Origin of the sequence: Zunongwangia sp., from assembly GCF_048269745.1 — a bacterium.
Taxonomy (GTDB): domain Bacteria; phylum Bacteroidota; class Bacteroidia; order Flavobacteriales; family Flavobacteriaceae; genus Zunongwangia.
Genome location: NZ_JBLXIB010000012.1, coordinates 57,672 through 115,342 on the forward strand (window position 1 = coordinate 57,672; position 57,671 = coordinate 115,342).

Sequence of the window (57,671 nt, forward strand, 5' to 3'; positions counted from 1 at the left end):
TATCGAAGAAAAAGCTGCTGCTATGAAGAAACTTGATGGTGTTGGTAAAGAGCATGAAGAATTTAAGTTGAAACTGGATAAAGAATTGCAAGTAGATTTAGCACATATTAATATTCAAAAAGATATCGCTGATGCTCAGGCTAGTGTAATTAGTGATGCGCTGAAAGCCGCTAAAATTGATATTGTTGGTGGTGAAACCATGTTCTTCGATCAAATCATAGGTCAGATAACCAGAGGTAAAGGATTCGACAGATTGGTTCAAAACAGTTCTAATATTCAGGATTTAAAAGATTCTATTTTAGGAAGTGACGATATTAAGGGGAATTTATTAACCAAAGTACGTGAGTTTTCAGAGAAATATGGAATTTCTTCCGAAGACATCAAAAACCTTACGATCGCTAATTTGATTATGGAACTAAAAGGTCGCTCTAACGATCAAAATGAGCAAACCATGTTAGGCAATTTATTCAACCTGGCGAAAGGTTTAGGATTGTCAGATCAGCGAGTATCAACCTTAAAGGTTTGATCTAATATTTAAAGTAATTTGATTTAGATTTAGAGCTATGTTATCCCGGGCTTACCCCGGGATCTCATCCTCTTTGTTTTCTTACGTTTTAGGAATTACTAAAAATCAACCCTAACCCTTACCATAAAACCTAATGAATACTAACAAAGAAAAACCGATACAAAAAGATGCTTTAGATGGTGGGACTTATGAGATTATTCGTAAGCGTCTTAACACTCATAAATCTGATTTACAGGAACGTCTTAACACATTAAATGATGCCCGAAAAACGGTTTTTGGTTCTCTTGAAACACAGTTAATTGCAAATAACCGCATTAGTACCGAAAATAACTGTGTTGCCAGGGATATAATTTCGCTGGGAAATACCTGCATTTTCGGTTATAACGTGCATTTTGGTTTGCGTACCGATATTAAGCTCTCTGATGTTTTTAGTATTTACAAATTCGATAATGAACATTTTGAGTCGGTTTCTTTAGAGCTTTTGGAAGATGAAACATTTAAAACCGATTTTTCAAATTTATATAAGTATTATCGAAATACAATTTTTACCAAGTTTGCCAAGATAGGGAATTACCTGCATATGGTATTTCAGCTTAGCGATAGCGTAACCGATATAAAAACCTTTAAATGGCTTATCAAGGATAATACTCTTACCTATATCGATAATCGTAGCGAGCATGAGTTTAAATACCCAAAACAGTATCAATTTAACTGGCAGGAAGCTACTAGAGATATGCAACGTTATGGCGAACATCCACATGTGGCGATTTTAGATAAAGTGTTTGTAGAAACCATTGGTGGCGATCTAACCATTAAAATTGAAGATAATACAAACGATGGAATGGGAATCTATTCCGAACCTGTAGATTATAAAGATCAAACTTTGGATGATGGCCAGATTCGCTTTGCTGATTTAGGGAATCTGATTGTGTTGGAAATTAAACCATTTCAGGAAGAAGCACGCTATTTTGTGTATAATCATAAAATGCAGGAAGTGCAGAAAATTGATTCCATCAAAGAAACTGCTATATTATTGCCCGACGATCAGGGGATTATTTTTCCTAATGGTTATTATTTGCAAACCGGAGAATTTCATTTGTTTTCTAACGAAGTTCAATCTTGGAAATATCAGGAAACCATTAGTTCTCCCAATGGAGAAGATTTTTTATATATTTTCTATTCGCCATCCAAAAGCGCTTATCTGCTAATGGATTATAATATGATCGAGCAGGAAATAAAAACGCCTATTGTTTGTGGCGGCTTCACGATTTTACCCGGTGGCGAGCTTTGTTATTTTAAAGCCGAAGACGAGCAAACTAAACATCATATGATTCAGATTTGGCAGACGCCATATCTGGAAGGCGATATAATGCCTTCTGAACATCAGGATTCGATGTTGTATAAAATCGGAAATAAAGATATTGTAAAAGCAATGGCCGAGGCTAACGAGCTTCTCACTTTGCTTAGTAAAGAAGATAATTATGATGGTTTATATGCGGATATAGCAAAATCATCAAAAAATATTTTAGATGCCTTTTATTGGTTGAATGAAAAGGAAACTGCTGTTTTAAGTGAACCTTTAAAAGAAATAAATATAGCTGCTAATGCAGCAATCGATGAGTTTCAGAAAGTAATTCAACTTAAGAAAAATGCTGAAAAACAAACCCAGGAAATTCAGCAAAAAGCACAAGAGCTTTTCAGTAAAATAAAAAGCACTTCATTTAAAAACATTAATGAATTTGTTGTATTACTCTCTCAATTACGAGCCTTGCGCGGCGAGGTTATTGGCCTTTATGAAATTAGATACGTAAACGAAGAATTTATTAAGTCTCTTGAAACTGAAATAGCTGAACAAACAACAAAAATTTCAAGGCGCTGCGTCGAATTTTTACTGAATGATAAAGCATTGCAGCCTTATCATGATAAAGTTGATGAGAAGAAGCAACGATTAGCCGATATTAGCAAAGTTCTTGAAGCTAAAAACTTAGAAGATGAGGTAACCCAGATAGCGATTGATCTGGAAATGCTTATCGATATTGTATCAAACCTTGATATTGAAGATACATCACATTCTACCAAAATTATCGATAATATTTCGCTAATTTTTGCAACCATAAACCAGCTTAAAGCAGCAATTAAGAATAAGAAAAAGTCGCTTGGAAGTAAAGAAGCTAAAGCCGATTTTGCAGCTCAGTTAAAACTTATAGATCAGAGTATTATTAATTATCTGGATATTGCTTCTACTCCTGAAAAGTGTGATGAATTTCAAACAAAAGTCAGCATACAACTGGAAGAATTAGAAGGGAAATTTGCCGATTTTGAAGAGTTTATTACTGAAATAATCGAAAAGCGAGAAGAAGTTTATAATGCTTTTGAAAGTAAAAAAAGCGCTATTAACGAAAAGCGAAATAAAAAAGCCATTGCGCTGCAAACTGCTTCGGATAGGATTTTAAAAAGTGTTGGCAAAAAAGCTGAAAGTCTACACTCGGTTTCAGAAATTAACGGGTATTACGCTTCAGATCTTATGGTTAACAAACTTCGCGATATTGTGGAGCAATTACGTGAGCTAGATGATAGTGGTAATGCCGAAGAAATTGAAACTTCCCTTAAAACCAGTAGGGAAGATGCTTTACGAAAGCTTAAAGACAAACAGGATCTTTACGAAGATGGCGAAAATATCATCAAACTTGGAAATCATAAATTTGGGGTAAACCGCCAAGATTTAGATTTAAGTATTGTTTTTAAGGATGATCAATTATTTTATCATTTAAGCGGTACCGATTTTTATCAGGAATTACAGAATGATATTTTAAATAATAGCCGAGAATATTGGGATCAGGAATTTATTTCTGAAAATGATTCAGTGTACCGAGCATCGTTTTTAGCTTTCAAAATTTATAAAAATAATGCGTTTGAAAAACTTTCAGGATTAACAGAAGCTGAATTGCTGAAGTTAATTCAGGAAGAAAGCAGTAGCAATTATGCTGAAGGTTATATAAAAGGTGTTCACGATCTGGATGCGGCTAAAATTTTACAAGTTTTAGTACAAAAACATCAAGATTTAGGCATTCTAAAATATAGATCTGAAATTCGTGCTTTTGCGAGATTTTTTTGGAATCAGTTAGATAAAGATTCCAAACAAGGTTATAACAATTCTATTAAAGCATCAGGCCAGGTTTTAAAATATTTTCCAAATACACGGGAATATGACTTTTTAATTCAGGAGTTAGAACAGGTAATAAGCGAATTTGGACAAAATTCAGGTTTATTTTCTCCGGAAATGAGTTTAGAAATCGCTCAGTATCTATTTGAAGAATTGCAAAGTGATGATCGTTTTGTAGTAAGTGGTTTAGCAAAAAAGCTTGCTGAAGATTTTCAGCAGATGTTGAATAAGGAAAAGGCAGAAAGTCAATTTCAAAATAGTATAGAAAGTTTACACTCATATTCTGCTAAAATTAGGTTGGTTAAACAATGGCTTCAGGCTTTTGCTAAATCAAAATTAGTAGAAAATCAGATAGGTTATATTGATGAAGCGGCTTGTTGTATTTTGTTTCCGCAGCAAACTCCGGAAGTGAATCATATCAATCCTTCAACAGTAATTTCAGGTTTAAAAGGCGACCATAAATATATCGAAAATGGGCAATATCAGTTCGATTTTCATGAGTTTACGCAAAAACTTCAGTTGTATTTTAATTATAGTGTTCCAGCCTTTCAAGCGTTTAGAAAGGCAAGACATCAGGTAACCGAGGAGTTGAAAGACCAATTGAAATTAGACGAATTTAAGCCCCGAGTTTTAACTTCTTTTGTTCGAAATAAATTAATCGACCAGGTATATTTTCCGCTTTTCGGAGAAAATTTAGCCAAGCAATTGGGAAGTGTAGGGGAGAACCGCCGTACCGATCGTATGGGAATGTTGTTGTTAATTTCGCCACCGGGATACGGGAAGACCACCTTAATGGAGTATATCGCAAACCGGCTTGGTTTGATATTTATGAAAATTAACGGCCCGGCGATTGGCCACGATATTACTTCGGTAGATCCAGATGCAGCCACTAACTCGGCTTCCCGAGAAGAATTAAAAAAGCTGAATCTGGCTTTTGAAATGGGAAATAATGTGATGTTATACTTAGACGATATTCAGCATTGTAATCCCGAATTTTTACAGAAGTTTATTTCACTGGCTGACGGAACTCGAAAAATCGAAGGTATTTTTAATGGAAAACCTAAAACTTACGATTTACGCGGAAAGAAATTTTGCGTGATTATGGCAGGAAATCCGTATACAGAAAGTGGTGAGAAATTTAGAATTCCCGATATGCTTTCTAACCGAGCTGATATTTATAATTTGGGAGATATAATTGGCGATACCGAAAGCTTGTTTAAATTAAGTTTATTGGAAAATTCGTTAACCTCTAATCCGGTCTTACACCAATTAAGCTCTCGAAATTTTGATGATGTGTATACACTTGTGGATCGTGTAGAAAATAATTCGGATGTCGGAGAATTAAAGGGAAACCATACGCAACAGGAAATTCAGGATTATAAATCTGTTTTAGAAAAAGTACTCAGTATCCGTGATACGGTTTTAAAAGTGAATGCTACTTATATTAAATCGGCTGGAATGGAAGATGAGTACCGAACCGAGCCTGCATTTAAGCTTCAAGGATCATATCGGGATATGAATAAACTGGTTTCTAAAGTGGTGCCAATTATGAATGATAAAGAACTAAATAGTTTATTATTATCCCATTACGAAAACGAATCGCAAACGCTTACTACAGCTGCAGAAGCTAACCTTTTAAAATTTAAAGAACTGCGCGGCGATATTTCTGAAAATGAACAAGCACGTTGGATAACTATTAAAGAAACATTTTTAAAGAATAATAAATTGAAAGGTTTTGGTAACAAAAATGAAATGGCACAGGTATTATCGCAAATGATGATGTTTAGCGAAAATCTGGAAGGTATTAAAGAGGTTTTGCAACGCGGTTTTGAAAAATAAAATGTTTGAAATAGCCAAATCAACCGATTTGGCTATTTATTTTTAGTTTATCATATCAACTTCATTTTTTAAAATTTCAATACAAAAACTGAAACATAAAATTAGTGAAGACATTTAGTTAAAATTTCAAGTGCAATTTTTAGCTAGCTTCATTCTATTCTCTTCTTATTCTGATCAAACAGGCCTATTAAAATACTATTTCCCTGGTCGTCTACTTTTATTCCACCATATTTTGCAATTTCAAATTTGTAGGAGTTTCCTTCTTGAAAAAAGTATGATTCTGCACCAAAATGGACATTTCGAGATCCATTATAACTATATTTTATCAGGAATTCATCATTATTAATCGGTGTTTTTTGTTCTTGAATTCGGACTTTTTTAGCAACACCATCTTCTTTTAGTTTAACCACACAAAATCCTCTTTTAGAAATACTATCTATATTAATATTGTTTGAAATAGCATACCTTAAATTCATATAATCACCTTGCATTAGTGAACGAGGATCAACAGGAGCTAATTCTAATAAAATTAGCTGTCCATTAGCTAACAATTTTTCTTTCTGAATAATGGAATAGTTGAAGAAAACTAGTAAAACAATAAGATTAACTAATAGGATTATCCACTTATATTTTTTCATTAGAATTTAATTTTTTAATAATGAATAAATAGAATAAAAGAAATATAATGCCAGATACAAATAAGATGATTGATTTGGATAATAAGGTAAAATTTAGAGAGTAATAATATTGTGATATAAAATAAATAAAAGCAAGTATCCCTATCACCACTCCACTTTTATAATTAACTAAAAAGCTCAACAAAATAATAGCAATTGCTCCAGAAATAGTAGGGGAAAATATTGTTGGAGCTAGTATTGATATTGTTAAAATGTATACTATACTTTTAGTTTTAACAGAAGTTATTTCATTTATTTTTATAATCATATTTGTTAAATACATGATTACTGAAATAATTATGATAGATGATAACCAAATATAATTTAGAGAAATTGGTAGTAATCTTTTTTCTGTAATTCCAATAAGGCCAAATAGTAGAGAGAATATCATTCCAATTCTAATTGGGTTATAAAGTTTAGATAATTTTTTATGAGACGAAATTATCTTAGCTTCATTTAAAAATACATATACTAAAATTATACTAGTAATGGCAATGTATAAATGAACTAAGTTGTAATAATTATTAAAAGCGATCAGAAAAAGAAAGCTACCACTAATTGTAATTATTGAAATGAATGATAAAATATAATTCTGGCAAATGAACAAACAGGATAAAGCTATACAACTAATGGATAATGAAATGATATTTTCATTAATTCCAATTTCTGATAACCCAAGAGAGTATAAAATAAAACCTGCAATGTATATTGAAATACTAAATGTATCTATAATAATTTTATCGTACCATTTATTTAAACAAATAGCCAAAATTAGAAATACTGTCCCAAATATTAGTAAACTATACTCAGAGTCATAAAGCCCTGAAAGGATATAAAAACCAATTAACGCTAAAGTGGCTAAAAAGCCTCCAAAAATTGAAAGGATTTTAATAGCTAAACTAGATTTATTTTCAGCTAGATTAGCATACTCTTCTAAAATAGCATTTTCATCACATTCAAATTCTGAGCCTTCAGAAAACCGAATCTTATCTAATAAAAGTTTCTTATTCGTTAATTTTTCCATTTCTTTTGAAGATCAATAAGGTTTTTAATTACCAATGTTATACTCCCTATAACGAATAAACTAATCAATAAAAATGCATTTATTTCATTTGATATTTTTAAAATAAATGCAGAAATTATAATAACAATACTAAAGGGCACGATTGAAAGATAAAATCCGCTTTTTACCTTAAGTCCATATTTAATTCCAGCAAAATATAGTACTGTGGTAATTATAAGTAATACCAATAATGAGTTTTGATTTTTGCTGAAAATACCAATTACAATACCTATTGTGGTAAAAGATACACTGGCTAATGCTATTAAGTTTGAAAACCATACCGGTGGTTTAATACTAGTATTGATTTTATGACCAAATAATGAAATAAATAAAAACAATACATTAATCACGAAAAGTAAAGTATACGTAAAAACATCTGACCAGTTATATGCAACTTGTTGAGAATATAGTATGAATGTTGTATTTACTAAAATGATATATAAAAGCCATAGTGGCGCAAAATTTGAGATAAAAACCCATATCGAAATAAAGATTGTCCAGCCCAAGAAAAAATCATAAGCATTAGCTCCCGTTTGATAAACTTGACCGAAAACAGCGAATAGTACACCTACCAAAACTGATGCACTCGTTAGCACTATATTTTTTATATTTAAACTTAATTTTGAGAATACAACAACTAAGGTTAAAATTAAAAGTAACCCCTCGATTAATCCAATTTTCAAAAACTTATGTAAGTCAGCCCAGTTATAAGCAAAGAAAAAAATAAGTCCAGCTGTTGTAAAACCTATACCTAAACTTATAAAAAAAAGTTCAAGAAATTTATGCCAAGATTGTTTACTACTATAAATATTTTTTTTCAGAATAGTATCAATTCCTTTTGCTGACCAATTACTATGTCGAGAGATGATTTGAATATCTTCTCGGTTAATTTTTTTCATTTTATTTCAAATAATCTTTTTAAATAAAAGGATTCTTAAATATGATTTTTTCCTTAAGAGATTAAATTTATAAAATTGAATTTAGTTAATTACATCCACAGCTATTTTTTATATAGAATGTTTTAAACATGTTTTTTTGTTTTATATTTGCGCATCAAATCAGGCAATGAGGTCTGCCTTAAACCGTTCCGCTTGGAACTAATGACATCTACTTTTATGGCTTATGCCACTGTAGAATCATTTATTTAAGTCAATATGGACAAGACAAAAATTAAAAAATTTTTATCCTCATTCGAGCAAATTCCTTCATTAATTTATCTTTTTAAGTGGATTTTTATTTGTTTGATATTAGGTGTAATTACGGGAAGTATTTCTGCATTTTTTCTTTTAAGTCTAGAATGGGCAACAAATTGGAGGGAATCTCATTTGTGGATTATAGCACTACTGCCAGTAGGAGGTTTTATTATTGGTTTATCGTATCACTTATACGGAAATAGTGTTGTAAAAGGGAATAACTTGCTATTAGAAGAGTTTCATTCGCCAAAAAAAGTAATACCTTTTCGGATGGCTCCACTTGTTTTATTTGGGACAATATTAACCCATTTTTTTGGAGGTTCTGCAGGCCGTGAAGGAACAGCTGTTCAAGTTGGAGGAGCAGTTGCCGATAGGTTTACAAAGGTTCTTAAATTATCAAAACGAGATCGAAAAATAGTTTTAATAGCAGGTATAAGTGCAGGTTTTGCATCTGTTTTTGGAACACCACTAGCAGGTGGAATTTTTGCCTTAGAAGTTTTAATTTTAGGTAGAATACGCTTAGATGCAATTATTCCGAGCTTTATGGCTGCTGTTTTTGCCGATTATTTTTGCCGGTTTTGGAATGTTTCTCATACACATTATCATATTGATTCCGTCGCAAAAATGACACCTGTAAATTTACTATGGTCTTTACTAGCAGGAATTATTTTTGGTCTTGTCGCGATGCTTTTTTCAAAATCTACCCATTTCTGGAGTAACCTTTTTAAAAAGACAATTAATTATCCCCCTCTACGTCCTGTTGTGGGAGGTGTTATATTAGCTGTTGCCATATATTTTATGGGAACTACAAAATATATTGGGTTAGGAGTACCTACTATTGTTAATGCTTTTAAAATACACCTCAATTCTTACGATTTTCTTTTAAAGGTACTGTTTACCTCATTTACACTTGGTGCAGGATTTAAAGGAGGAGAAGTAACTCCTTTATTTTATATAGGAGCTGCTTTAGGAAATGTACTAATTTGGTTTATACCATTACCAATGGATCTTCTTGCAGGAATGGGATTTGTAGCAGTTTTTGCAGGAGCTACAAATACACCAATAGCGTGTACTATAATGGGAATAGAACTATTTGGAATAGAATCGGGTGTTTTTATTGCCTTGGCATGTTCAACCGCATATTTATTCTCTGGGCATTCGGGTGTTTATTCCTCCCAAATTATAGGAAGTCCAAAAAATACGTCATTTACTAGAGAAAAAGGTTTACATCTATCTGAGGTAGGAAATAGAAGGATAAAAAAATGAAAGACTTTGTAACGTTAAGAGTATATTTTGAGTACGGACAAAAAGTACACGATCATTCCTTTTGGAGAAAACTATATTCTTCAGATTTTTCTATTGAGCTAATGAAAAGAGCAAAAGCATTCGGCTTGAGCCAAGTTTTACATCTAAATGTAAGCAAAGGCTATTTAGAGAACCAAAAAATTAATTGGGGAATAACAGAAATACGTCATTATAAACACCCACATATTATTGAAATTACAGATTCTGAAGAAAAAATAAATCAATTTTTAGAAGAGCAGAAAAAACTGTTACTGTATACTTCCATTTTAATGGTTAAAAATGAAGTTATAGTGAAATAATTATGCTTAGTTGGTTAACTTTATTGTCTAACTTTTTTGTAATTCTTAACTGTATTAAATTAAACCTAAATCGCTTATTTTAGCTACCATTTTATTCAATTTTTAAAGAGTTAAATTGAAACCGATATTCTCAATTTCTTCAATTTTTTTGATACAGATTTAAAAAGAAGTATTCCACATCATTTTTAACTAAATTTAAAATAAATATATAAGGGTTTAAGATATTGGTTTTTGAAATTTCGGTAAATTTTCAGTTCATTATCAATGATAATTATCTTTTGAGTTTTATAATGTTGGATTAATTTATTTCTATTTCTTTTTTTGAAGAGACGAATAAAAAACATTGTTCCAATAGTTTCTGTAACCCCTCTTCATTATTCTTAGAGTCTGAAATAACTATAATCCCTATAATCTAAAATGTAGTAGTTAATGCAGATAGAGCAATTAGAATTATTCCAAATATTATATTTTTTTCTCCTCTTTTTTCTTTGCAAAAACGGAGAAGACAAGGTAATCCTGAGGTTTGATTTGGAAAAAAAAGATATCCTTTTATTTGAATATTCTTAAATAATAATTCTAAAAATTTACTTTTAATTAAATCTTTAAGGAAAAAAAGGTATTATTATGTTCTATATTATGAAAATTAGTAATATTGGGAAAATTTAACAGTAAAGGAAGAGCAAATGAGGTATGATGCTAAGAGGGGTGATAAATTTTTAGTTTTCCAACTCAAGCAGGGAAATGAAAAAGCTTTCAATAAATTATATGAAAAATATCTGTCCGACAGCTATCATTTTGCTCTTAGCATACTAAAATCAAAAGATCATGCACAGGAAGTAGTTCAAGAAGTTTTTTTAAAAGTTTGGATAAACCGAGAAGAACTTGATACCACTAAAAACTTTAAATCTTTTTTGCTAACAATTACTAAGAATCTTTCCATAAACATACTTACTAAGGCTACTAACGACTTAAACATTAAAAATAAAATTTACGAAGGCTTAGAAACACAAAGAAGTACTACTTCAGAATATATACTTACTCAAGAATATGAAGAAATTAGAAAGAGAGCAATTTCTTCGCTTCCAGAAGGGCGGAAAAAAGTGTTTATAATGGCCAGAGAAGAGGGAAAATCCTATCAAGAAATTAGTGATGAATTAGGGATTTCTATTAATACTGTAAAAACTCAAATGAAAAAAGCTTTAGAAAGTATTCGGTTTTATTTATCGAAAAATAGCGATATAGACCTTATTTTTTTACTTTTTCTTCACATTTTGCTAAAAAAATAAAAACAATAAAGTATTGTTTTTTAGTTGTTTATGTTTGTATTTTACTTTTTTTTTAAATAAATCACTTTTTGAGTCACCCTTTATCCATTTTCAGCTGTATTATTAATGAAGTTGTTAATAAATGGATAAAAATACAAGGTTTATATATTTACTAAATAAATATCTCAATAATTATTGCGATAGGTTAGAATTTGACGAGTTTTTTGAATTTCTTAAAGATCCTTATTATATCGATTATTTAAGGGAAAGCGAACTTATAGAAAATATTAAGGTAAAAAGTCATACAATACAGCTAGAAAAAAATCTGTCTGATGAGATGTATGATAATATTTTATTAACGGCAAAAAATAAACCCAAGAAATCAAAAAATTATTCGAAAAGTAAAATTCTTGGTTTAGCAGCAGTTTTCATTGCGATAGTATGTGGCGGGATTTTCTTGCTTTATTGGCATGATTTTTACGCTGAAGATTTTTCTTCAAACCATGTCGTTTTAGAACGAGAAAATGGCGAAAAAATAATTTTAGATACAATACAAAGCTCTTCACTTGTATCGCTTTCCGGAGATACTATTCAAGTTACTCAAGGTAATTTAATTCGCTATTCGGAGAAAACAAAAGGGAAAGGTACTAATACCATTAGTGTTCCTTTTGGAAAAACATTTCAGGTAGAATTAATAGATGGATCACTAGTGCATTTGAATTCTGGATCAACTTTAATTTATCCATTGAATTTTTCCGAATTTGATCATAGAGCGGTAGAACTTAAAGGAGAGGCCTTTTTTAATATTACTCATGATGAACAAAAACCTTTTATAGTAAAAGCTAATGGATTGAATGTACAGGTTCTGGGAACACAATTTGACATTAATGCTTATGACGAAAATAAGAATATCGCTGTGGCATTATTGGAAGGAGCTGTGAAAATGTATAATCGACAGGATAACTTGGATGAAAATGCCAAGATTTTAAGTCCTGGTTTAGTTGGAAATTACAACAGAGAAGATAAAAAAATCCAAATAGAAGAGATAAATGTTAATAATTACGTTGCCTGGAGGTTTGGTAAATTGGTGTATAGAAATGTAAAATTAAAGGATTTACTAACAAAGTTAGAACGTCATTTTAATATAAGAGTAGATAATCAATATATGGAGATCGAAAGCAAAACGATAAATGCAAATTTTGGAGATCAACCTGTGGAAGATGTGATGAAATATTTAAGTGAAATTTACAGATTTAAATATGTGATAACCGATAATCTGGTAACAATCAAAGAAAAATAGGGAATGGTGGCTCATTCCCTATTAGTAAAATGCTTGTATTAAGCAATACAATAATAAAAAACTAAAAATATGAAAAAATCTCTACTTTTTAAAGTAGATAGGACAACTATTGCTCAGATTCTTGTTAAAATAGTTGGTGTTTTTTTACTGGTCTTTTCTTTCGTTACCAGTAATCAAGTCTACTCGAAAGAACTTCAAAATCAATTCATAACCATTACTGCAAAACAAATTCGAATTCAGGATTTATTTGATAGAATCGAGAAAGAAACCGACTACCTTTTCGTTTATAGTGTTGATGATATTGATATTAAAAGAAAGGTAAATGTCGATGTTAAAGATATCGATATCCTTACTTTACTCAATAAAGTTATTCCTACCGATAATGTGGTTTTTAAAAGAATCAAAAATCAAATTATTATACGCAAAAAAACAGCACAAGAAGATCAGTCCTCTTCTAGTAGCTATTTAATGCAGCAGCAAAAAAATGTAAAGGGAATAGTGAAAGATGAAGAAAATTTTTTGCTCCCCGGGGTTAATGTGATCGTAAAAGGAAGCAGCCGGGGTACCGTTACCGATATGGACGGGGAATTTAATATTAGAACTAGACCCAGTGATACCCTTGTTTTTAGTTTCGTTGGATATAAAGAACAAGAAATACCCGTGGGGAGTAAGTCTGAATTTGATGTGCAAATGAAACTTGGTTCTCAATTGTCTGAGGTAATTATAACCAGTAGCTATGGTACAAAGGTGAAAAAGGAAAACGAAGTAAGTAGTAGTTTTACAGTTGAAGCTAAACAACTTAAAAGTTTACCGCAGCAAAGGATAGACAAACTGTTGGATGGAATTGTCCCGGGTTTACAATATAATCCGCAGTCTCAAGATGCCAGCAGTACTCGTTCAAGGAATTCCGTAACTATTCGGGGAGAAGCATCATTGGGTGCTTCTAATGAGCCTCTTTGGATAATCGATGGAACCAGAATGCATACGGGAGGAAAAACTAATATGATTACTGGGCTTAGCACTAGCGTAAGTCCTCTTTCGTACATCAACCCCCAAGATATTGAAAGTATCAGAGTTTTGAAGGATGCTGCAGCCACCTCTATATATGGTGCAGATGGGGCTAATGGTGTTATTCTTATTACAACTAAAAGAGGATCGAGCGGTAAATTGCAATTTGATGTATCGCTTCGCAGAGGACAATCTCTCATTAATGATGCTACTCGTTTTAAAGTACTCGATGGAAATCAATATTTGGATTTAGCTCGTGAGTCTTTTGAAAATGCTGGGAATGATATGCGGTATTTTCCTTTTACAGATAATGAATCTAACCAATATAGTACCACAAATACCGATTGGTACGATACATTCTATGATATAGGGAGTAATTCATTATTGAATATATCGGCAAAAGGAGGGAATGAAAAGGGGACATATTATATTTCAGGTTCTTATTTCAACGATGAAAGTACAGTGGTTGGTAATGATACACAGCGTTTCGCTTTACGTACCCGTAATACTGCCCAGATCACTTCTAAGATGGATATAGATCTTTCGTTGTCGGCTTCCTATAACCTGAACCAAATATTTAATCCGGGATCTGATTACTATGAAAATCTTCCAATAATTTCACCATATAATCCTGATGGGACTTTTAGACAATATTATAGTGTTATTGAAGGTAGTAACCCTGATGGTTCTCCAAAATGGGTAGATAAGAGATTCTATAATTCTTTAGCAGAGCGGGAACAAAATGATAATAATCAAAAAGCTTTTGCTTTTCAGGGGAATTTCAAATTCTCTTATACTCCAATCGAAGCATTAAAATATACAGGACAGTTTGGAGTGGATTATCAGAGCAATACAGAGGAGATCTATAGGTCAATCAAAAATTGGTCAGGTAAGGACACTAATGGTAACCCGCTTGGTGAGGCCTATAGTAACCAATCCAATTTTTTGAACTGGACAATGATTCATAGACTGAATTTTCAAAAACAATTAAATAAGCATCATATTAGTGGAGTAGTGGGATTTGAAATGAATTCTTCCGAAAATAATTTTACAGGTGCAAGAGGTACAGGATTTGTTAATGACTATCTAAGAAGAGTTTCTCTGGCTGAAGATAGATATGGATCCGGTAATTATTATGAACGAAATAGCCTCTCTTATTTGGCTCAAATGTCCTACAATTATAATGATCGTTACAATGCTAGCTTGAGTTTTCGACGGGATGGAAATTCTAATTTCGGAAAAAATGTTCGTTGGGCTGAATTCGCATCAGCTGGAGTATCATGGAATATTCATAATGAGGAATTCTTTGAAAGCGAAATTGTTAATTTTCTGAAACTTAAAGCTTCTTACGGAAGTAATGGAAACAGCCGTATAGGTTCACAGGAATCGAATGGGGTATATGATATTGGGGATAGTTATTATTATAATGGTAAGCCAGGAGCTACTATGACTACCCCTGCAAATCCTAATCTAAGTTGGGAAACTACTTACATGGCCAATCTAGGTCTGGATTTAGGATTATTTAATCAGCGAATTAATCTGGCTCTGGAAGGCTATCGAAATAAAACAGTTGATTTGTTGAGCCAGTTAGATGTAAGTAGGACTATCGGAGCATTAAAAATCTTTAGGAATGTTGGTTCTATTGAAAATAAAGGTTTGGAAGCAACTATCAGAACTCAAAATATAATAACCGATCAGTTTCAATGGAATACCACACTAATCGCTTCAAGAAATGAAAACAAAATTCTAGAATTATACAATAATATACCTAAAAATAATGATAAAACAAGATGGGAAGAGGGAGCTGATATAAATACTTTCTATCTAATTCGATGGGCAGGAGTTGATCCCAGAGATGGATATCCACTATGGTATGATAGCGATGGAAATGTAACCAGGCAATACAGTGCCGATAATAGAGTAAAATATAAAAGTTCGACACCAGAAGTATATGGAAGTTTGAGAAACACTTTCAAATACAAAGACTTTAGCTTATCAATTCAAGCATCATATACAATTGGAGGTTATTCTTTCAGCCCCTTTGGAAGGGACGTGAATTCTGATGGTTTAAATATTATGGATGGAAATCAATCTATTGATCAGTTAAACAGATGGCAACGTCCTGGAGATGTTGTTTCTATTCCGCAATTAATGTGGGGAGTAAGTACGCGATCGACTATGAACTCTACTAGATATCTCTTTAATAAAACCAATATTAGATTGCAAAACGTAGCGTTAAATTATTTTTTTCCAGATAAAATAACGCAAGAATTAGGTGTTCAACAATTTGGGTTGTCCCTAATTGGAGATAACCTGGGGCTCTGGACACCATATGATAATAATAATAAAAACTCTTATCGAAATAACATGAGTGGATATCCACTAGAGACCATGATTTCTTTAGGGGCAAATATTCAATTTTAAAAAAGAATTATGCTAAGAAATTTAAAATTTGGCGCAATTATATTTTTCAACCTTCTGTTATTTTCAGGATGTGAGAATTTTCTTGAAGGAGATAATGCTGGTCGAGCTTCAATCCCTGTATTTTTTTCTGATGTTGATGGTATAACGTCAGCTATTATTGGAAGCTATAGCCGGGTATATGAGTATTATGATTCTGAATTTTATCTCTATCCAGAGGTTGCTGGTGATTTATTACAGCTAAGTGCCATAGGAGAAAATGTGAAAATGTTTTCGCAATATAATTTTGTCTCTGAACCAGATCAGGAAGCAACAGCAGTTGGACATATTTGGGCTAAAGGTTATGAAGCCTTGGCTAATGTGAATAATATTCTCGAATACCAACCTGTTTTGTTGGAAAAATTCCCAAACAGTTCCGATGATTTGCTAATAATTAGAGCTGAAGCTTTGTTTTTAAGAGCCTTGATTCATTTTGATCTAGTAAGAACATATGCACAAACTTATACTTATACTGAGGATGCATCTCATATTGGTATTCCAGCTCTTACCTTAACACCGGCAGAAAATGAGTTGAATGCCAGAAATACAACAGCTATCGTATATGATCAAATCATTACCGATTTACAGGAGTCAATTGATCTTTTTTCGGAATTCCCGGAAACGGAACTTATGCCTTATAGAGGATCTGAAATGGCTTCGAGATCTTTACTTTCAAAGATTTTTCTTTATATGAATGAATGGGAGAGTGCAAGTGAGCAAGCAAATATTGTATTAAGTACTATGGAGCTAACAGTCCATGATGAATATGTCGAAATGTTCAGAACCTTAGAACCTGGAGCTGAGGCTATTTTTATGTTGAGCGGTGAACAAAAAAAATCAAGTGTAGGAGTGTTTTATGCAACCTCCGATCCTGTCGCTACGGCTTCATCAAAATTAATAGATGTGTTTTCTGATACATCTGATGTAAGACTGGATTTATTACGTGAGAAATCGGGTACTTATCAAACATTGAAATATTCTCGTCCCGATGTTAATCAGACGGAATATGGAAGTGACCTTTATGTTTTAAGAGCTTCTGAAATTTTATTGATACATGCTGAAGCAGCCATAGAATTGAATGATTTCGTGGCGGCTAAAGAAGATATTATCCAAATTCAATCAAGGGCTTTAGGTGTCCCGAACGATAGCTTAGAAATTAATCTAAATACCAAAGATGAATTACTAGCGGTTTTAGAAAAAGAAAGAATAAAGGAACTAAATTTTGAAGGGCAGCGCCTTTTTGATATTACCAGATGGCATCACAACCTGAACAGGGATGAAAACACCTCTTCCAATGTCAAAGAATTAGCCTATCCCAGCCACCTTTTTGCGCTGCCCATTCCTTTAAGGGAAATTAATGCTAACGAAAATATTATACAAAATGAAGGTTACTAAATGTGCTTTAAAGTTCTTTTTTGTAGTTGTTTATGCAATGGGTATAGTTTCATTGATAGGCTGTAATAAAGATAATATAGAAGACTTTCAAGATGCGTATGTACATATCATGCAAAATGAGTCTAATATTATCACTGTAAATTCCAATAGAAAGGATATTGCTACTTACTATATCTACTATAGTACACCTGGCACTAATAAAGATCTTATGGTGAATTATAGAATTGAGCCTGGAAATGGACTCAAAGAAGGTCGCGATTATCAAGTAATTACTACTGAAAACCCGCTACTTTTTCCAGCAGGAATTTATCAAAGACCAATACAGATAAGATGGTTAGAGAGAGAATTAGATGAGACCCAGGACAATACACTTAGTATCATAATAGAGGATGTAAATAATAATGATGTCGCTATAGGATTACCAGGGCCAGCTCGAAATCAAAGCCAATTTATCATCAAAAAAGTAAATCCATAAATGACATATTTTAAAAGAATATTTTTCACCTTTTTACTTTGTCCTATTGTTGTTTTTAGTCAGCATATTAAGGAAGATCCTAAACTTATTTCGGGAGAACTAAACAATGGCTTAAAGTATTATTTATATCAAACTGATAGAGTTAAAGGTCAGGCAGAATTTCAAATGTTTCTAAAAGCGGGTTCTCTGCAGGAAAAAAATAACCAAAGAGGGCTAGCTCATTTTATGGAACATATGGCTTTTAATGGATCGACCCATTTCCCTGAGAATACTCTAATTGATTTTTTAGAACGTAATGGGGCTAAATTTGGTCATGATCTTAATGCTCATACCAGTTATGGAGAAACCATTTATAAATTAAAAATTCCAACTAAAAGGCAGAGTGTGGTCGATTCCACATTATTAATTATAAATGACTGGATACAAGGAATAAGCTTAGATAGCCTGGAGATTGAGAAGGAAAGGGGAGTAGTGTTGTCTGAATGGCTTTCTAAACAAAGCGGAAGTAAGAATACCCAAGATGCTTTTTTAGAACTTTTATTAAATGACTCAAGATATAGCGATAGAAAAGTAATTGGTGATACAGCTACCTTAAGAAACTTTAATCGAAAAGATATCAATGATTTTTATAATTCATGGTATGATCCTTCTTTAATGGCTATAGCAATTGCTGGTGACATCGATCCAGATTATGTTCTTAAAGAAGTTAAAGCTAAATTAGAAGATATAACATCGAAGAATATAGAAAATACTTCATATCCAATTAAAGATTTCGAAGAGTCTGAATATACTGTGATAACAGATGAGGGAACTAAAAAAATTGAACTTACGGGGGTTCAGTTATTAGAACCTTTTAGAAATATTAAAACTGAAACTGCGTTTTATCATTTTCTCCAAAAAAATCTTCTTAATGATCTATTTCAGGAACGATTGGATAATAAGTCTTTCTTAAACCCTGCATACGAAGGAGCAAGTATAAGTTTAGGTAATTATTTCCCTGTGAAAGCTGCGCTCATGTATACTGTGGAATTTCAAAAGGATTCTATCGATAAAGGGCTACAACAATACTGGTATGATGTAGAGCAAATTTTTCAATACGGTTTTACATCGATGGAGATATCTAAGATTAAAAAACAACTCCTTCAACAGTTGCGAAATAACACGGACAATAAAGAACAGCCTTCTTCAGGAAAAATGATTAAGGAAATGTATCAGAAATTTTTCTATGGAAATGCGATTGTAACTCCTGAAAAAGAGTTTGAATTGACTCAAAAAAGTCTGAAATCTATTGATTCTTTAAGTTTATTAAACTGCTTGAAAAATATTAGAAAGCAGAAACAAACAAAATATATTCTGACAGCAAATGAGTTGGATAAAAAGATATTACCTGATTCATCAGAATTTTATGCTCATCTCAATTTTGAAAAAGATGAAGTGCAACCATATGAAAGAAACTTGGATGTTCCTGAAAATTTACTCTCAGAACTCCCTAAACCTGGTAAAATTATTTCTAAAACATATATTCCTGAAATTGATGCAACGGAATATTTATTGTCTAATGGAGTGAAACTTATTTATAAACAAACAGATCTTGATAAAAATGCAATAATACTAAGTGGGTTTAGAAAGGGCGGATATTACGCACTTAAAGAACAAGATTATATCACCGGACTCTATGCCGCTCCTGTAATCTCTCTTAGTGGTTATGGTGATTTTAGCAGAGATGCGTTAAGCCAGTTTCTGGCTGGTAATAGTGCTAAAGCTACATTATTAGTAGATAAAACCAGAACAGGTTTTTATGCTAGTGCAGATAAAAGGGATCAGAAAACGGTTTTCAAACTTCTATATTTAAAATGGACTGCACCCAAAATGGATGTGAAAATTTTCGATGAAATTAAATCACGAACAATCGAATCTAAGCAGAATGAAATTTCTAAGCCTGCTGACTTATTTGGTGATAAAATAAAAAAAGCTTTAAAAGGGGAGGACTATGTTACTAGGAAGTTGAAAGTAGAAGATATTGAATCTGAATTAGATTCTTCCAAGATTATAGATACTTATCATCAGTTTTTTGGTGGTGCTGAAAACTATAATATTAGTCTAATATCAGATCAGCCTTTTGAAACTCTTAAATCCGATGTTTTGCAATATATCGCTACTTTACCTAAAGGAAAAGCAGCTACTACATACCGGTATCAGCCAAAGCATGTTTTGAAAGACGATGTTGTGATACAACAAAAAGATGGTGATAGTCCAAAAGTGACCGTCTCACTGATTTTTCAGCAAAATACTATTATGAAATCTTTGCCTGAGACCGACTTTTTAAATCAGGTGGTTAAAAACCTGATAAGAAACCGCTTGTTAAAAAAGCTTAGGGAAGAAATGGGGGCAGTTTATAGTGTTTCGGTATCGGCAAGTTCTACTAAACAACCTATAGCGCTGAGCAGACAGAGTATTAGTTTTGTTTGCGAACCAAAAGATGTGGATAAATTGATTGAAGAAACTGAAAAGATTCTTTCCGCTATGGCTGCAGGCAATTTTTCGCAGGAAGAACTTTCGAAAATAAAAACGAACCTAAAGAAAATGGATGATCTGCTAAAGCAACGAAATACCTATTGGACAAAAGCCATACGTGAACATTATTTCAATCATTTTAAGAATTGGGATGCGGTTACAAATTATAAGGAAAGAATAGATGCAATAAGTAAAAATGAAATTGCTGAAGTAATTAAAGCATATTTTAAAAATTCGCCATCTATAAAAGCAATTTTATGGCCTTCCACAGAACATATTAACAATCAATAATAACTCAAATTAAACTTTATGAAAACTAAAATTAACGTTCTTTTATTATTAATAGCCTGTACTGGTTTTTTTACCTCTTGTAGCAGTGATGATGACAGTTTGCCATCAGAATCTGCTGTAGTAGGAATGTCGTCTTTCGGCTTTTATCAGGAAGATAACGATCAATTAGTTCAGGATTATGTAATAGAAGAATTATCGGGAAACTCAATAAGCTTTGCATTACCTTCACAGGTTGATGTAACAAACCTGGTAGCAAGATTTACAACTACTGAAAATGATATTGTTACCGTTGGAGGAGCTAACCAGATGAGTGGTGAGACTGCAAATGACTATAGTGCAGCAGTAGAATATCTTCTTACTGAGGAAAATACTAATGAAATATATACCGTGACTATAACAAAAATGGCTAATGCGGTATGGTCTCAATTAACAGCTTATGATCAGGAGGTGAAAGATATTTCCTTAAGCATTAACCCTACAAATGCTATGCCTTATATCGGTTATATTGCAAATGCAGAGGAGTATGAGGATAGAAGATTAAACCTTATTTCTTATCAGGATAATATTTGGAGTCGAATAGGTGCAGCTGACTTTAATTCAGCAAGAGCAAAAGATGCAGATCTTGCTTTCTCTCCTGAAGGAACTCCTTTAATATCATTTGGTGATTATTCTGTTGATCCATCTCAGGTTTCTTTAATGGAATATACAGATAATTCCTGGAACTATGTCGGACAGCCTGGTATCTCCGAAGGAGAAAGAAGTTATAGAGAATCAGCATTAGTAACTGGGGAAGATGGTGCTATTTATAACTTTTACATAGATAATGATCGTCAACTAAAATTAAAAGCTTTTGATGGAAATGCATGGAATACTATTGCAATTTCAGGAGTAAATTCTCCAAGTGTCGATCTTGATGCGGTATATGAAAATGGTGCTTTATATGTAGCAACAATAGACAGAACGACTCTTCAGAGTGTATCTGTATTCAAGTATGAAAACGGAAACTGGACGACACTGGCAGATCAAATGAAAGAAGCTCCTGAAAATGCTATAAGAACTTACAGAATAGCTATGGATGTGGATACTGAAGGGAATGTTTATTTAGCTTATGCAGAAGATGATGCAGCTGCAGGAACAGATTATCAGGTAAAAGTGAAAAAGTACACAGCAGCAAGTAATTCTTGGTCAATTTTAGGAGATCTTATTCCAGATGCTTCTTACCGATCATTTGATATTGCCATTGATGCTTATGATAATCCAATGCTTTTATATAGAAATGCATCTGATAACCCAACAACATTAGCATTTGATGATGAAGTTAACAACTGGGCTTCTCCTGTGGTATTATCAAATAATGAAGCTGATGATGTAGAATTGGAATATGCCGCAAATGGAATAGGATATGCTGCTTATACAGTAGGTAATCAACTTTATTTGCATAAATATGATTCTCCGGATAATCAGTAATTTAATATAATTACATAAAAAGGGCGGAAATTTTTCCGCCTTTTTTATGTCTCAATTTAATATCGATGATTAAAAATATATTCATTTTAATATTCTTTTTAGGATTTAGTTTTGATACGTTACTATCACAAGAATACTATGATATAAGTGGAAAAGTATGTTTAAATGAAGATCTGCATAATAAAAAATCACGTGGTATAGCGGATATATATTTATCTGATGGTGAGCATCTTTTTAAAACAGATAAAGCAGGGAATTATCGTGCTAAAATAAATATAGGATCTCCTTTCTTTATCATTCTTCCTTCTGGTTACGAAATGAATAATACTTCATGGTACCGATCTAATCCAAAAGATGGAGAACAAATAAATTTTGAACTTCAAAAGGAGTCGGTTTCTAAGAACTTCAATTTTCTTGCTATTGGAGATGTTCAGGTAGGATCCATGGAAGAAATGAATATGGCAGATGTTGGCTTCTTTCGTGAAATAGCGAACCGAGACGATTTCGATTTTGGAATGTATCTTGGAGATTTAGTGAATGATAAAACAGAACTCTTCCAACCTTTACGTCAGTCTATTCAAAGTAGCTCAAAACCCTATAGAGTAGTTTATGGAAATCATGATTGGAAGCATGGTGCGTTACATGATCTACAAGACAAACCATTTGAAAAGAATTTTGGCCCTAAAAATTACGCATTTGAAAAAGGGAATGTACTTTTTATAACTTTAAATTCGATTTATCCTGTTGGGAAATATGGCTATAAAGGAATATATAAGGCTGAAACAATCTCTTTTGTTAAAGAGCTTCTTGATAAGGTGCTTAAGAAAAATCAGTTGATTATTATCAATCAGCATATCCCATTACGCTGGATGAAAAATAAAAATGAACTCCTAGAATTATTAAATATCGATCATGAGGTTTTAGTTCTTAGCGGACATACGCATAGTATTAATAGATTTTTCTACTCAAGAAAGAATAGATCAGATATTCAGGAAGTTGTGTGTGGAGCCGTTTCAGGAAATTGGTGGACGGGACAGAAGAATTGGGAAGCTATGCCTCTGGCTCTTATGAAAGATGGTACGCCAAGAGGCTATTTTAAGATTTCGGTCTTTAATAATAAATATAAATTAGCTTATAAAGCAGTAGGATTGGATTCAAAAAGGCAAATGAATACTTGGTTTGGATCATTAAATAATAAGCACATAGCAAACTCTATAGATACCACGAGCACTAAGCTTATTCTAAATTTATATGCCGGATCTAATAAAACTAAGGTAGAGATATTTGTAAAAGACAAGTTTGTGGGGAACATGAAAAAAATCAACTCTGTTGATCCTTATATTAACCGTATCAAAGTATTACAGGATGAAGGGGTGTATCCAAATAAAATGAGTCAGAAATCCCCTTATCTTAATACGCCTTCTTCTCACATATGGACTATGGATATGTCGAATTTGAATCTTGAAAATTTTAATTTATTAGATATTGAAATAGATGATCCATTCCTTGATTCTTTAAATTATTCGATTAATTTTCGCGATTTTAGAGAATGATTTTAAATAATCCTTGACAAAAGATTTGTCGAAAGTTGTTAATGTTAAAAAAATGTAAATGATTTTTTTAAATAGTTGCTGAATTCAGATTTTGTGAAGAACCATTGTTGGGTAATGGTAAACTCTATGAGTAGTGGCAGATTGCTTAGTAATCTTTTGTCAAATCGAAATGCAGTTTGAGCGGACTGAAAAATCGGAATTCACTACAGCGTCTGCCATTACTTATATGTTTTTATTAATTTCTAAACAAATATTTTATATTTTGTGGTTTTTCTCCTACACGCCTAATTGCGTAAGGCCACCAGTCTTTTCCATAAGGCAAATATAATCTAAGTTTATATCCATTATTTACCAATTCTTTTTGATAATTTACTCGAACTCCGAATAGCATTTCAAACTCGTATTCATTTTTTTTCCAACCCATTGTGTTTGCTTGTTTGTTGATGTAATCTATTATTTTGTCATCATGTGTTGCAAAAATTGGATAAAATTTACTTTTTTTAGCTTCATCTGAGAGCATTAGGGTTGCAAGTTTTCGATAAGCTTTATCAATATCCTCTTTAGATTTAAATGCTATTGTTTTATTTTCAGCAAAAGCTCCTTTTACAAGTCGGACAGCGCTATTGCTTTTTATAATATTTTTTAAATCCTCCTCGGTTTGATATAGATATGCTTGCAAGGTAATTGCTGTAGGTATTTCTTTTTCTTTGAGTTTATTGTAAAAATTCAAAGTCTCTTTGTAGACACTAGAGTCTTCCATATCGAGCATTAAGAATGATTTTTTAGAAGTATCCAATTGTTTAAGTTGATTTTCTTTAATTTTTTTACCTATCGTTACTAAATTCTTATAACACTTTGATTTATCAATTTGAAGTCCCACTTGGGTTGGGTCTACTGAAATATGTATATCGAGGTTGTTTTGTGATAATAATTTAGACATTTGCTGAAGAGAATGGATTGTTTTATTAATAACAATCATATCTTTCTCATACTCTCCTAAATAAAATAAAGAAGTATAAATCTTTTCATTCATTAAGTTGATTACTGTCTTTATAGCTTCATTTTTATTTTGCCCACCAACGAATCTAGTCGCTAGTTGATGGAGTTGTCTCCTTGATTGAAAGAATATTTTTAACTTTTCACTTCTCGCTAAGAATATCATAAGTTTTTGCCACATAATCTTAATATTTTAAGTTGTATTTAATGTTTTACAAAATTAAGAGATATGATAGTGAAGTTGTCTTTTGAATCAAAAGCTCATATAAATTATTATCTTTGAATCATAGGAAATAGTCAAATTTAGCTTTGATATTGATGGATAAACTAAGTAAGAACATTATAAAAGTATTGCAAGATAATTCTCGTTCTACATATGCCGAGATAGGCCGTAAAGTTGGCTTATCTGCTCCTGCTGTGGCTGAACGAATTCAGAAACTTGAAGATTCAGGTATTATTGATGGATATTCTTTAAAATTGAATAAAAAAAATCTTGGATTACATGTAGAGGCTATTATTTATTTGGATGTTTTATTCTTGAATTTCAAAAAATTAATCGATGATTTAAGTGATATTCCAGAAATACAAGAGTGTTTAAAAGTAACAGGAAAGCATAGTATCATTTTAAAAGTTGCGGTTGAAGATAACGAAGCATTAGAACGTGTTATTGACAAAGTTTCTTTATATGGTCAACCTCAAACCTCTTTAATACTTTCAAGTTATACAAACCCATGATCGGTTTAAATAAGGCACGAGCCGTTTATACACTGTTGTAAGATTTTTTATATTTATATTAATTTTTTATGTTTTATCAAGTTATCAAAAATTTCCGAAGAAATGAGCATTGCAGCTGACGGTTTCTTTCTGTTAAGATTAAAATAACTTCATATCGAAATGTAAAATTATAAAGTCAATATTTAAGAATTTTGATTCTTTTGTGAATTGTTCTTTATCAATGTATTCTCAACCTTTTCTATGCAATAAAACCGTTCTGATTTTATCATTTTCTAATTCAAATAACTTTTAAAAATCACCTTTGGTCTATAGATTTTCTATAGTCAAGATACTGACTTGTTTCACTTTATTAAAAAATTAGTAAGTATTGAGTTAAATACTTCTGAGTTATCTATCAATGATAAATGTCCTGCTTCTGGAATTACACGAAATTTTGCATTTGGTATTATTTTGGAAGCAGCTTCACCATATTTAACAGTGAATAATTTATCTTCCTTTCCCCAGATGATAAGAGTTTCATTTTCTATTTTAGATAATGACTCCTCTGGTATTTTGGAAACAGCGGCTCCTCGGCCTTTCCTGAAAGCATTTTTCCCTCCTTTATCTTTAATAACTGCAATTGAGTAGAGTCTGTGGTTAGGATCTCTTTTTTTAGGAGTGTGAAGTATATAATTGGAGTTAAACCAATCTGCTACTGAGGAAGGGGAATTATTTAGCCATACCATACCGACCATAGGTCAAAAAGAGACTTTTGCCCCCAAGCCTGCAGCATTAACTAAAACAAGTTTGTTCACCATATTAGGGTTATCCATAACAAACTGTAAAGCAATAGCTCCTCCTTGAGAGAACCCAACGAGATTGGCCTTTGATATTTTCAATTTTTCCATGAAACCTTTGAGCCATTTGGCGAAATATGGCCGATTATATGGAACATTATTAGGTTTATCTGATTCTCCATATCCAACTATATCTGGTGCTATTACTTGAAAATACTTAGAAAGAATACTAATTGACGGATACCAAGTAACACTACCTGCACCCGTACCGTGTAGTAAAATTACAGGGTAACCGTTTCCAGCCAACAGATATTTTGTTTTAATTTTCTTTACAGTTACTTCTTTTTGTTCAACTGTTCTATCTATCTTTTCTATTAGTTTTTTTCTATATGTTTTTTATTCATTCTTATCTTTAAATTTAGTTATAACGTTATTAATTCCAAGTTTTTTTGGTTTTATAAAGTCAAATTAACAGATTTTAAAATCCATTAAATTTTTATAAAACTTTAGAGTGGGGAAGAAGATATATTAATTCTAGCCAGTATTGCTAACTGTATTTATTTTATAAATTCTAAGGCTTTAATTGTAATTTCTTTTTCTTAGTTATAGGGAATAATTCTTTGTTTGTGTTTTCATTAGGTTCAATATTGGTAGTAAAAAAGTATGTGTTGTTTTTGTTTGAATATAACCTACAAACCATTGTAGTTTCTATTTCTAATGGATAAACCAGTTTTTGCGTATAATTTATATCTTTCCTTTTCTTCAATAAAAGAGATTCTCTTTAGGATTTCTTCAGTCCTTTTAGAAATTTTTAATTCTGAATTAACCAGGCGTTTTAAAAAAATTATTTATTGAAATTGATTGATTTTTGATATTCCTTCTAATCAGAATATGTCTAAATTTTTTGAAGTAATATTCATCTCTCCAAATTGTGCTTTTTGAAATATTCATTCATCCTTTTTTTTCCAATTTTATTGGCAATTTCTTGGTAACAAGGAATACAAGAATATTGAAAAGTATCTTTTAATATTAAATCTTGCTCTCAAATTTTATAAGCTCTTTTTTCTCCATTCCATTTAAATAATGTACTGTTATTTTCAACAACTTCAGTTTCTAAAGCAATTATAGAATGCAGAATTTTATATATAGAAGCGCGTAAATGGCCTATTTTAGCCCAATTAAAGTTATTTGAGTAGAACAATCTTTTTGTGCATCATAAATCAGTATAGAACCATTTACATTACTTGAGTTTATAATTGATTGAAATTCGGGCTTAAGTATTTCTTTTGTATTTGTTGTTTTATTAAAAGAAATTAAAATACTTATAGTTAAGATAATATTTAAGATTACGGCTACAAAGCCAAGAATATTATTGAAAAACAGTTTGAATCTGTATTCAAACATTCTTAATGATACTAAATAATGGATGTTTATTGTATGTTTTCTCCTAAATGCAATATTTTATCCAACCATTTTTTCTTAAAATCAGAACTTGAATTTTTAATTGGTGAAATATAAGTTACTTTAACAGGATTAATCCCACAAAATTGCAAAGTTCCTTTTTTAAATTGATTTATAGCTGGCCTTTTCATAATTAAATAATCATACCATTTTGGTGTGTCAGCCGTAATAATTAAACGTGCTGATTTTCCTTTTAAAAGCTTCTCAGGTAATGGTTTTCCCTCAATTGGCTGATAAGTAATTCCAGGTAAAAATGTTCTGTCAATAAATCCTTTCATTAATGCAGGGTAGCCATACCACCACATTGGGAATATCCATACAATATGGTCTGCTTTTTTTATTTTCTCAATTGCATTGACCAAATCGGGTTCTAATTCCATTCTTTTTCGATAGCCAAATTTCAAGTTAGGATTAAATTTTAATTCAGAAATGTTAATTTGAGTCAATTTAGATTCGGTTTTATTTGCTCCTTTTATATAAGCTTCTGATAAAGCATAATTAAAACTCTCTTTATCAGGGTGTCCATTAATTATAAGTACTTGTTTCATGTTTATTCTATTTTTTTCAAAGAACTATACATTTAAATTACTTTAAAAGGACATTTGTCTAATTTGAAATGGACTTTCTTATTCGGCTCAAATGTCTTTGAGTAATGCCCAAATATGAAGAAAGATAATTAAGAGGGATTAACTGTAAATATTCTGGTTGATTGGTTAGTAAATCGAGATATCGTTTTTCAGCTGTTTCCATTTGTAACATGAAAATTCTTTTTTCCAGTTTGATATATTCTTGCTCAGCCATCATTTTAAAAAACTTTAACCAATTAGTACTAGATTGTTCTAGTTTTAAAAGCTGATCTCTTGATATTGTTAAAATTTCAGTATCGGTTAGAGCTTGAATATTCTCTAAAGTTTTATTTTGAGACAAAAATGAAGAGTAGGCACTTACAAATGAATTAGAAAAAGTAAAGCAATAGGTTACTTCTGCTTCCATAGATGAGTGGTAAAATGATCTAAATAATCCAGAGACTACAAACCCTACTTCTTTACAAGTTTTACCTTCTTTAATGAAAAAATCTCCTTTTTTTAATTTTTTACGAACTACTTTTTGTTCAAAAAAATCGATTTCATCCTTAGTAAGAATTTTAAATGTTTCTAAATACTTTTTCATTTTATTAATTACTAACTATTGCCTTTTTGGGAAAGGCATCAGGTTTAAAGCTACTAACTTTTACATGACACTTAATTTTGACTTATATTTTAAGATAACGAAGAGTTGCCATTGTTTCTAAATAATGCTTTCTTCTCAACTTTTTTTATGGTGTCTTAATTTTTGAATAAATGTCTAAACTTATAAATTTTCCATTTTTAATTTCACAATCTTTCATTGTTCCTTCATATTGAAAATCAAGTTTTGACATGGCATTTTTACAATTTGTATTATCCGATTCTACAAAACCTTCAATTCTATGAAGTCCTAATTTATCAAAACCGTAGTTACATATTAGTGGCATTGCTTCTTTCATAATGCCTTTTCCCCAAAAATCGGTTAGTAGCCAAAAACCAATTTCTGCTTTTTTATGTTCTTTACTCAAATCATTTAATCCACCTGCGCCGTAAAAAGTTTTATTATCTAACGAACAAACAGCAAACCACATTCCCGTTCCTTTTTTCTCAAGCTCAGTAAACCAATTCATTTGTTCTTTTGTAGCTTCTATACTGTCAAAACTAATTCCGTAATGCTTAATGATATCAGGATGAGAAAGTCCTTTGAAAACTTTTTCAATATCACTTTTAACAAATTGTCTTAGTAAAAGTCTATCGCTTTTTATCTTCTTTGTGTTATTCATTTTCTTCAGATTATATTTTCAGAATAAACTTAACTTACTAGTTATTATAATTATTTTAATGGATATTTTCTCAATAGTGTTCTCTTTGTGTTTATATATTTTGTAGATCCCTTTTAGTTTAATAAAGCCATACAGAATCTAAGAAATAATAAGATTTTTATTTACTTAATATTGATTTCAGCTATAATACTTTTCTTTAAAATATATTTCAGAATCAGAAGTTTTATTAACTAATTGAATATTTACACGGACATAAATTTTTCTAATTTATTCGAGACATTCAATATTCCTTTAAGCATTAAGGGCAATTTATTCTTTTTAGTGCTAATAACACTTTCTACCAATACAGGAAATATTAAGGATAGTAATACTATAATTCCCCAAACCGGTATTATATTATAATGTAATATATTTATGATAGCTAAAATGTCTATAAACAAGGCAACAATGCCACCAAATAAAAAGCCTGGGTTATATTTTTTAGTTTTTACAGTCAATACAATATGCTGTAATGAATTGAGTATTGTAAAATCAATTAAAAGCATCATCAATATTGAGCTAATAGTTAACCCTGGTATTATATAACAGACTGAGGTCCATGCAAAACCAATAAAACTCAAAAGAAACAACCAAAGCCTAGTTCCTAAAATACTTTCTTTAATAACACCTTTTGGATAATTTTTTTGATGATAGTGATAAATGTTCCATTCTTCCATCTCATGTATAAATAATATGAATGGAATCACAAAAAATAATTTTTCTAAAATCTCTATTTTAAAAATCACAACAAATAATTTAGGTAAATATTTATTTTCTCTTTTCAAAATTAGAGTAATGAGATTTAAGAATCTTGAACGAAATAACTGTCCTTTAATAAAGTTTTCATATTCAATCCTGATATTTGATTAATAACTCTACTTAAATGGGCATAATCAGCAAATCCTGCTAAAAAAGCTGCTTCTGTTAAACTATATTTTTGCATAATATAGTAAACTGCTTTTTTAATTTTTATCCATAAAATATATCGTTGAATTGATAGGCCTGTTTGTTCTTTAAATAGCGAACGAATTCTACTTTTAGATAACGGAATGTCTCGAATCAATGTTTCTAAATTTGTATTGTGCGGATCCATCATTGATATTTTTTCAATTAACTGAAAAATCCTATTGTCAATCGTTCTTTTAGTAGGTGTTAAGTTTAAAAGTTCGAATATTCTATTTTCTAGGTTACTAGTCAATGTATCATTATTTGACATTTCAATCATTAAATCCATTAAAACTTTTCTTGAAATAGAAAGAGCTTGATAAGGCGTTCGAAAATTGTGAATTAACGTATTACCTAAATCAGTTGTTGGGTCAATTAAAATACAAAGTAATGCACCATTGGTTGAAGTATGCCTATGTTGGACGTTTGAATGGATTATAAAACTTTTATCAGTATACTCTACATTTTCAATATAAAGCTTATAATTCCCACTTAATACAATCCCTATCTGTATTGCGTAATGTTTATGATTTTTTGTTATAGATGATTTTCCTGAATATACTAATATTCCTTTGTCAACAAATATTTTTGTATTATGTTTCATTAGTTATTAGTAGCTATTGCTTTAAGAATTCTTAGTGAAAATACTTTTATTTTTTTGAATAGAAACCAAATTCTAAATTTGGCTATCAAATGAATATAAACAAAACTTTGAATAAGAAAAAAGTAAAATATGTTTCAGAAAAGGAATTTAAACTCTGCAATTTTATTGCATCATTTCAATGTTACGAAAAAATCTATATTTTCGGAATATGAGTTATCAAGGAAAAGGGAATTATAAAGTCAGCCATTTAAGTTGTCACCTAGTTTGTGTCGCAAAATATCATTATCCAGTTCTGGATATTGATATTTAAATGCGTTGCGTAGTTTCTCGAAAGCCTCAGTAGGAATTATCCAAATTTAAAAAACGGAGGTTGGTTGTGCAAGCGGATATGGTATATGGAGTACAAGGAATATAACTGATGAAATGATAAATGACTATTTGGAACATCTCTGTCTAGATTTGAGTAATAATTTCAATCTCATATTGGAATAAAAAAGGGGACTAAAAGTCCCCAATATTAATAAACTTCTGTATTTTGAGTTCAGAGTTGTTTAGTTTTTATCAGTTATTTTCATTATTATCGGTTCATGACGGTTGCTGGCAACGATTGATAATATGGTTAATAAGAAATTTTGGGTATTTACTTTTGAGGTACAAGAAAAGTTGAAGTGGCTACAAGGGTTTATATGCCATATAAATCCTTATTGACTATATTGTGTCTTTTTTATTCATTTAAATTCAAAACGGTTCTTCTTTTTAATTTTCCCTTTAGCATTAATTCAATTTTTTGCATTACATCCTCAAGTTTAATTTCATTGCAAGTATCTTCCAATTGCTTGGGTTTCCATTCCTGAGCTAACTTATTCCACACTATTTTTCTGTATTCCATGGGGTAGTTTTGAGAATCTATTCCAATGAGTGTAACACCTCTCAAGATAAAAGGAAAAACGGTCAAGTCAATTTTTGGAGACGCAACGTTTCCACAACACGTCACAACACCTATTGAATTAGTAGACTTAATTATGTTTTCAAGAATTACACCTCCAACAGTATCAATAGCGCCTGCAAACAAAGGTTTTAGCAAGGGTTTTTTATTAAAATTTTCAATTTCGCTACGCAATAACACTTCCTCAGCTCCAAGACTAATTAAATAGTCTCGTTCTGTTTCTTTACCTGTTATGGCAACTACTGAATATCCTAATTTACTTAATATAGAAACACTCAATGCACCAACTCCACCAGTGGCACCCGAAACTGCTATTTTTCCACGATTTGGCGCTATCAGTTCCGTAAGTCTTAAGACAGACATTCCGGCTGTTAATCCCGCAGTACCATAGATCATAGCTTCTTTCATCGTCATTTTTTCAGGCAATTTTACCGCCCATTCTGCTGGAACTTGAATATACTCTGCAAAGCCTCCATCTGTATTCATACCCAAATCGTAACTGGTTACAATTACTTTTTCTCCAATAGTAAATAAATCACTGTTTGATTTTTCTATTGTTCCAACGGCATCAATTCCTGGTGTGTGCGGATAATTTCTAGTTACTCCTTTATTTCCCGAAGCCGATAATGCATCTTTATAATTTAATGAGCTGTAGTGCACTTTTACTAAAACCTCGTTGTTGTTTAATGTACCTAATTCCATTTCTTTAATTGAGCCTTGAAAATGACCATCAACCTCTTCAATTCGAAATGCTTTAAATGTTGAACTATGTTGTACCATCTTTAGTCTTTTAAATTTGCTTATTTTTGTAAAGGTCAGCATAAATATTTGGTCTGCCTAGCGCTTACAAATGGTTGGGATACGAACATTTATTACTGATTTTAGTATTTTCAAGACTTTGAGAGAAGAAAAAAAATGAAAAAAAGTTATTGTCCAATAGATACATTTATAAATGTTGTTAAAGGAAAACGAAAAGGGACTATTATTTTACACCTTTTTCAGGGAGATAAAAGATATAGTGAATTGGTTAGGCTATTAACCGATATTAGTGAACGAATGCTGACTAAACAACTAAAAGAATTAGAAGCAGATGGAGTAGTGAACCGAAAGGTTTTTCCTGAAGTGCCTCCACGTGTGGAATACAGCTTAACTGAACTTGGTAAAGAAATTCACCCTGCCCTCAAGGGAATGTATAAAGGAGGAATCCTTTTTGAAAAATCTATTGATGAATAGCATTCTTAATTATTTGCTAAGTTTTTAGAGTATTTCAGTTGTGGACGATTTTGCCAGATTGTGTCCGCTAGCAATAAATTTAGCTAAAAAATATCAAATATCGATTAAGTATTTAACCTCAATTGACTATACGCGACTTAAGTTTAAATTCTCTAAATTTTGATAGTTAAGCAGAAAGAACAAAAGAGAAGAGTAAGGTTATATGAACCGTGGGAACTTTAGATTCCGTCAACATTGATAATACCCCTCTCTTTTCTAATTTAATTTCGTTTATTTCTTTGTTGGCAGCCGTACCTAATTATAAAGTCTAATTTACTTTTTTCATATTTTTCAAGACTTACCGATTTGAGGCTAAATAATTTCCCAACAATTGGCTATCCAATCCTTCTTACTTACTTATTTTCAAAATCCGTAACGCCCCTTGAATCACCAATACAAAAACGATGCTTCCGATAATCAAATCAGGGGTACTCGAACTTAACCCATTGACCAAAAGTCCGGCGGTGATAACCCCTAAATTAATGATGACGTCATTTGAAGTAAAAATCATACTCGCTTTCATATGAGCCTCTTCTTTACTTTTTGACTTTTGTAAAATGTAAAGACAACTACCATTGGCGATTAGTGCAAGCATGGAAACGATAATCATGGTCGAGAACTCCGGTAACTTGTCAGGCCCAAAAAATCTTCGGCATACTTCTACAAATCCGATAAGGGCCAGGGCAATTTGAAAATACCCGGCAAGTTGGGCTATTCGTTTTTTCTTCATCAGCGTGCCGCCAACGGCAAATAAACTAATTCCATAAACAAAACTATCGGCAAGCATATCCAAACTATCCGCAACCAATCCCATGGATTTGGAGATTATGCCGGTGGTGATTTCGATAATGAAAAAGGCAAAATTAATGGCAAGAACAGACCAAAGTAGTTTTTTTTGATTGGCGTTTTCTTTAAAGTCTGTTTGGTCGGTCTGTTCGGTCGAGATTTTCTTTCCGCCTAAATTCAGTTCGAGAATAGACTTTTCGATTTGGTCGATTTCTTCCCTGTGAAAAACAGTCAGTTTTCGGTTGGGAATATCAAAATCCAAATTCACAATACTTGAAATTCCGTCCAGTTTCATTCGGATTAAATTTTCTTCCGAAGGACAGTCCATGTGAGTTATTTCAAATATGGTTTTCTTCATTTTGCTTTTAGGATTTTACTAATCAAGGATAAGTTGAAATAGCTATGCCCTCGCCACTCCCTTTTCCTGTTTTCAGCAATTCACAAATTTACAATCTTTTGTATTTGTCTCAATTTGTACCGTTGGGTGTTGAATATTGTAGGTATGTAAGTGTTCTATAATAGCCTTATAGATTTTATTTTGAGAATGATTATCCTTATTTTCTAGCACAGCGTGTAACGAAGCTACATGATAAGTTCCATCTAAACTCCAGATATGAACATCGTGAATGTCGGCAACACCTTCAATCGTATTCAGTTCAGTGGTTAGGGTTTCCATATTCACATGTTCAGGAACTGCTTGTAGCATTATTTTTAAGGTTCCTATTAAATTTTTGGTGGCATTGTACAAAATAAAAGCAGCAATGGCGAGGGTAAGTACCCCATCTATCCAATTCCATCCGGTAAAATAAATCACCACAGCCCCAATTAACACCGCCACCCAGCCTAATACATCTTCTAAAAGGTGAAGCATAATGGCCTTGCTGTTATGATTATGAGAATGCCCGTGCGCGTGATGGTGATGGTGGTGTCCTCCACTTCCATTTTTTATTCTAAGAAATGCAAATCCGTTGATGCTCACTCCTAAAACCGCTAACCAGAGCATGCCCATACTATTGACTTCTTGGGGATCTATAAGGGATGCTACTCCACTTTTAATCATAAAAGCAGCACCCATCAATAAAAATAACGATAAGCCTAGCGCAGACAGTAATGAAAACCGTTGATAACCGTACGAATAATTAGACGAACGTTTCTTTCCGGATATTTTTTCAAATAAAACCGCTATTCCAATAGCAATAGCATCTACAAAATCGTGAAAAGCATCGGCAATAATCGCGGTGGAATTGGTAAAGATCCCGCCCACCACTTCGATAACCGCAAAAATTAAGTTCAGCCAAAAGGCTAATGTAAGTCCATTTCGGGTAGTTGAAGGCTGATGTGCTTCGTGATGATGTTCGTGTTGATGCTCGTGAGAATGTGGGTGATTATGGTTCATCATAGAATCTGAATTAGTATTAGTTAAGCGCTGGTGCATTTTCCTAGGGGTACTTCCAACCCATCGTTTCCAGTAAAAATCGGTTGAGATTTTTGTATCGAGAATAGGACGTAAAGCTAAAATTAAGTTCGCGATACAATTTTGCTCCGTTCCCCTTTACAAAATCACTCGACCGGACTAATTTTAATTTCTTAATGCACTACAGGTGATTATTCATTTTTATTTCTCCGCTCCTTTTTCCTTAAAACTTGAGTTAGCTTTACGGAGTACGTTTTCGGCTATTTCCAAAGCTTCTTCTTGGGTTGGAGCAATTAGCAGCGGATTGCCCCAAAACTTCTCATATACCGAAGCAAACAAGCTCAATCCTACACGCTTTACTTTGCTCGGTTCTACCTGTATGGTTGCTTGTATGTATTTAAGCTTTTCTTTATTTAGTTTCCGCCAAGCATTTATTTTCCGGGTTTCTTCCCTGGAATGTTTCTGCTTTTCTTCAGGTGCCTCACCCGTGCTAATCATGACAAAAGGTTTTCCACTCTCGAACAAGTTGGTAAACGCTGCCATATCCTTATCGTGATGATGATTTTCAGTTGCTGCTTGTTCAAGGCTGTGTTGAAAATCAACCCACACTATCGGGAATTTTGAATCATCTATAATCATTACATCTACATTTAATATTGATGCAAAGTTAGAACGATTCTAAATAATCGCATTGTATCAATAAGTGTATCTGTTGGACTAATCGTGGTTTTTGCTTCGGAAGGAGGATGCGGTTACTCCCGTATTTTTTTTAAATACCCGAGAAAAATAGGCCTCATCTTCGTAGCCTAATTGTATCGCAATTTCTTTAATGGATTTATCGGAGTGATAGAGCATTCGTTTGGCTTCAAGAATCACCCGCTGTTGGATTTGATGCGAAACGGAATACCCGGTTGTTTTTTTTACACACTCGTTCAAATAGGCGGTAGAAATATGAAGGCCTTGCGCGTACTCACTTGGTTTTTTGGCCGTATTAAAATCAGCTTCTAAGGCTGTTTTAAAGGCCTTGGTAATAGACTCAAAACGGGAAAGACCGTCTGCAGATGTAGCGTGCGCTAAATACTGGGAAACCACTAGGGCTACTAAGGCATTCCCACTGTCTTTAAGTACCGATTGATATAATTTTTCGTGTGTTCTTTCCGATAATTTAATACAAAGTGCCACTGCTTCTGAAATGATAGAAAACGCTTCTTTTGTTAAGGATACCGGTTTTGCAGGGTTTATATCTTCCAATAAGCTTAGGTATTCACGCTTCAAGGTGTCGGTATTGATTGCCCAAAAGTTGATCCTAGCATGCTTAATGGCCAACATACGATGTACTTGATTGGGGTGAATGTAGACCACAGCAGAGGGTTGTATGGTATAGGTATGGAAATCAATTTCAATAGAGGTCGTGCCTTTTTCTTGTAAAAAAAACAAATGATAATCATCCCGATGCGCTGCTGCTGCTTCTTTAAATTCATTTAAGTCTTTGAAGGTCATTTTTCCAATGACAAATCCAGTGTTCAAGGTATCCCCTATCGTTTTTACAGGAATGCTCTTTGTTCTCTTAGGCATGGTCTTTTTATTTGAGCCGTTTTCATTGGGTTGCCGCTAATGGACTTGGCTTTATTTTAGCTTTGGTCATTTAGGAAATGAAGATAAAAAAATGACTTTAATACTTGAGCGCATGTTCCACAGGATATAAAGCCTTTATTGTTATTATAGGGAGCTTTACAACTCACGTTTTTATTTCAAAGGAACTTTCGGATACTCATTATATACCCTAAATGTAGTGCTTCGTGATAATTATTAAATTCTATAGCTTCCTCCAATGTTCCGAAATGGAATCCCATACTATTCGTCCGTTCATTATAAACATTGAATTCCCCAGAATAAAAATCTGATTCCATTTTTTCTATTAGAGAGATTAAAAGTTCTTTTAATTCGCTTACTTCATTTTCTGAGGTTCTTCCAGTTGGTTTTGTTCCTGGTTAATAAAGCTCTAATAATTGTTCTGAAATATACCCTTGTAAATTCGAAGATTTATAGGTTAACATTTGTTGAACAACTATGACATGTCCAATATTCTATATTAAATTATTACTAAATCCATTAGGAATTTTATTCAATTGCTCTAAATTATATTTGTCGAAATATTTTAAATATAGATTTCTGTTTGTTTTCCAAATTTTAAATGTTGATTTCATTTTTAGTTTACTATTATGTTTATTCCTCTTCTCTTTGTTTTAACATAGAATTTTATCCCATATTATGCTTATAAAATGTATCTATAATATAAGTTAGCAAAGGCAATTTAGGTCTACAAATTTAAAGTAGAAAAAAGTTTTTACCACAGTATTTTTTAGCTGCTGGCTTTTACTAACAATTTTGTAAGTTCTTTTAATTCATGATTTAAGCTTATAGATTTGTCAGAAATTAAAATATGAATTTATTAGACAATATATAGGTTTTCATCATTACGCTATAAAAGCTTAAAATTTTAAAACTACAATTGATTTTTATGAAGAATTAGGTTTTAAACAAGTTCATTATTTGGTCACTTTTAGATTTTAACATAAAAAAGAGGGTAATGCTTTACAATTCAAAAATTGATCCTTATTTAGAAGTTTTCGATAATAAGGCAAAATACCTACCCAAGGAAGATTTAGAAGGGAGCATGATGAATTTATTGAGAATTCCATTTTACATATGCTTTGTTGTTAAAAATGCTCAAAAAGCAAGAATTTCAGCGATAAATGCTGGCATAAAAGAATTGAGTAAAGATACCTTAACTATTGCATTGTCAAACATAAATAAACAGTAGAATTTAAAAATAGTCTTTTATATAGTCCTAATGGAGAAGTAATAGAATTTATAGAAAAAGTTAGTTTTAATTAAAAATTTTTAAACAAGATTAAAATAGACAGGATTTTTTCACCATCCTTTGTGAGTAAATAAACGGAATAATTTAATTTTTTTTAGATAAAGCAAAAATTATAGAAAGCTTCCATCTTTCAGTAATTTTATAAAGTACTTTATGAGCATTACAATAATTTTCTAATGTTGTATTATTTATAAAATTTGTTGAATTTTCTTCACATTTTTTTAGCTTGCAGTGAAGGTTTTATATGGCTCGTAGCATGTAAATTATCATTATTTTTTAGTTGAACACAAGCCAGGTTTTTGAATTTTACTATTTATCCTTTTTGTTGGAAATCGGTAAATTTAAAAATTTGGTGACTTTACAAATATGCCAAAATTTTCAATTTATAAAACTCGTAGCTATTTTTTATATACGTCTTAAAAAAAGACGTAGGAAATAGGTTGGCTTTAGAGGGCAGAAAGTTAATTTACAGGGAGGATATTATTAGTTCTGGCCCTGCAACTGTAGATTGGGAAAGCAAAGAAGATGGAGCGGTTGTAATCAACTTTAAAATCTCAAATCTTGATGGAAATTTAAAACTGGTGAGAAACCAACTGGCTTTACAATTTCAGAAGGTTGTAATAATTTTTATAGGGCCAAGGCATTGTTCGTAGGCGATAGTGCTCTGAAAATTTATTTTGATAACATTAAAAATCCAAGCGCTATAGGATACGCTTGGGCTAATAGTCCCGACAACGTCAATTTTTATAAAAAGCAAGACTTACTAGCCGCTCCATTCGAAATAGATTTAAATAAAATTAATAATTAAAACTAAACCTTAAAAAAAATATTACGATACTAAATTTAGAACAGATTGGAAAATCCTGAGATTTGACAGTTTTAAATGATACAAGATTTCATTCATAAATTAAGATTTTTGCTATCATAAAGATAATAGTCTTCAGTTAGATAGACACTTTAAAATAGTGAATGGAGCTATTTATGCTGAATACAAAAACCATTTTAAATAGAATTAGTTAGTTAAGAATTAGAACTAGGAAATTACGAAAGAAAAATATAGTTAAATAGCCTTTTTATAGCAGAAGGTTATATATGCCATCTATACAATAATTATCGCAGTAGTTCTTACATTGATTGCAGTAAATTGGATATAGTAAATGTTGTATCACTCCCAAAAATACTCAATAATGTTCTCAAATCAAACTAGACCCTAGAAGATATATACGCTTTATCTATATTTAATGTCTTTATCAAAACAAGGAATAAAATCAACCATTTGATATCTCCAATGAGTATATTTCTTATTTATTTGAAGGGGGGTACATATATTTTTACAGCTTAGTATCCAAAATTTAAAATAAGAAAGCCGCTGTGACACATTACTCTAATTAGACCAATTTATTTTCAATATTGCTCTTGTATAAGTTTCAAAACAAAAAATCTTTAATTTCTATTTAGTTAATTGAATAAAAATTAATAATCGTCCTTGTTTACCTTAAAGCAAAATTCCTATTTTTTTATTCCTTAATTATCTTCATTCTTAGACTCACCGAATTGATATAATAGATTTTCTATAAATACATTTTGATAAAATCCAGTTAAGCATTAGTGATATTTTTTTTCAAAAAAACCTTTAAAAAACAATGAATTTTAAATCGATTTCTGCCAAATGATCATTTAAGTGTGGTTTAAGATATTATTTATTTATGAAGTTAATATTTTTCATAACTACTTCTAAATAAAATTAGAATATTTCGGTAAGTATATGTTTTATAGGGGTTTACGTTAGGTGATTAGCTTAAAATATGTACTCTATTAACTCAGTTTACATTCATTTTACCATAACTTTTCCTTCATGTAACATAACGTAAAGTATTTGTAACATCACAATTATCAAAAAGATGAAATAACAGATATATTTGATTAATACTTTTAATGAATAATTAACAATTATAAGTTTTGTAACTTATCAAAATCTTAAAATTAGCTAGTTTTTAATTATAAGTTAATAAAAATGAAGCTGCATTTCTTAAAAGTATCTTAAATAATAATATTAGATATATCTATTTTAAAATTTCGAATAATACTAAAAATGAAATAACAATTAAGGAATGAAAAATTATTATCTAAAGGAAAGAAAGGTTTACCGATCTCTTATAATCAGGATGTTCCATTCAGGAGGTATAGTACTTCAAACGTTACTTTTTTTATTCTTAAATGCGAAAACGTTATCGAGGATCAATGGCAAGCCAACTAGAATGATTATGAATCATTTTAAAATTTTTTAATATGAAAGTAAATTTACTAAATCATCCTTACTTAATTAGAATAGTGGTTTTTCCACTATTGATTCATCTTGTGTTTTTTTCTTCGGCTTACGCTAATGATAATAATCCAAATAGTGTAAGTCAACAACAAACAATTAGAGGAACGGTTACTTCATCTGAAGATAACCGTGGAATACCGGGGGTTAATATCATTGTAAAGGACGTTCCAAATCGCGGTACTGTTACCGATATGGAGGGAAATTATACCATAGAGGCTCCAGCTGATGCTACTCTGGTTTTTAGCTTTATAGGATATAAAACCAAACAAAGAAAAGTTAATGGCCAATTGGAAATTAACTTGATTATGGATCCAGACCAGAATGCATTAGAAGAAGTGGTAATTGTTGGTTATGGTAAGCAGATGAAGGCAAGTGTGGTTGGATCTATTTCCCAAACCGCAGGAGAGAATCTTCAAAGAACAGGAGGAGTAACCAATGTTGGAGCCGCTCTTACAGGACAATTACCTGGAGTGGTTACCACGGCGTCAACTGGGTTGCCTGGATCGGAAGATCCAAATATTTATATTCGAGGACAAACTTCATGGAATAATAGTAGTCCACTCATACTTGTAGATGGTATTGAGCGTTCAATAAATGATGTAGCAATATCTTCTGTAGAAAGTATTTCAGTGCTTAAAGACGCTTCTGCTACCGCGGTATATGGGGTTCGTGGTGCGAATGGGGTTATACTGATAACTACTAAAAGAGGTAAGCAAGGTAAGGCAAGTATAAATGTTCGAGTAAATACCACAGTGAAGACAGCCTCCAGGCTACCTGCTAAGTACGACTCTTATGATGCATTAAGACTTAGAAATCAATCTATTGAGAGAGAATTGGCTGTTTCTCCAGTAAGTTGGGAGGATTTTAGGCCTTTGGGAATAATTGATAAATATCGTTTTCCAGCAAATTTGACAGAAGCAGAAAGGTATCCTAATGTTGATTGGGAAGACGTTTTGTTTCAGGATTATGCTTTATCACATAATGCAAGTGCGAATATTTCGGGAGGGACAAAACTAGTTAGGTATTTTGCTGCCGTAGATTATTTAAGTGAAGGTGATTTGTTTACGGAGGTTGATAATGATCAAGGTTATCAACCTGGATTTAGATTTGACCGTATAAATGTAAGGAGCAATTTAGATTTTGATTTAACAAAGACAACCGTTTTTAGTGCTAATTTATTTGGTTCCAATGGTGTTCAGAAAACACCTTGGGGTTTTGATGGAAATGGTCCTTGGGCAGCAGCATACAGAACCGCGCCAGATGCGATGTTACCCTATTATACTTCTACAAATACTTATGGCTTTTACTTTCCTCATGATGCTGCTCAGCCAAATTCTTATAGAAATTTAGCTCGTGCAGGTTATGAAAAACAAACTCAAGCTAAAATTACTACAGATTTTAGGGTAAAGCAAAGCCTTCATTTTATCACTGATGGATTGACCTTTGAAGGATTGTATTCCTACGATAATACTTTCAAAGAAGTAGATAGAGGAGTTAACGACGGAGGATTTAAGAACATTCAAAGAATGTGGGTAAATCCAGATACGGGTGCAATAATTTATGACTTACCAATAGATGCTTCTACTCAATTGGATTTTGTTGATCAGGTTTTATGGGGTACTAATGCGGGTATTGTTGATCTTGGTTCGACTTACAGAAGACAATATTATTCAGGACGTTTGAACTATGTAGGTGATTTTGGACAACACTCTGTTACATTGCTTGGTTTGTTTAGCCGTGAAAAATATGCGAGAGGAAGTGAGTTCTCTCACTTTAGGGAGGATTGGGTTTTCCGTGGTACATACAATTATGACTACAGGTATTTTTTAGAATTTAATGGAGCATATAATGGATCTGAAAAGTTTGGATCAAGAAACCGTTTTGCTTTCTTTCCTTCTATTTCCGGTGGATGGATGTTGTCAAACGAAAGCTTTATGGAGCCTCTAGATTTTATCAATACATTTAAAATTCGAGGTTCCTGGGGGAGAATAGGTGATGACTCTGCAGGTGGTCGTTGGTTATATGCGGATCAATGGGTGTATGGAGGCAGCTCAATGTTGGGGGAATTAGCCTCTAATGAATCTCCTTACTCTTATTTTAGAAATACATCGATGGGTAATCCTGATATATCTTGGGAAACTGTTGAGAAAAAAAATATAGGTATAGATTACTCTCTTTTAGATGGTCTTATTTCAGGATCATTTGATTACTTCAATGATCATAGAACTGATATTTTAATAGGAGGAGGATCTCGCGCAATTCCTTCATTTTTTGGGGGATCTGTACCAACTGGAAATCTCGGAGAAGTTAAAAGTTCTGGTTATGAGTTTGAAATAAAGCTGAGGAAAAATATCAGTTCCGATTTTACAGTTTGGGCTAATATGAATATGACTCATGCGACGAATGAAATAATTTTCGCCGATGATCCACAATTGTATCCGGATTATCAGAAATCTGCAGGCTATTCTATTGGACAGAACACTTCATACATTGACTCTGGATATCTTTCAAGTTGGGATGAAGTACTTGGAAGTACACCTCGTCAAATTAATGATAACGTGAAGTTAGCGGGAGATTATAATATTGTTGATTTTAATGGTGATGGTATTATTGATAGTTATGATCAAGCACCTTATGGGTATACAGGAGTCCCCCAAAATACTTTCAGTACAATTCTAGGGGCAAATTGGAAGGGAGTAAACTTCTCTTTGCAATTTTACGGCGTATCTAATGTTACAAGAGAGGTATTTTTTCCAACCTTCTCTGAGAGTAATGATAATGCATATGAGGAAGGAGATTACTGGACGATAAGTGATGGAAGCGGTGTGCCATTACCAAGATGGTTAGCCCGTAAAGGAAATGAAGCTGTAGGGACTAGATACATTTATGATGGTTCTTATTTAAGACTAAAAGCTGCTGAAATAGGATATAGATTTGAAGATGGATGGATTGAGCGAATAGGTATGAACTCTTGCAGATTTTATTTGAGTGGAAACAACTTGCTTTTATGGACAAAAATGCCAGATGATAGGGAAAGTAATTTTAGTGGAGACTCTAGAGGAGGTGCTTATCCAACAATGCGTCGTTTTACTGTTGGTTTTGATGTAAATTTTTAAAATTAGAATATAATGAATTCAAAAATACTATATATAAGAATTTCTGTTTACACCTTTTTATTAACAGGCTTATTGGGAATATGTTCTTCTTGTGAAGATTATCTGGATAGATCCCCAAATAGTGATATTAGTGAAACAGAACCTTTTGAAAATTTTAGAAATTTTCAAGGATTCACAGAGGAGCTTTACAATGCTATCCCCATTTATACAGCTTATGGTTATCATAATTCATTTAATCTCGGAGAGGACGTCCATTGGGATCAATCTGCAACTGGTGAATTTGCTCAGGCTGTAGATCGAGGAAATTTCTGGGCTTGGAATGATTATAGTTCTCCATTTAAAACAGGTACAGACCCATCATCTACAAATAGATTTGATAAAGGTAATGTATGGGGCTTTTCTTGGTATGGAATTCGCAAAGCGAATATTGGGATTGCCAATTTAGATCTTTTGACTGATGCTACACAGGAAGAAAAAGATTTAATTGCCGGACAACTGTATTTTTTTAGAGCTTGGTTTCATTTTTCTTTAATGAAGTATTGGGGAGGTCTTCCATATATCGATGAAGTACTTCCTGCTAACGAACCTATCCGGATTCCTAGGTTAACGTATCAAGAAACAGCAGATAAAGTTGCTGAAGATTTTAGGAAAGCAGCAGACTTATTACCTATAGACTGGGATGATACTACGATAGGTAGGACAACCCTTGGTAATAATATGCAGCGAGCAAATAAAATCATGGCTTTAGCCTACCTAGGAAAGAATTTGTTATATGCAGGGAGTCCGCTTATGAATGAGTCCTCGGGAGGGACGGATTCTTACAATCAAGACTATTGTAGGCAAGCCGCTGATGCTTTAGGAGAAGCCTTGGCGTTATCTGAGACAACAGGAAGATATAAATTGGCAGATTTTAGTCAATATACCGAATTGTTTTATACACAAAATAGTAATGGTAGAATCCCTGGCTTAAATGAAACTATTTTTTGGGAAAATACGGTTGAAGCCGCGGGTAGATTTAGATGGAATCAAATTAATGATTATATACCAAAAGATTTAAGTCAAGGAGGTTATTATATAAGTCCTACAGCAAATTATGTTTTTAACAACTATGGAATGGCTAATGGTTTGCCCATTAACGATAGTGAGAATAGTAATGGTAATAGAGATGTAACTCAAGCAGACTCAGAATCGGGTTATGACCCAAATTATCCTTGGAAGAATAGAGATCCAAGACTTTATAAAGATATTATTTTAGATGGAGAGAGGGTAAGTGCATCAGAATCCCTCCCAAATGATATAGAATTTGCTAGTTTGTACACAGGTGGCCGATTTAGAACAGTTAATGGTGGTCGTTCTAATCTAACAGGCCTGATGCTCACTAAATTTAAGCCTAAAATGGCAGAGCGGAATACAGAAAGCACAACAATGTCAAATGTTGCTGTGGTATTAAGTTTAATGCGATTGGCTGATGTTTACTTAATGTATGCAGAGGCAACTGCAGTAGGATATGGGATAGAATCAACAGCAAACACTTACTCCTTGTCGGCGGTGGATGCTGTAAATATAGTAAGAGATCGGGCAAATGTTGGGCCTGTTGCTAATAAATATACTACTTCTTTAATTGGTTTTATGCGTGAGTTACAAAGAGAAAGAGCAGTTGAGCTTGCATACGAAGGGCATCGGTTTTGCGACTTACGTCGGTGGAAATTACTTGATCAAGAACCATATACATTAAAATCAGCAATTGAATTTGAAAGAGATCCTAATGGTTTAACGGGTAATGAACTTGCTGAGAACTATAAAGATGCCAGAGTATTGAATTTAAGAATGGTCACTATTTTTGAAAGACAACTAACATCGAGAAATTATTGGTTCCCGCTCTTGCTTGATGATGTTAATTTATATCCTGAATTCGAACAAAACCCAGGCTGGTAATTTGGTTTCATGATAACGTTTTTACTGGTTATTCAATCTTTAATTTCAAATAAAATGAATAAAGTGTTTATAAATTTTTTTTCTGTATTTGCTGTGATGCTTTGTATGGGAGTTTTTACAGCTAAAGCACAGGAAAATCAAGATAGTATTGTTACAGTTTTAATTGATAAAGTTCCTGAGGATTTTGTGAATGTTGCTTTTGATACTCTGGAAAAAAAAGATGTTCTTGGAGCTATTTCTTCTGTCAATATAGATGATCTTTTGACTAAAAATTATCAGACGTATACCTTAGATGGGATTCGCAGTTTTGTTGGCGGATACACAGGCAATATTTGGGGACAATCTCCATTAATTTTAATTGATGGCATTCCAAGGGACGCTGCTAATCTTAACGCTACTGAAGTAGAATCTGTTACCGTATTAAAAGGAGCTAATGCAGTTGTACTTTATGGAAGTAGAGCAGCTAAAGGCGTCGTTCTTATTACAACCAAGAGAGGAAAAGAACAATCTTTAACTATTGAGGCTCGTGTTAATACAGGCATGTTTTTGCCGAAGAGCTATCCAAACTATTTAAATGCTTCGTCATATATGACCTTGTATAATGAAGCATCTGATAATGACGGGATAGCTCGTATTTACAGCGATGAAACCATTTATAATACGGCGTCCGGTTCTAGACCTTATAAGTATCCAAATGTGGATTATTTTTCTTCAGAATACTTGAGGAAAACTTTTAACAAAACTGATGCAACTGTGGAAGTTTTTGGTGGAGATGATAAGACACAATATTATACTAATCTTGGGATGAGTTACAATAATGATATTATAAAGTACGGGGAACAGGGTAATAATAATGATCTTAATTTTCGTGTTCGTGGTAATGTAGATATGCAACTTACAGGCTGGTTATCGGCCCAAGCGGATGCTTATGTAAGGTTTGATAACAACTATATAGGTCGAGGTAATTTTTGGAATCAAAGCTCTTCAATGCGTCCAAACTGGTTCACTCCTTTAATTCCTATAAGTTCATTGGATAGTGACAATACTGAGTTGCAAAATATTATTGATAATAGCAACAATATTATTGATGGAAAATATTTGTTAGGAGGTAATAATGCGGTACAGACAAATGCATTTGCTGATATGTTAGCCGCTGGGTATATTCGTTATAAATCTCGTGTGTTTCAGTATAAAGTAAGTGCTATTGCAGATTTAGGTAACGCTATTAAAGGACTTTCATTTAAAAATACATTTAGTATCGATTATAGTAATTATTATTCGGAAGCTTTTAAGGAAAATTACGCAACTTACCAGCCTACATGGGCTAATATGAATGGAACTGATAGAATAATAAGCCTTACCAGCTATGGAGATGATACAAATTCTACTAATGAATATCTAGGGGATTCCAGGTATGAACAAACGACTTCATTTTATTCTCAATTAAACTATAAAAGAACATTTAAGGGGCTACATAATGTAACAGGTAATTTGATTGGATGGGGTTATCAATCTAGAAATTCTGTAGATGAAGGTCACGATGGAAGTGATTATCAAAGTATTACCAATACAAACTTGGGTATTCAAGCAGCTTATAATTATGCTGATAAGTATTATGTAGATTTTTCGGGGGCAGTTGTTCATTCTCCAAAGTTACCTAAAGGGAATAGGGTGGCTTTATCTCCTACATTTACAGTTGGTTGGAGATTAAGTGGTGAGGATTTTCTTAAAAATTCATCGTTTATTGATAATCTAAAATTAACAGCATCATATGCAAAACTTAATCAAGATATTGATATTGCTGAATATTATATGTATCAGGGATATTATGATGATAGTGGATGGTATCAATGGAGAGATAATGCAATGGGGGGGGCGACAGTATTGTCAGAAAGAGGCTCAAACCCTAATTTGGGATTTATTACGAGGGAAGAATATCGACTAGGATTGGATGGGACATTTTTAAACGAAAAAATAATAATTAATGCGACCTATTTTAATCAAATAACTGATGGATTGTTAACCCAAGGATCAAATACTATTTATCCTTCCTATTATAGTAGGTGGGACTATTCTTACCTACCCTATTTAAACTTTAATAAAGATATGAGAACTGGTTTTGATTTCTCGGTTTCCCATAATAACAAATTAGGTGACTTTGAGTATGAAGTAGGGTTTGTGGGAATGATTTATAATTCTGAAGCTTCCGTTAGGGATGAAGTGTATCAAGACGAATATCAAAATAGAGAAGGGAGACCTTTAGATGTATCATTTGGATACGTGTCCGAGGGCTTCTTTGTAGATCAAGCTGATATTGATAGCCATGCGGATCAAACATTTGGCGATGTTCTACCTGGAGACTTAAAATATAGGGATATAAATGGAGATGGAATTGTAGATACTAGGGACCAAGTTGAATTAGGGAGAAATGGGTCGCCTTTTACTTACGGCGTAAATTTAACATTGAAGTATAAAGATTGGACATTATTTGCTATGGGACAAGGTCAGTCCGGTGCAATCGGCTATAAAAATTCATCGTATTTTTGGGTTTATGGTAACCGAAAATACTCAGAACATGTATTGGGTCGTTGGACTCCAGAAACTGCTGATTCAGCAACTTATCCTAGGTTAACTACCACCTCTAATACCAATAACTTCAGAAATTCAACTTTTTGGAGGTATGACAATAACCGTTTCGATTTAACAAAGGTCCAACTTACATATGATTGTCCTGAAACTTTTTTTAAAGATAAATCTTTATTAAGTGGTTTAAGTTTATACGTAAGTGGTCAGAATCTTTTGACTTTATCAAAAGAACGAAAAATGATGGAAATGAATGTTGGTAGTGCCCCTCAATATCGGTTTTATAACCTTGGACTAAAAGCTAGCTTTTAATTAATAATTTAAAAAGATTATGAGAAAAAATATTTTATTCTTATTTGTTTGTGTTTTGGCATTTTCAAGTTGTGAAAATCAATTCGATCCTGCAGTTGAGAATTTTAAGGATATAGATTTTATGTATACTGATCCGAAATTTGCTCAGGGCGTTTTAACCTCAGCATATCGTTATCTGCCTAATGTGTATTCAAATACTGAATATGCAACGGACGATGCTGTAACAAATGAAAGAGGTAACTCTTATTTGCAAATGGCTACTGGTTCATGGACTGCTTCGAATAATCCTGTAAGTATGTGGGTGGATGGTTATGGGGCAATTCAGACTTTAAATACTTTTTTAGAAAAAAGTGATGATGTAGATTGGGTTGATGACCCAGAAGTATCTGAGCTTTTTAATATGAGAATGAAAGGTGAGGCTTATGGTTTACGAGGAGTGTTCTTGTATTATATTTTACGAAATCATGGTGGTTATTCGGTTAATGGAGAATTGCTAGGAGTGCCTATTTTAACTGATTTTCAAGATTCTGGAGCTGATTTCAATATACCTCGAGCTACTTATCAAGAATGTGTGGATCAAATAATAAGTGATTTGGATATGGCCGTTTCTCTACTTCCAGTAGAATATAATAATGTTGGGGGATCAGGCCAAATACCAGATAAGTATTCGGAAATAGTAACTTCTTCAAGTAATTATAACAGGGTAATGGGAGATTTTTCCAACCAATTGCTTAATGGTCAAATTGCTATGGCCTATCGCTCAAAAGTAGCTTTGATGGCAGCAAGCTCTGCTTTTCAAGATGGGTCAGATATTGGATGGGAGGAAGCTGCCCATTATTCCGCTGAAGTTTTGGATTATATAGGAGGCATTTCTGGTCTGGCACCAGAAGGAAATACCTATTATTCAAATACAAGTGCGATAAACGGATTATCTGGAGGTAACAATCCAGCTGAAATATTGTGGCGTAATAATATTGAGACATCAAGATCATCTCAAGAATCCTCTAACTTACCTCCGTCACTATTTGGAGAAGGTAGAATGAACCCTACCCATAATCTTGTTAGTGCATTTCCAATGGGCAATGGCTACCCTATTACACACCCATCGAGTGGGTACGATTCTTCTGAGCCTTATGCAAATAGAGATCCGCGCTTATCAAATTACATTGTGTATAATGGTAACCTTTTAGGAGTAAATGATACTCCAATTTATACTGGCACCAATTCTGGAACAGATGATGGTATAAATAGATTGGAAAACTCCACTCGAACAGGCTATTATATGAAAAAGCGTTTAAGAATGGACGTTAATTATAATAATGCTGATGGATCCTGGCAAGGGCAAATTAATTATACACCCCGAATAAGATATACCGAGATCTTCCTTAATTATGCTGAGGCAGCTAATGAGGCCTATGGGCCAACGGGGGCTTCCTCAAATGCATCTTATTCTGCAGTTGATGTTATAAGAGCAATAAGAGCTCGCGGGCTTGGAATTACTGATGATCCATACTTGGAAGAATGCTCTGGTGATAAGAATAAAATGAGAGAATTAATTCGTAACGAAAGAAGACTTGAGCTTTCTTTTGAGGGATTTAGGTTTTGGGATTTGCGTAGATGGGATGTAGATTTAACTGAACCTGCAAGAGGATATGATGTAAGTAACAATGAAGTTTTTAATGTAGAACAGCGCCTATACGAAGATTATATGGTCTACGGACCAATACCTTTTAGTGAAATCTTAAAGTATAGTGCACTCTTACAAAATAATGGTTGGGAATAAACGATAAAAATTACGAATTATGAGGAAAAATATAATATTATTGACTTTTTCTATAGTAGGACTTTTGTTCTCCTGTCAGAATGATGAAATCAGTTATCCTGATTTTGATTATACTACTGTATATTTCGCAAATCAATATCCCCTAAGAACTTTAGAGCTTGGAAGAGACCCTCAAGTAAATAATTCTCTTGATAATGAGCATAAGGTGAAAATTACCGCAACGATGGGTGGTGTATATTCAAATTCAGAAGATAGGATAATTGATATTGAAGTTGATGAATCCTTATGTGATGGGGTGAATTTTCAAGATGGATCTGATCTGGTTCCATTACCAAATAATTACTACAGTCTAGAAAGTAATCAAATTACAATTGAAAGGGGTAATATCTTGGGAGGAGTAGAAGTACAGTTTGAAGATGCTTTTTTTCAAGACCCGCTTACTCTTGATCGTCATTATGTAATACCAATTTTAATGACCAATGTAAAAAATGCAGATAGTATTTTGAGTGGTAATGCTTTAGTTAATGTTCCTAATAAAATGGTTAGCTCAGACTGGGTAGTAACACCTAAAGATTATGTGCTTTATGGTATTAAGTATGTTAATCCGTGGCACGCGAATTACCTGAGAAGAGGAGAGGATCAAATTTCGGATGGAAATACAACCGTAACAGATGTTAGAGAAGAGGAATATGTCGAATATGATGAACTTGTTAGTCTTTCTACCACTGGTTTTAGACAATGTTCTTTACCTATAACGATCTATGAAGACGATAATTTAACTACTCGTGCAAACATTGAATTAATATTAACATTTGATGATGATAATAACTGTGTTATATCGAGCAATTCTTCTTCTTATTCTATCTCAGGTGCTGGGGAATTTGTCATTGATGGAGAAACAAATAGTATAGGCGGTACAGATAGAGATGCATTATATTTAGACTATACCGTAGATTTACAAGATTTGGGATATAATTATTCAACTAAGGATACTTTAGTGAATAGGGATAGGGGGATATCTCCTGAATATTTTAGCGTAATTGTTGAGTAAAAATATATTCTAATAAAGACATAGCTTAAAAAATAAAAAAATGAAAATACTTAATAGATTTATAATCTTATTTGTCTTAATGGCTACGTTGTTTTCCTGTGAAGAAGCCGAATTAGATAATGAATTTGAATCGGGACTAACTTTCGAAAAGCCTGTTGGTGTAGTTAATGAGGAGATGGTAAACACTTACAATGTCCTTAAATCATATGCTAGCAGGCTAAAATTAGGAGCAAATGCATCCTTAACCGACTTATCAGATGAAAATATGGGAAAGTTAATAAGAACAAACTTTACACAAGTTACTCCTTTAGCAGGACTTTATTCGAGTACAATATTATCTGATGATGGAACTTATGATTTTTCAGTAATAAATAATTATATTAATGATGCAACAGATAAGCAACTTTCTGTTTATGGTGATGCCATTGTATCAAATTTGAATCAAAATGCTTCATATTTAAATTCATTTGGAGCTTCAATGACTTATTTGACGCCTCTCTATCCCAATTTTGTAAATCAAAGTTCTATTACTGCTGGAACCTTTACTGGTTGGACGGTAAATGGTGATGTTTCTATAGAGGAGTATATGGAAGAGCCCTCTGTTAAGTTGGAGAATGATGCATCAGTGGTTTCAGGCGGAGATACCTCTTTACAATCACCTGTCTACTCAGTGGATGAAGGTGCAGAATTTGAATTGACTTTTTACGTACTCTCCAATCAGGTTGGTGAGGGAAGAGTTGTTTTTAATGGTTTAAATAATAATGAACCAGAAATGGATTGGACAGGAGTAGACTCCACCAGCACTACTTTTACTACAGAAATAGGTTGGAATAAAATTCAGGTTCAAACTACAGATTTTGATGATAGTGGCGAGTTTTCTTTCAAAATAGAATTGGGATATACCCCTAATGTCACTTATTTTTTGAATATAGAAGGACTTTCATTGATCAATTTGAACGGTACAGTTGAAAATCCTGAAGAAATATTTATTGAAGCAGAGGATGGAGTTCTTGGTTCAGAATGGCAAATAAATAGCGATACTGATGCGTCTGGTGGAATGTACGTATTGGCGAATAGCGCTGAAAATTACCTTACTCCAAATGATCCTGGTTCAGAGCCATATTATATAAATTATACTATCAATGCAGTTACAGCGGGAACATATACTTGTTGGGTTCGTGGATTGGGACCTACTGCAAGTGACGATTCTTTTTTTCTTAGTGTCAATGGGAATCCCTTTATATATAATTATTGGAACCTAAACTCTAGTGGATGGCAATGGACAAATCTTGGTACCTATACTTTATCGGTCGGAGAGAATAATTTCGCTGCTTGTATTCGGGAAAATGGATTTCAAATGGATCGATTCTATTTTACCCTCACAACTAATACGCCTTCAGGTATGGGCTCCCCAGTAATTCCTCAGAATGAAGTGACTCTTGATGTCTCTCAAGATGTTAAGAAAAATGCTGTACAGAAAGTTCTTAAGAATTATATAACAAATGTATATGATGAACTAGGAGAAAAAGTGGATGCCTGGACAGTGGTAAAAGAACCTTTTGATGAAGCAGGTAATGTTGCCGTAAGTGGAAATGCTGGGGAGGAAAATTCATATTATTGGGCTAATTATCTTGGAGAGGAATATATATCTTATGCATTTAATCAAGTTAAGGAAAATGCTCCAGAGTCAACTAAGTTATTTTTAAGTGAAAATCATTTAGATGTAAATCCGAATAAACGAGAAGCTGTTATTAATATGCTCATGAACAACGCTGATATTGATGGTATTGCGGTTAGTTTAGAATTAAATCTTGAAAGTGATTTAAACCAAGTGGAAACCTTGTTCAATGATTTAGCGGCAACAGGTAAATTGATTTATCTTACTAATATGAAAATAGTTGTTTCGGAAAATACAGAAGAAGCTTATGCCCAACAGTCTGAATTTTATGATAGAGTGGTCAGTTTTTTTAAGTCTAATGTTCCTAACGAACAACAATATGGAATTTCATTAGCCACACCAGTTGATAACACAGGAGGATTATGGGATTTAGACTACAATAGGAAATTGCCATATGTTGGTTTTGCCTTAGGTTTAGGTGCGGAGGAATAAAAAACTAATTAGGAATTTATGCATTTTTCTTCTATTTCTTGAAGTCATAGTAGTATAGATTATGATAGAGATAATATTGCTGAAATGTTTCAACTACTTGGTAGAAACCGGTAAATTCATAAAAGTTTCAGAACCAACCGATTAAATTATGGAATAACAAGTCGAGATGTATAGTTATGTAGTTGAAGCTCTGAAAGAATTGTAAAATTCCTATAAAAATGTACCAAAAATATTTCAAAAATGATTACGTTTCTATCCAATTAAATTTATTCATGTGTGAATTTTACTGAATAGTTCTCCTAACCCAAGAAGTCTGGATACCATTTGGATTGGCAACACTTATAACCCGGTATGAATTAGCCATTAGGAATGTTAGGAGAACTTTTTTATATCAATGAAAGAGTGAGCTTGTTTAAATCAATTCGATGTTCAGATTTTTTCATTATATATTCATTTTAATATGAAAATTGTAAATTATTAATTTAAGATTTTACTGGTTTTTCTTGAAATTCAATCTCAAAATAAACGATCATGTTTAAAAAAAAATTCCATATTTTTAAATTGTTATTAAGTGTTTTTTTTACATTTTACAGTTGTAATTCCAATAAGAAAACCGTTGATGACAGCGAATCCTCAGGCACTACCTTAAAGGATGCTTTTAAAGAGAAATTCCATATAGGAACTACTTTGAACGGTAGGCAACTAATGGGAGGAGAACCTGAAACGATGAGAGTGGTTGCGAAGCATTTTAATTCCATTGTTGCTGAAAATGAAATGAAAAGTGCCAGAATTCATCCTTCGGAAGAAGATTTTGATTTTAGGCTTCCGGATAAATTTGTTGAGTTTGGGGAGGAGAATGATATGCATATTCACGGGCATACCCTAATATGGCATTCTCAGGCTCCTGATTGGTTTTTTGTTGATCAAGACGGGAACACCGCTTCAAAAGAATTGCTTACCAAACGTATGAAAGAACACATTCATATGGTCGTAAGTCGATATAAAGGCAGAATTCATTCCTGGGATGTTGTCAACGAAGCGATTGAAGACGACGGGAGTTATAGGAATAGTAAGTTTTATCAAATATTAGGTGAAGATTTTATCAAACTGGCATTTGAATTTGCGCATGAAGCAGATCCAGAAGCCAAGCTTTATTACAATGATTATTCTATGGCAATACCGGCAAAACGCCATGGAGTAGTGAGAATGGTAGAAAGGCTTAAAAATGATGATGTTCATATCGATGGGATTGGAATGCAGGGACATATTGGATTAAAGCATCCTGATATTATTGAATTTGAAAAAAGTCTGGAAGCTTATGAAAATTTAGGAAAAGTGATGATCACAGAATTAGATCTTAGTGTTTTGCCTTCACCGTGGGGAGATGCAGGGGCAGAAATTTCTGATAATTATCAGTACGATGATAAAATGAATCCTTTCCCAGATGAGCTGCCAGCTGATGTTAAGGAACAATTTACAAAAAGATATATAGAATTTTTTGAACTATTTCTGAAACATCATAATAAAATTGAAAGGGTTACCCTTTGGGGAGTGAACGATGGAAATTCCTGGAAAAATAATTGGCCGGTAAGAGGAAGAACCGATTATCCGTTGCTATTCGATCGTGAAAACAAGGCTAAACCTGTGGTAAATGAACTTATAAAATTGGCTGAGGTAAAGTAAGCCTACAAAATTTGAAGTTGTAAATGAAAAATGTCTGTTTACTTATCTGACTGTTTGGTATTTTTCCATGTTGCGATTACAAATTAAGATAGGTTAATTCTACTGTAAAATTTTAAAAATGAAACGATTATTTGTCATTGCATTTTTCTTTGGTTTCATCAGTCAATCGATGGGACAGTTTTCTCAGCAGGAGCGGGATAGTATTTACCGTCTAAGTGTGCAGGATCATCAATTAATGCTTCAGAAACTACAAATAGAATTCTTGAGGCCGGGACCGTCCGGAAATCCAAACGATCCTAATGCTGCGAATGCTAATGAATCCAAAGTCGCAGATTATTGTTTACCAGAACTTTTGGTTTCTAAAGATGGATCAAAAGTCACTTCAGTTTCTGCATGGGAAAAACGCAAACAGGAAATTAAAGAATATTTTAATGCTGAGATTTATGGACAAATCCCTGAAAATATTCCTGCTGTAAATTGGAAGGTTATTTCTCAAAAAGATTCAGTTATCGGCAAATATCAGGTTCAGGTAAACAAACTTTTGGGAGAGGTAGATAATTCTGCTTATCCAAAGATCGAGGTTGAGATCCAGATGACTTTAACCCTTCCAAAAAATACAGAAAAAAAAGTACCGGTAGTTTTAAAATTCGATTGGAATTTTCCAGCAGGCTTCAACCCAAATCCTGACCAGAAAAATCCCTGGCAGCAACAATTGCTAGCTCAAAATTGGGGTTATGCCAGTTTAATTCCTACAAGTTATCAAGCAGACAACGGTGGAGGATTACGGGAGGGTATTATTGGTCTTGTTAATAAAGGAGAACCACGAAAATTAGAGGACTGGGGAACTTTAAGGGCCTGGGCCTGGGGTGCTAGCCGTGCTATGGATTATTTTGAAAAGCATCCAGAAATTAATGCAAAGCATGTAGCTATAGAAGGACTTTCTCGTTATGGAAAGGCAGCAATGGTAGCTATGGCGTATGAAGATCGATTTGCTGTTGGATTTATAGGATCTGCTGGGGCGGGTGGAACAAAAATTCTTCGACGTAATTTTGGAGAACAATTAGAGAATCTGGTCTCCAGTTCCCAATATCATTGGTTTACTCCTAATTTTATAAAATACGGTGGCCCTTTAAAAACAAAAGATCTTGCTGTAGATGCCCACCATCTAATTGCACTTGCAGCGCCACGTCCGATTTTTATAAGTAGCGGAGATCCTAAAGTTGAAGGAAACTGGATTGATGCCAGAGGAATGTTCTTAGCCAGCGTTCACGCGAGTCCGGCATATGAAATTTATGGAGAAAAAGGACTGTCAAAAACCGAATTTCCTGAAGTAGGAGAATTTTTATCTGAAGGTAAAATCGCTTTCAGAATTCATAAAGGCGGTCATACCGTAGTCCCTAACTGGCCTTATTTTATAAAATTTGCCAAATTCTATTTCAAATAAAGATTATGGAAAGGAAGAAATTTACTTATTATAATTTTAAGCTATGTTTATGGGATATAGGTTTGCGCTATTCAATTATACTACAAAAGAAGCAAGAGGGTATGTAGATTTCGATTACTTTGAAATTGAAACTGAAAAAATAATTAAAATGAAAAATATAAATATTCCGAAAATGATATTTCTAAATCTGTTAATACTTTTGTACAAAATCTGCTAATAATGGATCAGTTTACTGCAGATCCTACAGCAAGAGTATTTGACGGAAAACTATATGTGTTTCCTTCACATGATATTGTGCCGCCCGAAGACGAAGGCCGCACCGAATGGTTTAATATGGCCGACTACTACGTTGTTTCTTCGGAAAACCTAAAGGAGTGGACAGACCATGGAAAAATTCTGGATCAAAATGATGTTCTTTGGGCAGATCCTAAGGCTTACAATATGTGGGTACCTGATGCAATATCCAAAATGGGCAAATTTTATTTCTATTTTCCCACCAGACTCAAATACGCTGGAGATGGCGAAAAAAGCTTTTCCGTTGGGGTGGCAGTAGCCAATAGGCCTGAGGACCCCTATAAGACGCAGCCAAGCCATATTGAAGGATCTTTTGTGTTTGAGAGAAATGACACTTATTATATGACTTATCCACACGTTGGCAATAATACTGAAATACAGGAATATGGAATAGCCGATAATCCGATGGGACCTTTTACCCATCAGGGTGTGATTATGGATGAATCGACTTCGGAAACCTGGACCAATCACCATTCCATAGTAAATTATGAAGATCAGTGGTACTTATTTTATCACGATAATGATCTTTCCCCG

General features: G+C 32.8%; 42 protein-coding genes, 1 pseudogene and 1 riboswitch (2 of these 44 cut by a window edge). Of the genes and pseudogenes, 25 read left to right on the plus strand and 18 right to left on the minus strand.

Annotation, left to right across the window (positions count from 1 at the left end; translation table 11 throughout):
* Nucleotides 1-526 carry the end of a flotillin family protein gene (locus tag ACN0WI_RS13530; protein WP_417887508.1) on the plus strand. Its footprint begins 1,553 nt before the window's first position, so only the last 526 of its 2,079 coding nucleotides appear in the window; its start codon lies beyond the left edge, outside the window; it ends in the stop codon at nucleotides 524-526.
* Nucleotides 527-659: 133 nt separating this feature from the next.
* Nucleotides 660-5,528 carry a DNA repair ATPase gene (locus tag ACN0WI_RS13535; protein WP_417887509.1) on the plus strand — a complete coding sequence of 1,623 codons (4,869 nt, stop codon included), beginning with the start codon at nucleotides 660-662 and terminating at the stop codon, nucleotides 5,526-5,528.
* A gap of 149 nt (nucleotides 5,529-5,677) precedes the next feature.
* Here ACN0WI_RS13535 and ACN0WI_RS13540 read toward each other — a convergent pair whose 3' ends face one another.
* From ACN0WI_RS13540 to ACN0WI_RS13550, 3 genes are read right to left on the minus strand one after another with little or no spacing between them, the layout of a single operon-like run.
* Nucleotides 5,678-6,166, minus strand: a complete 489-nt coding sequence (locus tag ACN0WI_RS13540; protein ID WP_417887510.1) for a GDYXXLXY domain-containing protein — start codon at nucleotides 6,164-6,166, stop codon at nucleotides 5,678-5,680.
* The gene (locus ACN0WI_RS13545; RefSeq protein ID WP_417887511.1) at nucleotides 6,153-7,229 is read right to left on the minus strand and encodes a DUF4401 domain-containing protein; all 1,077 of its coding nucleotides are present in this window, start codon (nucleotides 7,227-7,229) and stop codon (nucleotides 6,153-6,155) included. Before ACN0WI_RS13545 ends, ACN0WI_RS13540 begins: the two co-directional genes overlap by 14 nt.
* A complete protein-coding gene (locus tag ACN0WI_RS13550; protein WP_417887512.1) occupies nucleotides 7,217-8,167 on the minus strand; it encodes a DUF2157 domain-containing protein in 951 nt (316 codons plus the stop codon). The genes ACN0WI_RS13545 and ACN0WI_RS13550 overlap by 13 nt, the downstream gene beginning before the upstream one ends.
* Before the next feature lie 153 nt (nucleotides 8,168-8,320).
* Nucleotides 8,321-8,385: riboswitch (Fluoride riboswitch) on the plus strand.
* 37 nt (nucleotides 8,386-8,422) lie between these two features.
* Between ACN0WI_RS13550 and ACN0WI_RS13555 the strand changes: the two genes are divergently transcribed.
* The 10 genes from ACN0WI_RS13555 to ACN0WI_RS13600 all read left to right on the plus strand — a co-directional run bounded on the left by ACN0WI_RS13555 (nucleotide 8,423) and on the right by ACN0WI_RS13600 (nucleotide 23,793).
* Complete coding sequence (locus tag ACN0WI_RS13555) at nucleotides 8,423-9,727, plus strand: voltage-gated chloride channel family protein (RefSeq protein ID WP_417887513.1); 1,305 nt, start codon at nucleotides 8,423-8,425, stop codon at nucleotides 9,725-9,727.
* A complete protein-coding gene (locus tag ACN0WI_RS13560; protein WP_417887514.1) occupies nucleotides 9,724-10,065 on the plus strand; it encodes a DUF190 domain-containing protein in 342 nt (113 codons plus the stop codon). Before ACN0WI_RS13555 ends, ACN0WI_RS13560 begins: the two co-directional genes overlap by 4 nt.
* A 683-nt stretch (nucleotides 10,066-10,748) precedes the next feature.
* Nucleotides 10,749-11,351 (plus strand): RNA polymerase sigma-70 factor, encoded by a 603-nt coding sequence (locus ACN0WI_RS13565; RefSeq protein WP_417887516.1) that lies wholly within the window; start codon nucleotides 10,749-10,751, stop codon nucleotides 11,349-11,351.
* Between the two features lie 121 nt (nucleotides 11,352-11,472).
* A complete protein-coding gene (locus ACN0WI_RS13570) occupies nucleotides 11,473-12,630 on the plus strand; it encodes a FecR family protein (RefSeq protein ID WP_417887518.1) in 1,158 nt (385 codons plus the stop codon).
* A 69-nt stretch (nucleotides 12,631-12,699) separates the two neighbouring features.
* Entirely contained in the window at nucleotides 12,700-16,062 is a 3,363-nt protein-coding gene (locus ACN0WI_RS13575) for a SusC/RagA family TonB-linked outer membrane protein (RefSeq protein WP_417887519.1), read from the plus strand.
* A gap of 9 nt (nucleotides 16,063-16,071) precedes the next feature.
* Nucleotides 16,072-17,493, plus strand: a complete 1,422-nt coding sequence (locus tag ACN0WI_RS13580; RefSeq protein ID WP_417887520.1) for a RagB/SusD family nutrient uptake outer membrane protein — start codon at nucleotides 16,072-16,074, stop codon at nucleotides 17,491-17,493.
* A complete protein-coding gene (locus tag ACN0WI_RS13585) occupies nucleotides 17,456-17,968 on the plus strand; it encodes a hypothetical protein (protein ID WP_417887521.1) in 513 nt (170 codons plus the stop codon). Before ACN0WI_RS13580 ends, ACN0WI_RS13585 begins: the two co-directional genes overlap by 38 nt.
* A complete protein-coding gene (locus ACN0WI_RS13590) occupies nucleotides 17,969-20,773 on the plus strand; it encodes a M16 family metallopeptidase (protein WP_417887522.1) in 2,805 nt (934 codons plus the stop codon). It abuts the gene before it with no gap.
* 18 nt (nucleotides 20,774-20,791) lie between these two features.
* The gene (locus ACN0WI_RS13595; RefSeq protein ID WP_417887523.1) at nucleotides 20,792-22,240 is read left to right on the plus strand and encodes a hypothetical protein; all 1,449 of its coding nucleotides are present in this window, start codon (nucleotides 20,792-20,794) and stop codon (nucleotides 22,238-22,240) included.
* 65 nt (nucleotides 22,241-22,305) lie between these two features.
* Nucleotides 22,306-23,793: a calcineurin-like phosphoesterase C-terminal domain-containing protein gene (locus ACN0WI_RS13600; protein WP_417887524.1), complete on the plus strand. Its 1,488-nt coding sequence runs from the start codon at nucleotides 22,306-22,308 to the stop codon at nucleotides 23,791-23,793.
* Between the two features lie 235 nt (nucleotides 23,794-24,028).
* Here ACN0WI_RS13600 and ACN0WI_RS13605 read toward each other — a convergent pair whose 3' ends face one another.
* Nucleotides 24,029-24,970, minus strand: a complete 942-nt coding sequence (locus ACN0WI_RS13605) for a proline dehydrogenase family protein (protein ID WP_417887525.1) — start codon at nucleotides 24,968-24,970, stop codon at nucleotides 24,029-24,031.
* A gap of 137 nt (nucleotides 24,971-25,107) precedes the next feature.
* Here ACN0WI_RS13605 and ACN0WI_RS13610 point away from each other — a divergent pair, with 137 nt between their 5' ends.
* On the plus strand, nucleotides 25,108-25,524 hold the full coding sequence (locus ACN0WI_RS13610; RefSeq protein WP_417887527.1) for an Lrp/AsnC family transcriptional regulator: 417 nt from the start codon (nucleotides 25,108-25,110) through the stop codon (nucleotides 25,522-25,524).
* Nucleotides 25,525-25,865: 341 nt separating this feature from the next.
* Here the strand turns inward: ACN0WI_RS13610 and ACN0WI_RS13615 are convergent, their stop codons facing one another.
* The 9 genes and pseudogenes from ACN0WI_RS13615 to ACN0WI_RS13655 all read right to left on the minus strand — a co-directional run bounded on the left by ACN0WI_RS13615 (nucleotide 25,866) and on the right by ACN0WI_RS13655 (nucleotide 32,924).
* Complete coding sequence (locus tag ACN0WI_RS13615) at nucleotides 25,866-26,258, minus strand: alpha/beta fold hydrolase (protein ID WP_417887529.1); 393 nt, start codon at nucleotides 26,256-26,258, stop codon at nucleotides 25,866-25,868.
* 3 nt (nucleotides 26,259-26,261) lie between these two features.
* The gene (locus ACN0WI_RS13620) at nucleotides 26,262-26,606 is read right to left on the minus strand and encodes an alpha/beta fold hydrolase (RefSeq protein ID WP_417887530.1); all 345 of its coding nucleotides are present in this window, start codon (nucleotides 26,604-26,606) and stop codon (nucleotides 26,262-26,264) included.
* Between the two features lie 265 nt (nucleotides 26,607-26,871).
* Nucleotides 26,872-27,704 (minus strand): annotated as a pseudogene (locus tag ACN0WI_RS13625) (penicillin-binding transpeptidase domain-containing protein).
* Nucleotides 27,705-27,730: 26 nt separating this feature from the next.
* Nucleotides 27,731-28,309 (minus strand): NAD(P)H-dependent oxidoreductase, encoded by a 579-nt coding sequence (locus tag ACN0WI_RS13630; protein WP_417887531.1) that lies wholly within the window; start codon nucleotides 28,307-28,309, stop codon nucleotides 27,731-27,733.
* A gap of 58 nt (nucleotides 28,310-28,367) precedes the next feature.
* On the minus strand, nucleotides 28,368-28,931 hold the full coding sequence (locus tag ACN0WI_RS13635) for a Crp/Fnr family transcriptional regulator (protein ID WP_417887532.1): 564 nt from the start codon (nucleotides 28,929-28,931) through the stop codon (nucleotides 28,368-28,370).
* Between the two features lie 145 nt (nucleotides 28,932-29,076).
* The gene (locus tag ACN0WI_RS13640) at nucleotides 29,077-29,610 is read right to left on the minus strand and encodes a GNAT family N-acetyltransferase (RefSeq protein ID WP_417887533.1); all 534 of its coding nucleotides are present in this window, start codon (nucleotides 29,608-29,610) and stop codon (nucleotides 29,077-29,079) included.
* 242 nt (nucleotides 29,611-29,852) lie between these two features.
* Nucleotides 29,853-30,434, minus strand: a complete 582-nt coding sequence (locus ACN0WI_RS13645; protein WP_417887534.1) for an HXXEE domain-containing protein — start codon at nucleotides 30,432-30,434, stop codon at nucleotides 29,853-29,855.
* A gap of 17 nt (nucleotides 30,435-30,451) precedes the next feature.
* Nucleotides 30,452-31,198: an AraC family transcriptional regulator gene (locus tag ACN0WI_RS13650; protein ID WP_417887535.1), complete on the minus strand. Its 747-nt coding sequence runs from the start codon at nucleotides 31,196-31,198 to the stop codon at nucleotides 30,452-30,454.
* A gap of 724 nt (nucleotides 31,199-31,922) precedes the next feature.
* On the minus strand, nucleotides 31,923-32,924 hold the full coding sequence (locus ACN0WI_RS13655; RefSeq protein ID WP_417887536.1) for a YhdH/YhfP family quinone oxidoreductase: 1,002 nt from the start codon (nucleotides 32,922-32,924) through the stop codon (nucleotides 31,923-31,925).
* A gap of 135 nt (nucleotides 32,925-33,059) precedes the next feature.
* Between ACN0WI_RS13655 and ACN0WI_RS13660 the strand changes: the two genes are divergently transcribed.
* Entirely contained in the window at nucleotides 33,060-33,377 is a 318-nt protein-coding gene (locus ACN0WI_RS13660) for a winged helix-turn-helix transcriptional regulator (protein ID WP_417887537.1), read from the plus strand.
* Nucleotides 33,378-33,765: 388 nt separating this feature from the next.
* Here ACN0WI_RS13660 and ACN0WI_RS13665 read toward each other — a convergent pair whose 3' ends face one another.
* The 5 genes from ACN0WI_RS13665 to ACN0WI_RS13685 all read right to left on the minus strand — a co-directional run bounded on the left by ACN0WI_RS13665 (nucleotide 33,766) and on the right by ACN0WI_RS13685 (nucleotide 37,526).
* Nucleotides 33,766-34,560 carry a cation transporter gene (locus tag ACN0WI_RS13665; RefSeq protein WP_417887538.1) on the minus strand — a complete coding sequence of 265 codons (795 nt, stop codon included), beginning with the start codon at nucleotides 34,558-34,560 and terminating at the stop codon, nucleotides 33,766-33,768.
* Nucleotides 34,561-34,632: 72 nt separating this feature from the next.
* A complete protein-coding gene (locus ACN0WI_RS13670) occupies nucleotides 34,633-35,601 on the minus strand; it encodes a cation diffusion facilitator family transporter (protein WP_417887539.1) in 969 nt (322 codons plus the stop codon).
* Nucleotides 35,602-35,817: 216 nt separating this feature from the next.
* Nucleotides 35,818-36,225: a hypothetical protein gene (locus ACN0WI_RS13675; protein WP_417887540.1), complete on the minus strand. Its 408-nt coding sequence runs from the start codon at nucleotides 36,223-36,225 to the stop codon at nucleotides 35,818-35,820.
* 108 nt (nucleotides 36,226-36,333) lie between these two features.
* The gene (locus ACN0WI_RS13680) at nucleotides 36,334-37,191 is read right to left on the minus strand and encodes an AraC family transcriptional regulator (RefSeq protein WP_417887541.1); all 858 of its coding nucleotides are present in this window, start codon (nucleotides 37,189-37,191) and stop codon (nucleotides 36,334-36,336) included.
* A 176-nt stretch (nucleotides 37,192-37,367) separates the two neighbouring features.
* Nucleotides 37,368-37,526, minus strand: a complete 159-nt coding sequence (locus ACN0WI_RS13685) for a hypothetical protein (protein WP_417887543.1) — start codon at nucleotides 37,524-37,526, stop codon at nucleotides 37,368-37,370.
* A 680-nt stretch (nucleotides 37,527-38,206) separates the two neighbouring features.
* Here ACN0WI_RS13685 and ACN0WI_RS13690 point away from each other — a divergent pair.
* The 11 genes from ACN0WI_RS13690 to ACN0WI_RS13740 all read left to right on the plus strand — a co-directional run.
* Nucleotides 38,207-38,440, plus strand: coding sequence for a hypothetical protein (locus ACN0WI_RS13690; protein WP_417887544.1), 234 nt, complete (start codon nucleotides 38,207-38,209; stop codon nucleotides 38,438-38,440).
* Nucleotides 38,441-40,789: 2,349 nt separating this feature from the next.
* Nucleotides 40,790-43,942: a SusC/RagA family TonB-linked outer membrane protein gene (locus ACN0WI_RS13695; RefSeq protein WP_417887545.1), complete on the plus strand. Its 3,153-nt coding sequence runs from the start codon at nucleotides 40,790-40,792 to the stop codon at nucleotides 43,940-43,942.
* A gap of 12 nt (nucleotides 43,943-43,954) precedes the next feature.
* Nucleotides 43,955-45,877 (plus strand): RagB/SusD family nutrient uptake outer membrane protein, encoded by a 1,923-nt coding sequence (locus ACN0WI_RS13700; RefSeq protein WP_417887546.1) that lies wholly within the window; start codon nucleotides 43,955-43,957, stop codon nucleotides 45,875-45,877.
* A gap of 54 nt (nucleotides 45,878-45,931) precedes the next feature.
* Nucleotides 45,932-48,772: a SusC/RagA family TonB-linked outer membrane protein gene (locus ACN0WI_RS13705; protein WP_417887547.1), complete on the plus strand. Its 2,841-nt coding sequence runs from the start codon at nucleotides 45,932-45,934 to the stop codon at nucleotides 48,770-48,772.
* A gap of 19 nt (nucleotides 48,773-48,791) precedes the next feature.
* On the plus strand, nucleotides 48,792-50,555 hold the full coding sequence (locus ACN0WI_RS13710) for a RagB/SusD family nutrient uptake outer membrane protein (protein WP_417887549.1): 1,764 nt from the start codon (nucleotides 48,792-48,794) through the stop codon (nucleotides 50,553-50,555).
* 40 nt (nucleotides 50,556-50,595) lie between these two features.
* Entirely contained in the window at nucleotides 50,596-51,606 is a 1,011-nt protein-coding gene (locus ACN0WI_RS13715; protein WP_417887550.1) for a DUF5627 domain-containing protein, read from the plus strand.
* A 40-nt stretch (nucleotides 51,607-51,646) separates the two neighbouring features.
* On the plus strand, nucleotides 51,647-53,716 hold the full coding sequence (locus ACN0WI_RS13720) for an endo-1,4-beta-xylanase (RefSeq protein WP_417887551.1): 2,070 nt from the start codon (nucleotides 51,647-51,649) through the stop codon (nucleotides 53,714-53,716).
* 531 nt (nucleotides 53,717-54,247) lie between these two features.
* Nucleotides 54,248-55,399: an endo-1,4-beta-xylanase gene (locus tag ACN0WI_RS13725; protein ID WP_417887552.1), complete on the plus strand. Its 1,152-nt coding sequence runs from the start codon at nucleotides 54,248-54,250 to the stop codon at nucleotides 55,397-55,399.
* 118 nt (nucleotides 55,400-55,517) lie between these two features.
* Nucleotides 55,518-56,843, plus strand: a complete 1,326-nt coding sequence (locus ACN0WI_RS13730; protein WP_417887553.1) for an acetylxylan esterase — start codon at nucleotides 55,518-55,520, stop codon at nucleotides 56,841-56,843.
* 49 nt (nucleotides 56,844-56,892) lie between these two features.
* Nucleotides 56,893-57,060, plus strand: coding sequence for a hypothetical protein (locus ACN0WI_RS13735; protein WP_417887565.1), 168 nt, complete (start codon nucleotides 56,893-56,895; stop codon nucleotides 57,058-57,060).
* Between the two features lie 2 nt (nucleotides 57,061-57,062).
* A protein-coding gene (locus ACN0WI_RS13740) for a family 43 glycosylhydrolase (RefSeq protein WP_417887554.1) crosses the window boundary here: on the plus strand, nucleotides 57,063-57,671 show its 5' portion. 72 nt of this gene lie beyond the right edge of the window; 609 of the gene's 681 nt are visible here — the first part of the coding sequence; the start codon lies at nucleotides 57,063-57,065; its stop codon lies off the right edge, out of view.

Excerpts from the sequence above, each read along its gene's own strand:
- ACN0WI_RS13535 (WP_417887509.1), top strand. The coding sequence starts at position 660 with ATGAATACTAACAAAGAAAAACCGATACAAAAAGATGCTTTAGATGGT.
- ACN0WI_RS13540 (WP_417887510.1), bottom strand. The coding sequence starts at position 6,166 with ATGAAAAAATATAAGTGGATAATCCTATTAGTTAATCTTATTGTTTTA.
- ACN0WI_RS13545 (WP_417887511.1), bottom strand. The coding sequence starts at position 7,229 with ATGGAAAAATTAACGAATAAGAAACTTTTATTAGATAAGATTCGGTTT.
- ACN0WI_RS13550 (WP_417887512.1), bottom strand. The coding sequence starts at position 8,167 with ATGAAAAAAATTAACCGAGAAGATATTCAAATCATCTCTCGACATAGT.
- ACN0WI_RS13555 (WP_417887513.1), top strand. The coding sequence starts at position 8,423 with ATGGACAAGACAAAAATTAAAAAATTTTTATCCTCATTCGAGCAAATT.
- ACN0WI_RS13560 (WP_417887514.1), top strand. The coding sequence starts at position 9,724 with ATGAAAGACTTTGTAACGTTAAGAGTATATTTTGAGTACGGACAAAAA.
- ACN0WI_RS13565 (WP_417887516.1), top strand. The coding sequence starts at position 10,749 with ATGAGGTATGATGCTAAGAGGGGTGATAAATTTTTAGTTTTCCAACTC.
- ACN0WI_RS13570 (WP_417887518.1), top strand. The coding sequence starts at position 11,473 with ATGGATAAAAATACAAGGTTTATATATTTACTAAATAAATATCTCAAT.
- ACN0WI_RS13575 (WP_417887519.1), top strand. The coding sequence starts at position 12,700 with ATGAAAAAATCTCTACTTTTTAAAGTAGATAGGACAACTATTGCTCAG.
- ACN0WI_RS13580 (WP_417887520.1), top strand. The coding sequence starts at position 16,072 with ATGCTAAGAAATTTAAAATTTGGCGCAATTATATTTTTCAACCTTCTG.
- ACN0WI_RS13585 (WP_417887521.1), top strand. The coding sequence starts at position 17,456 with ATGCTAACGAAAATATTATACAAAATGAAGGTTACTAAATGTGCTTTA.
- ACN0WI_RS13590 (WP_417887522.1), top strand. The coding sequence starts at position 17,969 with ATGACATATTTTAAAAGAATATTTTTCACCTTTTTACTTTGTCCTATT.
- ACN0WI_RS13595 (WP_417887523.1), top strand. The coding sequence starts at position 20,792 with ATGAAAACTAAAATTAACGTTCTTTTATTATTAATAGCCTGTACTGGT.
- ACN0WI_RS13600 (WP_417887524.1), top strand. The coding sequence starts at position 22,306 with ATGATTAAAAATATATTCATTTTAATATTCTTTTTAGGATTTAGTTTT.
- ACN0WI_RS13605 (WP_417887525.1), bottom strand. The coding sequence starts at position 24,970 with ATGTGGCAAAAACTTATGATATTCTTAGCGAGAAGTGAAAAGTTAAAA.
- ACN0WI_RS13610 (WP_417887527.1), top strand. The coding sequence starts at position 25,108 with ATGGATAAACTAAGTAAGAACATTATAAAAGTATTGCAAGATAATTCT.
- ACN0WI_RS13615 (WP_417887529.1), bottom strand. The coding sequence starts at position 26,258 with ATGGTCGGTATGGTATGGCTAAATAATTCCCCTTCCTCAGTAGCAGAT.
- ACN0WI_RS13630 (WP_417887531.1), bottom strand. The coding sequence starts at position 28,309 with ATGAAACAAGTACTTATAATTAATGGACACCCTGATAAAGAGAGTTTT.
- ACN0WI_RS13635 (WP_417887532.1), bottom strand. The coding sequence starts at position 28,931 with ATGAAAAAGTATTTAGAAACATTTAAAATTCTTACTAAGGATGAAATC.
- ACN0WI_RS13640 (WP_417887533.1), bottom strand. The coding sequence starts at position 29,610 with ATGAATAACACAAAGAAGATAAAAAGCGATAGACTTTTACTAAGACAA.
- ACN0WI_RS13650 (WP_417887535.1), bottom strand. The coding sequence starts at position 31,198 with ATGAAACATAATACAAAAATATTTGTTGACAAAGGAATATTAGTATAT.
- ACN0WI_RS13655 (WP_417887536.1), bottom strand. The coding sequence starts at position 32,924 with ATGGTACAACATAGTTCAACATTTAAAGCATTTCGAATTGAAGAGGTT.
- ACN0WI_RS13660 (WP_417887537.1), top strand. The coding sequence starts at position 33,060 with ATGAAAAAAAGTTATTGTCCAATAGATACATTTATAAATGTTGTTAAA.
- ACN0WI_RS13665 (WP_417887538.1), bottom strand. The coding sequence starts at position 34,560 with ATGAAGAAAACCATATTTGAAATAACTCACATGGACTGTCCTTCGGAA.
- ACN0WI_RS13670 (WP_417887539.1), bottom strand. The coding sequence starts at position 35,601 with ATGATGAACCATAATCACCCACATTCTCACGAGCATCAACACGAACAT.
- ACN0WI_RS13680 (WP_417887541.1), bottom strand. The coding sequence starts at position 37,191 with ATGCCTAAGAGAACAAAGAGCATTCCTGTAAAAACGATAGGGGATACC.
- ACN0WI_RS13685 (WP_417887543.1), bottom strand. The coding sequence starts at position 37,526 with ATGGAATCAGATTTTTATTCTGGGGAATTCAATGTTTATAATGAACGG.
- ACN0WI_RS13690 (WP_417887544.1), top strand. The coding sequence starts at position 38,207 with ATGCTTTACAATTCAAAAATTGATCCTTATTTAGAAGTTTTCGATAAT.
- ACN0WI_RS13695 (WP_417887545.1), top strand. The coding sequence starts at position 40,790 with ATGAAAGTAAATTTACTAAATCATCCTTACTTAATTAGAATAGTGGTT.
- ACN0WI_RS13700 (WP_417887546.1), top strand. The coding sequence starts at position 43,955 with ATGAATTCAAAAATACTATATATAAGAATTTCTGTTTACACCTTTTTA.
- ACN0WI_RS13705 (WP_417887547.1), top strand. The coding sequence starts at position 45,932 with ATGAATAAAGTGTTTATAAATTTTTTTTCTGTATTTGCTGTGATGCTT.
- ACN0WI_RS13710 (WP_417887549.1), top strand. The coding sequence starts at position 48,792 with ATGAGAAAAAATATTTTATTCTTATTTGTTTGTGTTTTGGCATTTTCA.
- ACN0WI_RS13720 (WP_417887551.1), top strand. The coding sequence starts at position 51,647 with ATGAAAATACTTAATAGATTTATAATCTTATTTGTCTTAATGGCTACG.
- ACN0WI_RS13725 (WP_417887552.1), top strand. The coding sequence starts at position 54,248 with ATGTTTAAAAAAAAATTCCATATTTTTAAATTGTTATTAAGTGTTTTT.
- ACN0WI_RS13730 (WP_417887553.1), top strand. The coding sequence starts at position 55,518 with ATGAAACGATTATTTGTCATTGCATTTTTCTTTGGTTTCATCAGTCAA.
- ACN0WI_RS13735 (WP_417887565.1), top strand. The coding sequence starts at position 56,893 with ATGGGATATAGGTTTGCGCTATTCAATTATACTACAAAAGAAGCAAGA.